Origin of the sequence: Lentilactobacillus dabitei (assembly GCF_019061365.1) — a bacterium.
Classification (GTDB): Bacteria; Bacillota; Bacilli; order Lactobacillales; family Lactobacillaceae; genus Lentilactobacillus; species Lentilactobacillus dabitei.
The window spans coordinates 1-56516 of sequence record NZ_JAHPPD010000003.1 but is presented as its reverse complement, the minus strand read 5'-3'; the positions used below and the strand labels follow the sequence as shown (position 1 = coordinate 56516).

The window sequence follows — 56516 nt, the reverse complement described above, 5'->3', positions numbered from 1 at the left end:
TGTTTATTGTCCGCAATCGGTAGCTTGGATTCTGGTTCCCGAGCACATTAAAGATCTGGTCCACCAGCGAAGACGCTGGGCACGGGGCGGCTTTGAAGTCTTATTTCGTAACCGGGGGATGTTTGTGACCGGGCGCTTGAGTGAGCAATGGCTGCTCATGGATATGATTTTAACCGACCTATGGGCCATCAGCTGTTCATTTGTTACGTTATTTTATTTGATCACAGTCCTATTTACCGGTGATCTCATTATGGATGGTGTGATCTTATTTCTGTTATTATTTATTAGCTTGGTTCAATTTCTGATTGGCTATGCAGATTCAAGAAAATCTGATTTCATTAATTGGCATGACTTGTTATTATTACCGCTCTACGTCATCTTTTATTGGTTTATCAACTTGGTCAGCTGTTTAACCGCTCTTGGCTCTTTTTTCTTGGATCCACGCCACGTTGGAAGTTGGCGCAGCCCAGATAGGGGGCTTTAAAATGAAATCAAACAAACGAACTTCAGGTTTGATCATTCGCAAACGGTCATCCTTTTTAACAAATGTTAGGCGGGCACTGATTTTAGTCATCTTGTGGCTTATTACGGGCTATGTCATCTATATTAATGTTTGTTTTCTTTTGAACGCTTATTCGGATGCTCTGGTTTCTGATTACCTAGTGTTAAATCTTTCTTTTAGAGCATACGCGTCGTTTGCATTGTTGGTTTTAGCTGTCGCAATTTTAATGATTGCATTTGGTTGGTGGCGAATTCGACGATTGGAACGGAGGGCGAGAAACCATGACTAAAACACAACGAAAGTGGGCCCTAACCGGATTTATTGTGCTGTTTTTGAGTTTATTGGCATACAGCACCCATCGAAACATCGAATATGAGCTGGGTAATCGCCCTAGTTATGCCATTTCAGCTCACGACCAGCAGATTAAGAATGGGGTGATGGTCTTTTGCTATCATCGAGTCTTGGATAATACCCGAATCGTTAAATTTGATGAAGATGTGTCACCAAATAGCCAGTTTCATGACTTTAATGTTAATTTACCAGAATTCAGGCAGCAGATGAATTATCTCCAAGACCATCACATTAAAGTAATCTCCATGCCTGAGCTGATCAGAAAGATTGATCGGCATGAGCCAATTCGGGGAAAGATGGTGACGATTACCTTCGATGATATTGACCGAACGATGATTGGCAACGCCTTGCCGGTATTATTGGAGCATCATTATCCGTTCACCGATTCAATTATTACTGGAAATACTGGGTGGTATAAGCAAGGCACAAAGCTCGCAACCTGGCCGGCAATTTTACGGATGAAAAAGCGTGCTGGTAACTTGGTCACATTTGGTGTTCATACCAATCGAATGCACTATTTAGTGGATAATGGAACCCCAGTGTTCAATCTTCCCCGCAACTATACCCGCTTCAAGCACGATTACGCCACCAGCCAAGATGTGCTGAAAGAAAAAATTGGCTATCGTTCACCGATCTTCACATACCCATACGGTAGTGGGACCCCGCAGATTCAAAAGTTTCTGGATGAACAACGGCAATTAAAGGTGGTCCTCACTTTGAACGATGGCATTGTGACTGATCGAAGTAACTTGAAGCAAACTCCAAGAGTCATTATTAACTCTAGTAGTTGGCCAAGTGTTGAGAGGTGGATATGTAGTTAACTACTCCGATTATTAACCGCTTGGTTTCGCACTCTTAAAATAGTCACATTTTTCCGTTTCCTTCAGCCAACTTAACGAAAATTTGCTAATAAATGCGCTTTCTTTGGTGCTATACTTTGTGCGCTTGTAAAAGTATACACAATCACCATGAACGATCAAAACAGCTTCTGACCATAATCGACAGATTGTTTATCCTGATTGAATACCGCAGTCATCAGGGAGGAATTGCTTTGGAAAGTTCAACAAATGGTTCAATGGTGCATTACGCACTTAAGCCGGATATTGCAAAGTTTGGTGGATATGTTTTAGCAATTTTTGTTGTTGGTTGGGTACTGGTATTTTCTTATCTGAATCGATACCCTGCGTTATTGGGGATGGCGTTTTTATCATTTACGTTTGGCCTTCAGCACGCCTTTGATGTTGATCACATTTCTGCAATTGACAACATGACTCGAAAGCTGGTCAATGATGGTAAAAATACCCATGGGGTCGGTTTTTACTTTTCACTTGGTCATTCGCTGGTGGTCATCATCATGGCCCTCATCACGATTTTCTTTGTCGAGTGGTCAAAGACAAAGCTGCCCGCACTACAAAACGTTGGCGGCATCTTCGGCACGTTATTTGCCGGGTTTATGTTAATTCTGCTTGGAACCATTAACCTCGTGATTTTAGTCGGAATTTGGAAGTCGTTTAAAGCCATCAATAATGGCAACGTTGAGCAGGCAAATCAATCGACTGACACGAAGATTTTTAGATTTTTCAAAAAGAGTATTAATTTGATCAATCACAATTGGCAGGTTATCTGCGTTGGTTTCCTGTTTGGGTTGGGATTTGACACAGCCACTCAAATCGCCGTTTTGGCAACTTCAGCGGTTGCAACCAGTAAAGGCATTCCGTGGTTTGCTGTTTTCTCATTCCCATTGTTGTTTACGGCGGGGATGTGCCTAATGGATTCCAGTGATGGCTTATTCATGAGCACTGCCTACAGCTGGGTGTTCTCTTCACCATATCGGAAGGTGTATTATAATTTAGCGCTCACTGGCCTGTCAGTCACCGCAGCGTTCTTCGTCGGCATCGTCGATGTTTTACAGGCCTTTGGATCGGATATCCATTCCCATTTCTTTATTATCAAATGGGCACAGGCATTGAACTTCAATATCCTTGGCATTATGCTCGTTGGCCTGTTTATCATCACCTGGAGTGTGGCCCTCATTTGCTGGCAAGTCTTTAACCTCAATGAAAAAGATGAAGCCTTAAAGGAAAAGGATGAGGCCTTGCAAAAAGCGGACTTTTTACAAAATGATCAGCACCGTCAATAGAATCAATTTTGCATGAATCGCTCATTTCTGTTAGACTACTTCCAATCGTTTGGTTGTAAAAGAAAGGATAGATTAATGCAAATTTCTAAGACACTTACCATTCTCGGAGTAACGGCCGGCTTGGCAGCAATTGTTCCTGCTGCTCAGTCTGCTCATGCAAAGACGATGGCTAATCCAGTTCCCCAGGCACTTCAAGGAACTTGGTACGGCAAATATTCAGATGGCACAACTGGCAAGAGCGCGGTAAAATATCGACTGACAAAGTACACGTTCAAGCAGGGAGCCGCCAAGGCCACGAACCAAAACTATCAGGCAATTACTTTCTACGATAACGTTGATAAATACGCGAATACCAAGGATAGCAATTACTTATTTAAAGTCGCTAACAAAGTCAACAAGCACGGTTATTGGAAGTTGACGCTCATCAACGTCAACAGTCCACTTTATTTCAAGAAGGTTCAGCACAACGGTAAGACGGCCTTGAAAATGTACTCTTATCTCAGCTCGAACAGCAAAAAAGCACAAATTAACTATTATTATCAAAAATCAGAATAAATAGTATATTTTGATCAAGAGATTGGGACCAAAGGCGTTTTGATCCCAGAATTTAAGTGAAAAAGTAATGCATTTTGGTTTTGGAATGCATTATTTTTTTGGCTTAAATGGCCGGGATCAGCCGTTTGTCGCTTCCCATTACCTCACTTTTGTTCAATGCGTACAACAATCTTGACTGATCCGGTGAGTCATGTTGAACGGTTCACAATTAATGTTATGATTCTCTTGGACTAGAAATTATTTAGTAATGATAGGAAGTGGATTTTATGAATCGTTCAAATCGTTTAAAACGGATGGTCTTGGCGGCGATGTTGTTGGCATTATGTGTTATTGGCGCCAACGTTAAGATTATGGGATCGGTGGCATTTGATTCAGCACCGGCATTTTTGGGGGCTATTTTGCTGGGACCTGTATTTGGTGGCTTTCTTGGCATATTTGGTCACTTAGTGTCGGCTGCATTGGCGGGATTTCCACTCACCTTGCCGATTCACTTGATCATCGCTGTTGCAATGGGAATCTGTATGTTTGTCTTTGGCTGGCTGCGTCAAAAGCTTGGCAAAGAAGCCATTAAAGGGGTGGTGATTGCTGATATCGTTGGTTATGCAATTAACGTCCCAATTGAATTAGTGTTCATGTATCCCTTGTTAAAACAAGCAGTCTATGTGTACTTTGTGCCACTGACAATTGCGACAATCCTCAATTTGATTGTGTGTGAAGTGATTTATGCTGCCCTGCCAAAACGGGTGAAGGGAGCCCCATTTTTGCGGCTCCATAGCTAACTTGACTTTGGTATTGTTAGGCGCACCGTTACATGCGGTTAGCACCAACTTTTCGTGAAAGGAGAGACACCAAATGAATGGCGATGGTGGACAATTTCGAGATCTTTCCCTGGTTAGACTTGATGCGCACAACACATTAGTGATTGCCTGTGATTGTAGCGCTGGGATCGGGGAGAAAAAATTTGACGAAGTGTTAATTGATCCAGCAATTACAGCGGCTTATTCAGTGCGAGTACCACTGATGGAATTGATGTGTTTTGGTGCGGATCCCATCACGATTGTCGATACAATTGGCAATGAATTGCAGCCAACTGGCGAGCGGGTCATTTGGGGCATTCGCCAAGAGCTCAAAAAGGCAGGGTTATCTGGTCTCCCGCTGAATGGGAGTACGGAAGACAACATGCGGACTCAGACAACCTCAATTGGGGTTACGGTTGTTGCCAAGGCTCATCAGATCAATGTCGCTTCAATTCACTTTTCTGGAGCAGCCCTCGTTTATCAGCTTGGAACCCCATACGTTGGTGAGGAAGTTAAAAAGCATTTAGCCACAATTTTTTCATACGATTTGGTTCGAAAGATCAGGGCAAATGATGCTGTTGTGGATATGTTACCAGTAGGCTCTCGCGGAGTTCGCTATGAACTGGTTCAAATGGCCGAAACCCATCACGCTAAAATTGAAGCGATTGCAGATTTGAGCGTTCCTAATAAAAATCAGTCTGCTGGACCTGCAACGGTCGTACTGATCGCGATTAAGCCAATTCAGCAGCAACAGTTTGAACAAGCTTTCCCCAAGTTGGCATTAATTGCGAGATTAGCAGTTTTGGATTCATAAATTGAAGTAGTTAAGGATGATCGTTAATGATAAAGTCGTTGATTTTACTGACCCAGTTTTTTACTCGAATTCCAGTTCCGTATGAAATAAAGGACGCTACCAGCAGGTTTAAGAAGAGTATTCAATATTTTACGCTATTTGGCTTTTTGATCGGCTGTATTGAAGCCTTATTTTTTTGGCTGATGACGTTAATTTTCCCGATTTGGTTTGCTTGGATCCTGTACTGGATTTCTGACGGCCTGATTACCGGGGGATTTCATTTGGACTCGCTGGCCGATACAGCGGATGGCCTGTACTCTTCTCGCACCGTTGACTGCATTAAAGAAATTATGAAGGACAGTCGCATTGGTACTATGGGCAGCCTGGCATTGACTTATTTCTATGCAATTGTGATGGGGGCTGGTGTGGTGGCCTCACCGTATCTGAAGTTGTGGCAAATGGTTGGGTTAACTGCAGTGACGACGATGGTGGCAAAAACTGGTATGGTTTTGCTATTTTATAAGATGGTTTATGCTGGTAAGACGAAGGGCCTCGGCGCGTTATGGACAGGGGTTTCCCCGTGGCGAATTGCCGTTGCTCAATTATTTGCAATTATTGTGATTGGTTTGATTTTGGGCATTAGTGGTCTAATTGCTTACGTTATGGTGATTGTCTGTGCCTGGATTTATCGTCACTACATTAATCGTAAGCTTGGTGGTTTTACGGGTGACACAATTGGTGCGTATGGTGAACTGGGCCAAATTGTTTTCCTACTGGTACTGGCAGCGTTAGTAAAGGTGATCTAGATGAAGTTATTGTTGAGTCGCCATGGTGAAACAGCTTATAACCGCGAGAAAAAATATTATGGTAAAGCCGATGTTGAATTGGATGATATCGGTTTAAAGCAAGCTGATCAATTAGCTGATAAACTAAAAAATGTGCCAATTACGATTGCAATTCGAAGTAATTTGAAACGAACTGAGCAAACTTTGAATGCGGTCGAAAAGAATCATCCGACTACTCGGGTGATTGTTGAACCGGAATTTGACGAAATGCCCTTTGGAAATTGGGAGGGCAAGAATGCCAACGAGGTTGAAGCCGCTTATCCGGACGTCTGGGAAAAGTGGTTAAAGGCTCCCTTTGATGTGACTCCAGAAGGAGCAGAACCTTTTCATGATTTTGAAAAACGAGTGATTAAAACTATTGATCACTACCTGGAGACTTTGCCAGCGGATAGCACAGTTCTGCTTGTTGCCCATTTGGGCGTGTTACGGACATTGCATCATCATTGGTATCCTGATGTTGATTGGTGGTCTGTGAATTTTAACGCAGGCGATTATTCAGAATATAAGGTCAGCAAGCATGAAGTTAAGCTCATTCAGTTAAATGTTTGATAACCCTTTCAGAATAATTGGAAGCGTGACTGTTTTGTTACAATCATTAACTGTCACAATTTTGAAGTCAGTTCAAGATTGTGACTTTATTTTTGGTGGGATTCTGGAAAATTAACCAAAGGAACTCAGTTTAATTCAATATTTATTTAGAATTCAATTGATAACATTTTGCGCAATGACAATATTTTGTACCCGATCACCAATTTAATGTCAGACTCAAAATCAATTAGGTGAATATTTTCACTTGAACCTATGCTATTCTTAATGCGTCGATTATGGCTTATCAATTAAAGGGTAGGTGGATATATTATGGATGGTTTTATTGGTGAATTTTTTGGCACCATGATTTTGATTATGCTTGGTGCCGGTACCGGTGCTGGGTTTAATTTGAACAAGGCCTATGCTAAGGGGGCTAATTGGACGTTTGTCTGCTTGTCATGGGGGATGGCCGTTGCCATGGGTGTTTATGTGGCTGGATCACTCGGATCAATGGGACATTTGAATCCCGCCGTAACAATTGGATTTGCCTGCTTCGGCTTCTTCCCATGGAGTCAGGTTTTGCCATATCTGGCAGGTCAATTCTTAGGTGCTTTCGTTGGGGCAGCACTGGTTATCATTCAATTTGCTCCTCATTTCAAGGCAACTCCTGATGAAGCTTCAGGAAACCAAGTTGGAATTTTTGCAACGAGACCAGCAATCAAATCGCCATTATTTAATTTCATCTCAGAATTATTTGCCACATTTGCATTTATCTTCATCTTGTTAAACTTAGGTAACTTTACGCAAGGACTCAAGCCATTTATCGTTGGCTTCTTGATCTTCGTTATTGGTACTGGATTAGGTACGACCACCGGGTTCGCCATCAACCCAGCCCGTGACTGGGGTCCACGTTTGGCCTACACAATTTTGCCGGTTCCTAACAAAGGAAACGCCTATTGGGGCTATGCATGGGTACCAATGTTCGGACCGTTAGCAGGTGGAATCTTGGCCGCAGCGATTCAGTTTGCTTTAAAGGGTTAGAGTGCCGAAAGAGGCGCTTTGACGCGATTATATAAGAAGGCCCCCACTAAAGCCTGATTTTGGGCTTTAGTGGGGGCCTTCTTATATGTTAAGCGTCAGCCTCTTGAGGCACGTTTTCTCAACGTAATGGCGGAAATGCTGATTTTGGGCTTTAGTGGGGGATATTAAGTGTCAAACTCTTAAAACCCGTTTCAACCGCATAATCCCAAAACCAAAAGCCTTCAACAGCCATCAAAAAATGCTGTTAAAGGCCTATTTGTCGTCATTAAAAAAGTCAATCACCCGGATATTCGGTATAAATCCACTGAATAACCGACTTGCCTGCCACTGGGACTAACATCGATGAAGCGTTGGGCTGCTTGCAATCAACGGTGAATATCCATCCGCGTTGACCTGAGGAATCGGCTAACCCAGCAATACTGTTGATGTACGGGAACCCATTGACGGGTTGGGAATAATAGCTAATATTATGATCTTGAAAATACTGCTTAGAAACATCATAGACGCTGTCGCTATCCTTCCATGTCAGGTCGCGATGGATTGTCACGATCTTCTGGATTGAAGCGTTTCGCTGTCTAAACTCAGAAGGAGTTAAACCGGTATGCTGCTTGAAAATTTTGGTAAAGTAGCTGGTTTGTGCAAAGCCAATTTGTTTGGCAATATGGCTTACTGGCGACTCGCTTAAACAGAGCTTTTCACCTGCAACGGCAATCTTTTGATTATTGATGTAATCAATAAAGTTCACGTGCATAGTTTTTTTGAATATGCGGCTCAAATACGATGGCGACAGGAATACGTGTTGGGCAACTTCGTCTAGTGAGATGGTCTGATCAATATTGCTTTTGATGTAGTTAAGACAGGCCTCTAGGCTGTGATAGATGTTGCCGGAAGCATCATCGTCAAGCGAATTAGCTTCACTGGCTTTTCCGCCATTGATTGCGGGCATTGACTCAACCGGTGTTGACGATATCTTTTTGCTCGCTTCATTTCTTAAGTAAGTGTCGAAGTTCCGGAGTGCAGAGATGCCTTCACTTCCAAGCGCATCCCAGACGGAAATGTTAACGTCAGTGTCTGATTCAAATATTTGCCCAATAATGTTTTCTAAATAGTTTCTTGATAACGATATTCGTTGCTGTGAGACGTTGACAGAATTGCAAATACCGAGCCCCCAGAGTTTGTAATTCATTGTCACTGGAAAGATCGAAAAGATCTCGTCAGAATAAACGTTGAGACTTTGCTGGACATCTTCTGGTTGTTGGAAAATACTCCCATTTTTCAAAAGTTGGCCATCCAAGGTATAAAAGGCTGTGTCAATTTGAGTAATCCCAGAAAAAGTGTTGATTGCTTCAGCTAGCGTTTGATAGTCTTTCTGTTTGAGAGAATAGGTGATCATTATCGTGCCCCCTAGTCATTTATGAAGCCAATTACAATTGTATAGTGGAACCGCTTCCACCTTGATTCAATTTTATGATAATCAAATCGCGATTACAAGATAAATCATTGAAATAGTTAGTACTTTCTTGTTATTTTATCTTTTGTTGTGTAACTGTTTTCAAATATTGTTATTTTAAAGATGAACTTGTTTAAGATATCATAATGCAAATTCCTTATACTGAAAGTGTTTTCAAAAACAATTGAATTAGTCCAACGGTTCACAATTTCGCGAACCGAGAGATTGGTTCAACACACTTAGGAGGAATTTCACATGGAACAAGAAGCTTTAGGTTTAATTGAGACTCAAGGTCTTGTAGCATCCATTGAAGCTGCCGATGCGATGGTTAAAGCAGCCAATGTGAACTTAGTTGGTCAGGAAAAAATCGGTCACGGATTGGTAACTGTGATGGTTCGTGGTGATGTTGGTGCTGTTAAAGCAGCTGTTGATGCAGGTGTATCAGCCGCAGAAAACATCGGCGAAGTTGTTTCCAACTATGTCATTCCACGTCCACACACGGATGTTGAGAAGATTCTTCCAGATCCTAATGATTTAAAGAACGCTGCCTCAAAGTAAACTGATAATTTAGAAAAAATTTGATGATTATGTAGGTAATAATTATGGATAAAGATAATGATGCGTTAGTTGAGCAAGTCCTTAACGAAATGATGAAAAAAGGTATTTCGGTTAAGGGTGAGGATCAGTCAAAGTCGTCAGGAGGACAGCAAATGAATGATTTCTTAAACTCTACTAGTGCCGTTCCTGAATTAGTTGGAACTCGAAAAATCGGTGACACCATTGGAATGTGTATTCCAAGTGTTGATCCTTTATTGTTAGATCAACTTCATGTAACTAAGAGGTATTCAGTATTGGGTGTACTAAGTGCTCGTTCTGGAGCTGGGCCACATATTATGGCCATGGATGAAGCAGTTAAAGCAACCAATACAGAAGTAATCGATATCGAGCTCCCCCGTGATACAAAGGGCGGTGCTGGACATGGTTCCTTAATTTTAATTGGTGGGTATGACCCATCGGATGTACGTTCAGCCATTAAGGTTGCGTTAGACACGTTGAGTACGACCTTTGGCGACGTTTATAATTCGGCGGCTGGCCATTTGGAATTACAATTCACTGCTCGGGCAGCAGGTGCTTGTCACGCAGCATTTGGTGCTCCAGAAGGTAAAGCATACGGTTTGATTTGTGGTGCTCCTTCAGGCATCGGAGTCATTATGGCCGATACCGCAATTAAAACGGCTAGTGTTAATGTTTTATCATTTGCATCGCCAGGGCATGGAACCAGCTTCTCAAACGAAGGGATGGTTCATATTAGTGGTGATTCAGGTGCCGTAAGACAAGCCGTTAAGGCCGGCCGAGAAGTCGGACTGAAATTACTTGGTGCGATGGGTGAGAAGCCCGTTAATGACTTCCCATCTTACATTAAGTAGTCGAAAGGAGGAACACAATTGAAACGTCAAAAGAGATTTGAAAAATTAGAGAAACGTCCAGTTCATTTGGATGGTTTTGTTAAAGAGTGGGATGACGAAGGATTAGTTGCCCTGGAAGGTAAGAACGATCCTAAGCCTAGTATCAAATTAGAGAACGGTGAAATTACTGAACTTGATGGTAAGAAAAAAGAAGACTTTGATTTAATTGATAAGTACATTGCAGAATATGGTCTTAATTTGGACAATGCTGAAATGGCAATGAACACTGATTCATTAAAGATTGCTCACATGCTTGTTGATCCTAATGTATCGCGTTCAGAAATCATTAAATACACTACGGCCATCACCCCAGCCAAAGCCGAGGAAGTTATTAGCAAGTTAAACTTTGGTGAAATGATTGTGGCTGTTCAAAAGATGCGACCACGTCGAACACCGGCTACTCAATGTCATATTACTAACACTTTGGATAACCCAGTTGAAATCGCTGCTGATGCTGCTGAAGCTGCTCTTCGAGGATTTCCAGAACAAGAAACGACTACTGCGATTGCCCGTTATGCCCCAATGAATGCCATTTCAATTATGGTTGGGTCACAAACAGGTCGTCCAGGTGTTATTACTCAATGTTCTGTTGAGGAATCTGAAGAATTGAGTTTAGGGATGCGTGGATTCACTGCTTACGCTGAAACTATTTCAGTTTATGGAACCGACCGAGTATTTACTGATGGTGATGATACACCTTGGTCAAAAGGGTTCTTGGCTTCATGTTATGCATCTCGTGGATTGAAGATGCGATTTACTTCAGGTGCTGGTTCAGAAGTTATGATGGGCTACACTGAAGGCAAATCAATGCTGTACTTGGAAGCTCGTTGTATCTTTATTACCAAAGCATCAGGTGTTCAAGGATTACAAAACGGTGGTGTTAGTTGTATTGGTATCCCAGGTGCTGTGCCCGGTGGTATCCGTGAAGTCCTTGGTGAAAACTTGATGTGCATGATGATGGATATTGAGTGTGCTTCTGGTTGTGATCAAGCATTCTCACATTCTGATATTCGTCGAACTGAACGAATGATTGGTCAATTCATTGCCGGAACTGACTACATTTCATCCGGTTATGCTGCTGAAGAAAACCGTGACAACACCTTCGCAGGTTCTAACATGGATGTTTTAGATTATGATGATTATTGCGCAATGGAACGTGATTTGGCTGTTAACGGTGGTATTTTACCTATCCATGAAGAAGATGCTATTAAGATCAGAAATAAAGCCGCTAAGGCAATTCAAGCTGTTTTTGATGGATTAGGATTACCAGCAATTACTGATGAAGAAGTTGAAGCTGCAACTTATGCAAGCAACTCAGACGATATGCCTAAGCGAGATATGGTTCAGGATATGAAGGCAGCACAAGACTTAATGGATCGTGGTATTACTGTTTCAGATATCATTAAGGCACTTCATGATCACGGATTTAACGATGTTGCTCAAGCTGTTCTTGCTTTGGCACAGCAAAAAGTTTGTGGTGATTACCTTCAAACGTCTGCCATTTTTGATAAGAATTGGCACTGCATTTCAGCTATTGACAATCCTAACGATTATCAAGGCCCTGGTACTGGGTACCGTTTGTGGGAAGATAAAGACACATGGGACAAGATTAAAGATATTCCATGGGCTATGGATCCACAACATATGGACTTCTAGTACGACTTTTGAAGGGAGGCAAATTTAGATGAGTCAAGAAATAGATGAAACATTATTAAGAAGTATTATTAAAGACGTTATAGGTGAAATGAAAAACACTGATACACCAATTTCGTTTAATGATTCTGGAAACTCAGCAGCGACAGCAACTCAAGCTGCACCTTCAAGTAGTCAGACTTCTGATATCAAACCAGTTGACTGGTTCAAACATGTTGGCGTAGCCAAACCAGGATTGTCAAAAGATGAAGTTGTCATCGCGGTTGCGCCAGCATTTGCAGAAGTATTAACACGAACAATGACCAAATTACCTCATAAGGATGTTTTACGTCAGGTTATTGCCGGAATTGAAGAGGAAGGTTTGAAGGCTCGGGTTGTAAAAGTCTATCGTACCTCAGACGTTTCTTTCTGTTCTGTTGACGCTGATCAACTTTCAGGTTCTGGAATTTCTGTTGCGATTCAATCAAAAGGAACAGCGATCATTCATCAAAAGGACCAAGAACCATTGAGTAATTTGGAATTATTCCCACAGGCACCGGTGCTGACATTGGATACGTATCGAGCAATTGGTAAAAACGCAGCTCAATATGCAAAAGGGATGTCTCCTAATCCTGTTCCTACTGTGAATGATCAGATGGCTCGTGTGCAATATCAAGCATTGTCTGCTTTGATGCATATTCAAGAAACGAAGCAGGTAGTTCCTGGTAAACCGTCCGATGAAATTCAAGTATCATTTAATTAAGGAGGGTCAATATGAGCGAGGTAGATTCATTAGTAAATAAAATCATGAGTCAGTTGAAAGATGAAAACTCATCAGCATCCAGTTCAACATCAACTTCAACTCCGACAAATTCTGATAGTGAACTAGGTCGAAATGATTATCCACTTTTTGAAAAACATCCTGATAAGGTTAAATCCCCAACAGGAAAGAGCTTACATGACATCACACTAGATAATGTTGTTGATGGCACTGTTGGCCCAAAGGATTTACGAATTACCCCAGATACACTGCGTATGCAGGGGCAAATTGCTGCTAGCGCTGGACGAGTTGCAATTCAGAAGAACTTCCAGAGAGCTGCAGAATTAACTCAAATTCCTGATGATCGGCTTCTTCAACTATATAATGCTTTACGTCCTTATCGTTCAAGTAAGCAAGAATTATTAGATATGTCGAGCGAACTGCGAGATAAATATAATGCACCTGTTTGTGCAAATTGGTTTGCAGAAGCTGCTGAAAACTATGAGAAGAACAAGAAACTTAAAGGTGATAATTAATATCTAGTTAGGGGTTTTAGCATGACACGTGTGATTGGTGTTGATATTGGTAATTCTTCAACTGAAGTTGCCCTCGCTGATGTGTCTGATAGTGGCGAAGTTAAATTTCTGGGATCGGGAATTGCAGCTACAACTGGAATTAAAGGAACAAAGCAGAATTTGATTGGCGTTAAAAAGTCAATTGACAATGTTTTGAATTCTACTCATACCGATCTGTCGTCAGTTAATTTGATAAGAATTAATGAAGCAACACCAGTTATTGGTGATGTTGCGATGGAAACGATTACTGAAACGATTATTACCGAGTCAACGATGATTGGTCATAATCCTGGTACTCCAGGTGGTGTAGGAACGGGTTCTGGATATACGGTTCAACTTTTACAATTACTTCATGAAAGTGATCATTCACGCAACTACATTGTTTTGATTCCTAAAGATGTTGATTTTGCTGATGCGGCAAAGCTAATTGATGCATATGTCGCATCGGGCTTCCATATTACCGCTGCGATTATGCAAAGTGATGATGGTGTCCTCGTTGATAATCGATTACAAAACAAAATTCCGATTGTTGATGAAGTTGCCCGAATTGATAAAGTTCCATTAGGGATGCTAGCAGCTGTTGAAGTTGCCCCACAGGGTAAAGTTATTTCTCAATTATCTAATCCGTATGGGATTGCGACTCTATTCGGATTAACATCTGAAGAAACGAAAAACATTGTACCGGTTGCCAGGGCATTGATTGGAAATCGCTCAGCGGTTGTGATTAAAACACCAAAAGGTGATGTTAAAGCTCGGGTAATTCCTGCCGGAACTGTTTATATTACTGGTAATAAAGGAAAAGCTCAAGTTGATGTTGCCGCGGGTGCTGAAGCAATTATGAAAGCGGTTAATGAGTTTGATTCAATTGATGATATCACTGGTAAGTCAGGAACTAACGTTGGCGGTATGCTTGAAAAGGTTCGGCAAACGATGGCTGATTTGACCGGCAAGCAAAATCAAGATATTGCTATCCAGGATTTACTTGCAGTTAATACCTCCGTTCCGGTTAAGGTTACTGGCGGACTTGCCGGCGAGTTCTCCATGGAGCAAGCAGTTGGAATTGCTGCAATGGTTAAATCGGATCATTTACAAATGCAAATTATTGCGAACTTGATTGAACAAGATTTGCGCGTTCCTGTTGAAATTGGTGGGGCTGAAGCTGAAGCTGCAATATTAGGCGCATTAACAACTCCAGGTACCAGTAAACCAATGGCGATCCTAGATTTAGGTGCTGGGTCTACTGACGCATCAATTATTAATAAAGAGGATAAAAAGGTCGCAATTCATCTTGCTGGTGCTGGGGATATGGTTACAATGATAATCAACTCTGAGCTTGGACTAGATGATATTTACTTGGCTGAGGACATTAAGCGTTATCCGCTTGCTAAAGTAGAAAATCTCTTTCAGTTGAGACATGAAGATGGCTCAGTTCAATTCTTTGAGAAACCCTTGCCATCAAATTTGTTTGCGAGAGTTGTTGCAATTAAGCCAGATGGTTATGAGCCACTTCCGGGTAATCTGAGTATTGAGAAAGTCAAGATTGTCCGACAAACTGCCAAGAAACGAGTATTTGTAACGAATGCACTCCGGGCTTTGAGACATGTTAGTCCAACAGGAAACATTCGAGATATTCCGTTTGTTGTGATCGTTGGAGGATCTGCTCTTGATTTTGAAATTCCTCAACTTGTGACTGATGCATTGTCACATTATAACTTGGTAGCTGGGCGTGGAAACATTCGGTCAATTGAAGGCCCACGAAACGCCGTTGCAACTGGGTTAATTCTTTCATATTCAAGCGAGAAAAGAGGATAGCACATGGCAATCGATAATGATAGACCGGCAATTTTAATAGCTTTATCCGACAAATTGAATAACAAACTTCCTGGCAATTTGGAACCAATGCTACATGGAATCGAAGAGGAGCAAATTCCTTTCCAAATGATACAGGTAGCGGATTCTAGTTCAGCTGTCGATCGAGCCTATCAAGCGGCAGTGGCCTCACGTTTATCGGTTGGCATCTCGTTTGACGATCAACAAATTGTGGTTCATTACAAAAATTTAAACCCAAATGAGCCACTTTTTGTGGTTCCTATCGACAATCCGACAAATGTCAGAAAGATCGGTGCCAATGCCGCAAGATTGGTCAAAGGAGTACCATTTAAGAAATAAGGACAGGTGAGTGATTTATGGAATCAATTGGATATCTAGAAGTCGAGGGTCTGTCTGGTGCGATCGTTGCTGCTGATAGAATGCTTAAAACTGCTCAAGTTCAATTAAAGTTTCTTGAGAATACAAAAGGTAATGGTTGGATTACCGTTTCAGTTACTGGCGATGTTGCCGCTGTTGAAGCAGCGATTGATGCTGGGAAAGGCGAAATGGGCGATCGGGTTGCTGGCTCGATGGTAATTGCCAATCCTGCACCGGGAATTAGCGAGTTAGGTAAAAATGATGCCATCAAGAGTAAATTTGATGCTGCAACTGAATATGATGATTCCGATGACGATGGCCCAGATGATGATGGACCGGATGGCGGATCAGCTACCAACGCCAATCCAAAAGATGACGGTCCAAAAGGTGGTGGTTCTAATGGTGGGTCAAGTACCACGCCTGGTTCTGCTTCTACTAAGAAGGATGAGTCAAAGTCTGAAACAAAGCCGACAGCTCAAGCGGCAACAAAGCCTGCCGATAAGTCAGATAATAAGCCGGCAACTACGAGGGCTGCCACCACAAAGTCCACTAGTTCTAAAACAACTAGTAAGTCTACGAGTCAGGCAGCACGTAGTAAGCGGTCAAATACTCGACGAACACCTAGAAAACAAACTAAGAAGTAAACAAATTAGGAGGAATTTATTATGAATAACGCACTTGGAATGATCGAAACAAAAGGATTAGTTGGCTCTATCGAAGCAGCCGATGCAATGGTTAAAGCAGCTAACGTTGTTTTAATTGGTCAAGAAAAGATTGGTAGTGGGTTGGTAACTGTTATGGTCCGTGGTGATGTTGGTGCCGTTAAAGCTGCCGTTGACGCAGGAGTTTCTGCTGCAGAAAACGTTGGTGAAGTATTAACTTCATTCGTCATTCCTCGTCCACATTCAGAAGTTGAAGGTATCTTGCCAAATATTGACAAAAAATAATTCAAATTCAATCTAAGGACGGTTAGTGATTTATGGAAATTACTGAAGATAAGATTCGACAAATAATTCGTCAAGTAATTGATGAGCAAAATGACCCTTATCGAATTCCAATTGGTGTATCAAATCATCATATCCATTTAACCGATGAGGACTATAACACATTATTTCCAAATCAAAAGATGACGATACTAAAACGATTAAAGCAGCCAGAAGAATTTGCAACCAACCAAACAGCAACACTGATTGGACCTTCTGGAAAGATTGAAAATGTTCGTGTGCTTGGGCCAAATCGTTCACATTCACAAGTTGAAATTGCCCGTTCAGAGTGTTTTACACTTGGAATTGATGCGCCCATTCGCTTGTCTGGTCACCTCGATGGGGCCCCATCAGTTAAAATTAAGACGCCAGATGCTGAAATAACGGTTCAAGGAGTCATTGTTGCAAAACGCCACATCCATATGAGTTTAGAAGATGCTCAACGCTTTGGTGTCAAACTAGGAGATATTGTTTCTGTACGAATCGATTCGCCAGAACGCCGGACAACGTATGATGATGTTGTTTGTCGTCCAAGAAAAGATTTTGTCACAGAAATGCATTTGGATACTGATGAAGCAAGTGCAGCTAATGTTCGTGGTGACACGGTTGGTCACATTATTCTTCCAAAGGAAAGTTGAGATTTTGAACAAATAGCAAAGGTTGGTGGCCAAAATGGATCATATTGTTGAGCAAGTACTGGCTAAAATCAGGCAGCGCGAACACCAATCTTACGAAGTTGATTATTCCAGTGAGGGACTAGTGCCCGATCAGGGTGTTTATACAGATTATGCCAATGTGACCATTGATAACGTGACAATTCCACTGTTGGCCAACATCTACCGGCTGAATCTGGACGATTCCTGGACAAAGTGGATATTACAAGGGATTAGTTTCCAAGTAAACTTTACTTTTCAGATTAGTTCATCGATGGTCAACTTTATTCCAAAAAAAATGTTGTTAGATTGGCCTGTATCATTTGTCGTTGATCAAAAGCGGGCAGTCACTTCATTTTATCAGAAGGCAATCAGTCGTTCAGATCTTGCTACGCTGCCGGATAAATCAATTGTTGTTGTAACTCCGAATCAAAAGCTTACTGGTGAGGCTGAACAAATTAGTCAGCTGAAACAAATGATAATACAAATGAGGACTGATGAAAATTGTATATGGCACGAGTAATGGGGAGCGTCGTAGCTACCCAAAAAGATCGTTCATTGGTTGGCCGAAAACTAATGATTGTTCAGCCAGTGGATTCTGAAGGCAAGCCTACGAAGTCCGAAGAAGTCGCTGCTGATACAGTTGGAGCCGGAATTGGCGAATATGTACTATTAGTACGTGGTGCCGGTGCAAGACGAGCTACGGTCAGTCAAGTCCAAAACGATGTAAATGATTGTTCGATTGTAGGAATTATTGATCGATTCGACAAATGAAAAAAGAAGGGATTTTAAATGGCCATTTACACAAAGGGCGGCGATAAAGGATCAACAAGCCTTTTTGACGGCGAGCGAGTATCTAAAGACTCTTTGCGGGTCTCAACTTATGGAACGTTTGATGAACTGAATGCCAACATTTCACTGGCTGATAAGTTTTGTATCAGCGAGCGCAACAAGAAAATCTTGCAGCGAGTTGAATACCGAATGTTTTTCCTGCAGGGAGAAATTGCCACTAAAGATGCTGAAAAGTTCCGATCCCAAAGCAGAATTATAACGGATGACGATGTTCATTATCTTGAGTCAATTATTGATGACTATACTGCTCAATTGCCTAAAGTTAACAGTTTCATTTTACCGGGTTCGAGTCTTGCCGGTGCTCAACTTCATGTTTGTCGAACGGTATGTAGAAGAGCTGAACGACAATTGGTAGCGTTTATGAAGGTTAATCCCGTAAGACCGGAAATCGAGAGATATGTCAATCGCCTTTCTGATTTCATGTATATTATGGCCCGTTCTGAAGACCATCAGGACTATCTGGAAAAGGTTATCGAGAAAGTTGTTCAACGATACTGTAAAGCGATAGAGGGGTAAATGACCATGGATAAAGAACAAATTAATCAAATCGTAAAAGAAGTTTTATCTAAGGGATCAAATGCAACCGCTTCAAATGCATTTGACCGTCATAAGATGGAAAAAGTAATCGACGCAGCTGTTGCTAAGGCAGACGAATTACACGTTGGAGTCACAATTTGTATTATGGATATCACGACAACCGTTCAGATGTTGTACCATATGCCAAATGCAAACTTGGTTAGCTCCACATTAGCGCCAAAGAAAGCATGGTCTGCCATTGCGATGAAAGAGCCAACCAAGGACATTAGTAAAGATATTCAACCTGGTGGTCCTTTATATCAGATGGAAACGATGCTTGATGGAAAGCTCGTCTCATTCCCAGGGGGCATTCCACTTATCGAGGATGGACAGATGATTGGTGCTATCGGTTGTAGTGGTGGCTTAATCGAAGAAGATCAAGCCATTTGCGAAGCAGCCGTTCAAGAATTTTCTAAGGAGCGTATGTGAGATATGCAAGAACAAAATATTGAAGAAGCAATCAGAAAAATTCTAAAAGAAGAATTAAGCGGTCAATCGCAATCTGGTTCTGATAATAATGAAGCCCAACCCACAGGTTTAGGAAACGGAATTTTTGAAACTGTTGATGAAGCGATTGCAGCTGCAAAACAAGCTCAAGAAATTTACGCTGACAAACCTATGGCATTTCGTGAAAAGGTCATTCAAGCAATTAAAGATGGCTTCGGTCCAAAGATTCACTACATTGCCCAAGCAACTCGGGATGAAACCGGAATGGGAACTGTTGAAGCCAAGGAAACCAAGCTGAAGAATGCCTTGTACAACACTGCTGGCCCTGAGATTTTGAAGCCAGACGTTGAAACTGGCGATGGTGGGATGATCATGTATGAGTACACACCATTTGGCGTTATCGGTGGTGTTGGCCCAAGTACAAATCCCGGCGAAACGGTTATCAACAATTCCATCATGATGCTTGCTGGTGGCAATGTCTTATTCTTTGGTGCCCATCCAGGTGCTAAGAACATTACGCGTTGGATGATCGAGCACTTAAATGAATTCGTATACAAAGCAACCGGTCTGCGGAATTTGGTTGTATCGTTGGCAACCCCATCCATTGAATCGGTTCAACAGATGATGCACCACCCAGATGTTGACATGTTGGCTGTAACTGGTGGTCCTGCCGTTGTTCACCAAGCATTAATTAGTGGTAAAAAAGCAATTGGTGCCGGCGCTGGTAACCCACCTGCCATGGTTGATGATACTGCCGATCTTGATTTGGCCGCTCATGATATTATCACTTCATGTGGATTTGATAACAACATCCTATGTACTGCTGAAAAGGAAGTTGTTGTCCAAGCCGATGTTAAGGATCAACTGATTGAAAAAATGCAAAATGATGGTGCCTTCTTGTTAACGGATCAGAGTAAGATTGATGAAATTGCTCATATGACGATTCAAGAAAATGGTGCCCCTGATCGTAAATTTGTTGGTAAGGATGCAACCTTTATCCTGGATGAAGCTGGTGTATCTTACACAGGCCATCCAACCGTTGTGATCTTTGAGGCCGATAAAGATCACCCATTGGTAAAGACTGAAATGTTAATGCCATTATTGCCAATTGTTTCCTGCCCAACATTCGATGCTGTTTTGAAGACCGCAATTGAAGTTGAAATGGGTAATCACCATACTGCCTCAATTCACTCAGAAAATATTCCGCACATTAATAAAGCAGCTCACCGAATGAATACGTCAATCTTTGTTGCTAACGGCCCAACATTTGCTGCAACTGGTGTTGGCGATAATGGTTACTGGAGTGGAGACGCTGCGTTAACGATTGCTACTCCAACTGGTGAAGGAACAACAACTGCCAAGACATTTACTCGCCGTCGTCGCTTCAATTGCCCAGAAGGATTCTCATTGCGTTCATGGGAGGTCTAATATAAGATGGAAGAAATTCAAATTCCAACTAAAATTTACTCGGGTAATGACAGCTTAGACTGGCTGCAGACCTTAAAAGGCAAAAAGATTTTAATGGTTTGTGACGCGTTTTTGCCAAATACCCCCACCCTAGACAAGATTAAGGGTGAAGTTGATGGTAACAATGATGTTTCAATCTTTTCTGACGTAAAGCCTGATCCACCTTTGGATAATATCATGGAAGGCGTTGAACAGTTCGGTAAAGTTAAGCCTAATGTGATGATTGGAATCGGTGGTGGTTCAGCTATTGATACTGGCAAAGCCATTCGTTTCTTTGGTGAGAAGGTTTATCAACATCCGATTGATGAATTTATTGCTATTCCAACAACGAGTGGAACTGGTTCAGAAGTAACTAACACCAGTGTGGTTTCTGATACAAAGAATCATACCAAGATGCCAATTATTAAAGATCATTTGACTCCAGATATTGCGTTACTTGATCCTGAACTTGTGATGACGGCCCCTAAGAGTGTCACAGCCTTCTCGGGATTGGACGTTTTAACTCACTCACTTGAGTCACTGGTTTCACGGGATGCTAATACCATCACTGATGCTTTAGCTGAAAAGGGAATCGATGTTATTACTCACTGTTTGGTAGAATGCTACAAACATGGTGATAATGAAGCAGCTCGTAAAGTTGTTCACGAAGCATCATGTGCTGCTGGAATTGCGTTTAACAATGCCGGTTTAGGGATTTGCCACTCACTTGCCCATCAATTGGGTGCTAACTTCCATGTTCCGCATGGTTTGGCTTGCGCAATGCTTTTGCCACACGTTGTTGAATACAATGCCAGTCATTCAGAAGAAGCCTTGCACAAGTACGGTGCTGCCATCAAGAAGACCGGCTTGGTATCCCAAGGGATGAGTGATCGAATTGCCGTTCAACGAATTGCTGCTAAGATTCGTCAAATGATGGTTCAAATGGATTGCCCACAAACCTTACGGGCGTTCGGAATCGACCCAGCAGAAGCTGAAAAGAAGACGGACGTTGTGGTTGCTGATGCAAAGAAGGACGGTACTTTCCCAGGAAATCCTGTCGTACCAACTGATGATGATTTGAAAGCAATTTACGATAAAGTCATCAAATAATTAAATTAGAGACAGAGAGGAAGCACAGTATGGTAGAGAAAATTCTTGCAATCAACGCTGGGAGTTCATCGCTGAAGTTCAAGCTATATTTGATGCCCGATGAGCAGGTCTTAATTCATGGAATGGTTGATCGAATTGGTCATCCTGATGCGGTCTTTACTTACCAGACGGCAGATGGCGCTAAGCACAACACCACCGAATCGGTTAAAGATCACACGGAAGCAACTGAGCTCGTTATCCAAGCGTTGAATGAAAGTGGTGTAATCAAAGATAAGTCGGAAATTGTTGGCATTGGTCATCGGGTTTCTCATGGGGGTAGTTATTATACGCAATCCGTTGAGATTAACGATGATGTTGCCAAGCGAATTTCTGAATTGTCAGTGCTTTCTCCCTTACACAATCCGGCTAATTTGTTAGGAATTGAAGCCTTTGAGAAATTGTTACCGGAAGCGCGAGAAGTTGCCGTATTCGATACGTCGTTTCACAGCACAATGCCGCCAAAGGCTTACACATACGCCTTACCGTATAAATATATTGAAAAATATGGGATCCGGCGTTATGGATTCCATGGCCAGTCACATCAATATATTTATAGCGTTGTTCGTGATCGTTTTGGCGAACAAGTTGCTGACAAGCTTATTTCTTGTCATTTAGGAAATGGTGCCAGCATCTGTGCAATCAGGGATGGTCGATCGGTCAACACTTCAATGGGCTTTACCCCACTGGCTGGACTGGTGATGGGAACTCGTTCAGGTGATATTGATCCGGAAATTTTACCATTTCTTGAAGAAAAGGAGCATCTGGACTCTGAAGATGTCAGGAGCATGTTGAACCACGAATCTGGTGTCTTAGGAATTTCAGGGGTATCTAACGATATTCGGGATGTTTTGAAGGCAGAAGCTGAAGGTAATCAGCGTGCTAAATTGGCACTTGATGTCTATGTTCATCAAATTCAACAATTTATTGGTGCTTATACCACAGATCTTGGTGGCTTGAAGGTCTTATCCTTCACCGCTGGGGTTGGCGAACATTCTGCTCCAATTAGAGCTCGGGTTTGTGAAGGACTTGAATATTTAGGCATCAAGATTGACGAAGCAAAGAATCAAGCAAATGATATTGAAATTCAAACTTCAGATAGCAAAGTGAAAGTTGTCGTAATTCCAACCGATGAAGAGTTAATTATTGCTCGAGAAACGGCCAAAGTAATCGGCTGAACAGATAAAAAACAGGATGGGGTGGTAAAAGTGGCTAGAGATATTGAACGGAGTATTCAAGAATACGTTCCTGGTAAACAGGTGACCCTGGCCCACATTGTTGCCAATCCTACGCCTGATATTTATGAAAAGCTCGGACTACAGGCTCATCGGGATGCCATTGGAATTCTGACAATTACGCCAAGTGAAGCATCAATTATTGCGGGTGATATTGCCACCAAATCAAGCAATGTAACCCTTGGATTCATTGATCGATTTAGTGGTTCAGTGGTCATAATCGGCGAAGTTTCAGAAGTAGAATCAGCACTCAAAGCAGTGGTTGAAAAGCTTCACGATCTGTTGGATTTTGATATTCCAAAAATCACAAGAACATAAAGGTGGAGAACAGCATTATGCAATTACAACAAATTTTGAATGATTATCAAATCAAGAAAGATTTCAAATTGAATAATCGGATCGTTCTCGCCCCGTTGAATATTCAGTCATCCTTATTTGATGGCAGTGTGAGTCTTAACGATATCCTTTTTCATCAGCAGCATGCTCAGAAAGTGGGCATGGATATTGTTGGCTCAGCTTATGTTTCACCGTCTGGGAATACGGATTACGGCTCGGTGAGTGCCGCTGATGATAAGAAGATTCCTGGCCTAACCAAGTTGGCTGAAGCCATCCATGTTAGTGGCGGTAAGGCTATTTTGCAATTAGTTCATGCTGGTCGGATGACTAATGGGCACATTACGCAGGGCCACGAAGTTGTGGCGCCAAGTGCCATTAAAGCCACCCACGGTTACGTGGACATGCCAAAAGAACTTACTACTGAAGAAATTAGTGACATTATTGATGAATTTGCCGCTGCAACTAGACGGGCAATCCAGGCTGGTTTTGATGGGATTGAATTACATGGTGCGAATACATTTTTGCTCCAGCAATTTATGTCGCCGCTTTCGAACCAGCGGCAAGATTCGTTTGGTGGTTCCTTAGCTAAGCGAATGAAGTTTCCAATTTTCCTAGTTAACCAAGTAAAGGCCGTTGCCAAACAGTTGGCTGACAAGCCATTCATTATTGGTTACCGGCTGTCACCTGAAGAAATTGAAGCTGGTGGATTGACCCTCAAAGACAATTTGATGCTGGCGATGGTTCTAAAAGAAATTGGCATTGATTATTTGAGTTTGTCATTGCGGCAATACAATCAATTGACATTGACCAGTGATAAGCTGCAAAGTTTTGCCATTCCAGACATCTTCAGAAAAGCTGTTGGTGACTTGCCATTAATGGTAGCAGGTGCATTGAGTTCTCAGCAGAATTTGGAAGATGCTCACGCGGACATGTTGGCCGTTGGCAGTAAACTGTTTATGGATCCAATGTGGCCTGAAGAATTGGTAACCGGTCAATCTCGCTTGGGGGCACCCATTACTGGTGGCGTTCCTTACAGCAATGTTTGGCCGAAGTAATCTGAAGCTTTTGGAGGTCTGAAAATGGTGGCGACTAATCGACATATCGAAGTAGCACATAGTGTCAATATTCGTGATCTCGGTGGTTACCCAACTGTTGATGGCCGAAAAATCAAGTGGCGTAAGCTTGTCAGGGCGGGGGATTTATCAGAGTTGTCTGAGGATGACCAGCAAACCCTGCTTGATTATGGTATTACGGTGGATGTTGATTTGCGGTCAAATGCGGAACGCAAGCAATTTCCAGATCAAATTCCCACGCAAATGAAATTTCTTCATTTGCCACTGTTTGATGATGACGAGACTGAGAGCCGGACAACTAATGAACGGTTGCAGAAAGCTTATTCGAGCAATCCCCATAGTGGGTATTTGCGGATGCTTTATGCATACCGTCGATTGGTAGTTAACCCACAACCGCAGCAAGCCTACCAACGATTCTTTTCCTATCTGTCTACTCACGGCGAAAATGAGACCGTTCTCTTTCATTGTTCAGCAGGGAAAGATCGGACTGGGATGATGACGATTCTGTTGCTCAATGTTCTCGGGGTGCCAGAAGAAGTGATTCGAGCTGATTATCTATTAACCAATGAATTTTCGGTTCCCAGAATTAATCACCGAATTGCATTAGCCAGAAAGGCCCATATGAACCGATCGTTTATGGCATCACTACGGGACTTATCATCGGTTTCGATTGATTATTATGATCAGGCGATGACCCTGATTAATTATGAATTTGGTGGTATCCAGGGATATTTAAGGGATATCGTTGGGTTGTCAGATTCGGATTGCGAAAGATTGAGAAATATATATCTTGAATAAAAAAGTGATCATAAAAATGCGTTGACTCAGAAAATTGACTTTTCTGGATCAACGCATTTTTTAGTTTGGCTACTCTTGCAAATACTGTGTGAATTCACTGACATTTTTACCGGTCACGGCTGACACCTCAAACACTTTACCAGCGCCAGCATCGATAAGGCGATCTTTTACCAGGTCAACCTGATCTGGAGTTGCAATATCAATCTTAGTGACGATTCCAACCGTTGGCTTGGTAAACATGGTACTGAACCCAGTTGGCAAAACAATTCGGGGATCAAGGGCGCTTTGCATTAACACAACCACATCGGCATCAATGGCCGACGTCATCAGGTTAGAGTACATCGCGCGGTGTTCAACGTATTCACCAGGCGTATCGATAATATTTGAATAGAACTCAAGGGTCTGAGTCTTGTTGTACGAGATTTTCAACTTATCCAAGCGCTGAATTAACGTTGTTTTACCACAGCCGATTGCACCAATAAAAATTGCCTTTTTCACAAGAATTCACCTTTTCATTCATTATTTACCGCTGAGGCCGTTTACTGAGAAGTACCAGTGAACGGTATCGCCAGGGGTAATGCGCTTCTGATCGGCAGCTTTATCAACGAATTTGCTGTTAACTGAGTACATCCAACCACTGCCGACCTTAATGTCATTTTGCTTTAAGCCGTTGATTGAACTGACATAAACGTGGGGACTACTTTGATAGACCAGCTTTAAGTGGGTCCGTTTTAGCAGTGAAAATGCGGTGGCGGACTTGCTGATGTTCATGTGACCGGCGTATAAGGTCTTTTTGTAACCAGACACCTTGATATACGCTGTTCCAATTGAATCGTTTTTGGCAGCGGCTTTTTTTGCATGGTGGCCGTTGGTTGCATTTGCACTGCTGCCAGCATGTTTGTGAGTCGAAGTTTTGGCCGACTGTGATTGAGTCGAAGTGGCGGCTGAATGACTGGTTGCTGATTTGGAATTGGCATTCTTGTTCGCAGTGGTATCGTGGTTCGCTGATTTGCTGCTCTTAGTTAATTTGCCAGATGTTGAGGAAGCTTTAGACTTACGTGAGTTTTCCTTAGCTTTGTTCTTCTTAGGATTTGCTTTGGCATTCGAGCTTTGGCTGGCCGCTTTTTGTGAAGACGAGCTGGCCGCCTTGGACGAAAGGGCGGTTGCCGGCTTATGATCTCCTCGGTTAGCGATCACTTGCTGAACCCCAAAGCCAATTCCGATGACCAGGACAAATGCTAAAATAATGCCAACAATGCGTCCTTTTTTCATGAAATCTTTTCCTCTCACTTAAGAATTACTTGATTGTATAAACTGATTTATGATTCAAAGCTTGACGGTACGCAGCGGTTGCCAAGTTAATCTGGCCGACGCCGATCAACTGGCTGGCAGCGCCTTTGATTGAACCGGTCTTATTAACGTAAGTGAACATTGCGTACAATGGTGAGGCAGCTTGGCTTGACTTGCTGGTGCCATTGACGTATTTCAACGTATTTTGCTTGGTTGATAATGCAATGATCGCTTCGGCAGTTGAGTTACCGTTAGGGATGTTCTTGCCATTGAAGGTGTAACCATAGGCACCAGATGGGTAAACAGCACTCTTCAGGTATGATTGGCCCTTGGTGATCGCTGAAGCACTCGCATTGGCCTTGCCGTGAACTAATGCGGTGACAGCCATTGCGGTTGTATCTGAATCAACTGTGTCGAGCTTATTATTGTATGCCCAACCGTTGTTGCTCAATTGATTCTTAACAATAGAATTACTTAAGCTGTTAATTGAAAACTTGGCAGTCGATGGCCGTTTGAATGATGAGCTCATTGTGAGCGCCAACAGTACCTGACTCTTAACGTTCACGGTTTGGTTACTCATTGATTTGCGGTATAAAACTGATACCAAGTTGACGGCCTTTTTAGTGCCAGAACGACGGAACTTGGTTGGGTTCATGCCAATTGACTTGAGCCCTTGAATAGCATTAGCTAAATCGGCTGGGGTACTCTTGCTGTTTAAGACCAGGCTTGAAGCAACCCGTTTCTTTTGGTTAGTTGTGAATTTGTATCCCCAACCTTTTAAGCTTAATAGGAAGTCTGCGTAACCCCCAGCAGCTCCGGTTGTTGGGTAAGCTTTCTTACTGAAAATATAAGCAGTCTTTCCGGACAAACCAGTTTTATTTTTAACGAGCATCTTTTTAGCATAGCGGTAGCTCGCTTTGATCTTGGTATTTTGATAACTGCGGCTGGCAGTCTTGACGCTGGCAGCACTGGCAGTAACGGCCGGGCGGACAGCTCCAAAGGTTAATAAAGCAGATGCGGAGACTAATAATAATTTACTTGTTAATTTCATGAATGACCCATTCCTTTTATATGAATTATTTAGTAGGTAAAATTCGATACTTCTTAACTAAGCGATTGAACAACTTCTGCCACCCTTTATAAAATAGGGCAATTAAGACGGCATTTGAAATCGCGTGATTAAGATCAAACAAAAAGCTTGAAGCATATGCTAGAAAGAAACTCTTGACGGTAATTGGTGAGACATAGGCCAGCGCATACCAGAGGTCCATAATCCAACCGAACAGGAACCCCCAGATAAAGGCAAAGATAATCATAAATATCAGGCTGTGACTCAGCTTGGTATTGCTCAACAGCCCAGCAGTTAAGCCCATCAGCCCCCAGGCGACCATTTGCCAAGGCGTCCAAGGCCCCTGACCAAGAAACATATTTGAAACTAAGGCGGTTGTTGCGCCAGTGATGAATCCTAATTCCGGTCCCAAGCTAATGCCGCTTAAAATGATGATGAAGCTGGCGGCTTGAACCCCTGGAATTGAAGCCAGTGGGACCCGACCAGCCACTCCCAATGCAATTAAGACAGCAATGAACATCAAAGTCTGGGTGCTAATGGTTTCTCGTTCAAATCGCCAATATGCCGGGAGAATACTACATATTAGAATCATGAAGATAAATAGCAGGTAGTGTTGACCTTTAAGCAATAGTATCAAAACTAGAAATGCTGCCATGAGAAGCACGGCAATCAGCAATCGGTACACATAGGTGATCTCCAACACTTTTCTCAAACATTGATCACCTCCCTTCAGATTCTAAAGTAAGATCGTTAACCAACAAAGCGTTCGGCACCTGATCCCTCACAATTCGGTTGATTGGCGTTGTGAAGAAGAAGTTGTTGGCAAAAAATGCCGTGGTGGGCAACAACGTGTTGAGATGACCATCAAACATGAACGTACAGTGATCAGCGAATGCTGCACAAAATTCCATATCGTGACTTGCCATGATAATTGTAACGCCGTTTTGTTGAGCCTCTTTCAAAGTATTACCGACCATTACCTTGGTATAAGGATCAAGCCCTTTGGTTGCTTCATCCAAGACAAGCAAGTCCGGCTTAGCCATTAACGCGATTGCCAGGCCGAGCAGCTGCTGTTGACCACCACTAATGTCAAATGGATTTTGATTGAGAATTTTTTCTAAATGGAATTTAGCGACAAGTTGCTTAATTTGTTGTGCTGGATCACGCAGCTTGAGTTGGTTGGCCTGAACTTCCAACTCCTGGCGAACACTGTCGGCAGTAAATTGCAAGCTAGGGGTTTGGGACAGGAAGGAAATTCGCTTAATGCGATCCGCCGTCCGGATTTTCCAAACAACCTGCTGTTCGAATCTAATTTTGCCATGTTGAGGCGTTGTGAGGCCGATCAGTAAGGATAATAAGGTGGATTTTCCAGACCCATTTTTGCCGATGATGGCTAACCAATCCCCTCGATTAACGGTTAGATCCAGATGATCAACCACGTTGCGGGTTCCGTCAAAGGTAAATGAAATGTTTTTGGCGGTCAATAGCGGCTGCTGCTCACTATTTGATTGGTGAACGGTTGGTTTAGCAGTTGGGATGAATTTTAAGTTGGCAGCTTGAATAGCAGCTTGTCCCTGAGCGACAGAAATTGGCAAGGATCCAACTGTGATTTGATTGGCTAAGAATAACTTTGGAATTGATGGAATAAAGTAGGTCAGCCGATCATCTTTAAACATCTCTTTGATGCCGTCTGTTGGTGAGCCATCGAAAGTAATTGTTTGGTGTTGTAGAAGGATCATGCGATTGACCAAACTAGAGATGGTGCTAAGTCGATGTTCTGTCAAGACAATTGTGATCCCCAATTCACGCTGAACACGATATAATACATTCAGAAAATTCTGGGCGGTTAATGGATCTAATTGAGAGGTCGGTTCATCTAACAAGATGATTTTGGGACGCAGAATTAGCACCGAAGCCAAGTTAACTAGTTGGAGTTGGCCGCCGGAAAGTTGATTAATTTCTCGATTTAGTGATTGATCCAGCCCTAAAAAGTTACTCAATTCGGTGATTCGTCGTTCAATTTCGTCACTGGGACAGCCGATGTTTTCCAGTGGAAAAGCCAGTTCGTCGATGACCCTTGACATCACCGGCTGAACCTGGGGGTCTTGGGCAACGTAGCCGACAGTTTGGGCGCTTTGCAATTTGGTTAAGTCATCAATTGCGGTCCCATCAATCGTAATGTATCCTTGACGATTTCCCAGTGGCATCAATTCTTTTTTGAAGTGGTTCAGCAAGGTGGTCTTGCCACTGCCCGTGTTGCCGGCAATGAGCAGAAAGTCACCTGAGTTGATTGTGAGGTTAATGTGATCCAAGACTTTGACGGTCTGATCGGGATATGCGAATGAAAGATCCTGAACAGAAACTAATTTGTGCATGCGCGATAGATCCCTTCAGAAAGAATGGGTAATAAAAAGAGGACTAATAAAAGGCCGATTGGCAACAGATCCGCCGGGTGAAAAATATTGGTAAAATTCGCTACTGAACGACTCCAACCAAAGTTGAGGAATCGGATATAAATAATCATTAATAATAGCAGGAAAGAAAATAAGATAAAAACAAGATCGGACGATTGCCAATGGTAAGATCGATAATGGGTGCGTTTGGTAGCACCGAACCCCCGGGCATCCATCAAATTTGCCGTTTCCATTGCCGACGAAAGGGAATCCTGAAGCATGATTTCAAAGATGTGCAGGACTTTTTTGATCCTTGTCAGTAAGGAGCCGCTGGACACATCTAAATTCCTAGTTTTTTGTAATGTGATGAGTCGCTTGAATTTTAAGATAAAGTTGGCCACTAAGCTAAATGAAATGGATACTAGCATTGCTAGCCTGGGGGTGATCGGTGAGAAGACGTAGATGAGGCGATTCGGGGTCAGAATAGCATTGAGTAACGCAAAAACAAACAACATTGAGATGAGAACCAACGCCATTGCAACGCCATAAAGAAATGCCGAGTAGGAAAATCTGTAAGTTAGAACGCCCCAGTGAAATTGCCAAAGAATTGGCTGGAACTTTTGATTTAACAAAGTATTAAAAAATAAAATCAGGACCAAAAAGCTGCTGGCAAATTTTAATTGCTGAGTCATCGATTCTTTGCCTAAGTAATAGAAACCACAAACGATCAGGCCAACGATTTCTGTTAATGCGACAGTCACGTGATTGAAGAGCAGCAGACAAACCATCAGTTCAGCAAAGTAGATTGTCGAGGCTACTGGATGCACCTGTGAAAAGAACGTCATTTGTAAAGGTAACCGTTTCATTAATCGTAGCCTCTTTCCAGAACTATCGTAAGCCTTTCCAACAGTATACCATTTGAGAATATGGGGGTAAATATTCTTCCAGGACCCTGCAAAATAGTTGCATTGCACACAAGATAATTGCTATATCTGGCTGTTTCAATGACGAATTTTTGCTATCTAATTAACACTATTTGGCTGTTGAAATTGTTTGATTGATTAATTTGTCAATGTTTAAAAATAGAGGTGCTATTCAGAGCAAATAATTGGTATCATATAGATAGATATATTGCGTGGAAACGTGTTGAGGCAATATACGCGCATCAAATAAAACCGATGGATTGCGAGGAATTTATATGAACAAAATTTCTATTCGTGGCAGTTTGCAGACGAAACAAATCGTAGGTAGTTATTCAGATGTTGAGAAGAAGATTATTGCGGATTTAGACTCCGTTCAAGAAAAGGATGGCAAAAAGCCATTTTCAAAGATTGCTGATGAAGTGGTTGTTGAGCCATACCGGGACGGGGCGTATGCGTACCACGCATTATTAACGGAGGCGGCAAAGATGTACGATTTGTCGCCAGAGATTCAAAAGAGTGCCAATGTTAGTGATGAATAGTTTGATTTGGGTCATGGTGAAGACTTCCTGTTAGCTTTTTGTTGATAGGAAGAAGTTGCCATGGCCTATTTTTATGTCGTTAAGTTGTAAGGGTGTTGATCATAAAGTGATTGGAAACAGACATTTGCCGAATTGAAAATGCCGATTTAATAGGGATCGTTTAGTGTATTCCCCACGTATGTGGGGGTGATCCTGAGACAGGAGATGGTCAAATGCATGACCCAAAGTATTCCCCACGTATGTGGGGGTGATCCTGAGATATTCAGATTTTAAGCGGTCAGTCGAAAGTATTCCCCACGTATGTGGGGGTGATCCCAAACAAGGTATTGAATACCGCTTGCAAAACCCGTATTCCCCACGTATGTGGGGGTGATCCTGCGCCAGCAAGCAAACAGCCAAATAGTCGACAGTATTCCCCACATATGTAGGGATGATTCTAGGCTTCGATGGGCATTAAGTCCTTCATAATTGTATTTTCCCATGTGTGCGGGTGCTCATTAGTATATGGGACATGATTCAGTATTATTGAATTTGGATAATTATTTGTTAGTAAGTAATAAATTATATCGTAGTTTTCTTAACAAGGATTTAGATTATAATTGATTTAGTTGAAGCTTAGGGGTAGATGAACTCAAACGAAGGGAAACTAAAACAATGAAATTGCATAAAAATGTAACCGCTTTATGGGCCAAGAAAAATTTCGAACATGATGAGCAACTTTGGCTGCCTTTGGTGATCCATCTGACGGATGCGAAGAATACCATTAACTGGTTGTACAATCATTGGCTCAGTGACAGCTAAAGGCAGTTATTGAAATATACGTCGCCTGATGAGACTGATGAAAGATCTGATGAGGATGTGCAAAAACTAGTCAAGTTTCTTGGATTTACCCACGACATTGGCAAGGCAACTCCTGCATTTCAAAAGAAGCGTTCTTATATCCGTGACGATTATTTAGATGATCAACTGGTGGAGAAATTAATCAGAAGCGGTTTTTCTGAACTAGATGAAAGCGATTTGTCTTCTGCACGGGCATCTCCGCACGCGATTGCTGGCGAAGCAATTCTGGAACATTATGGTGTGCCAAACTCAGTTGGGGCGATCATCGGTGGGCATCATGGTTCGCCAGCTCAGGAGGCTCCTCGAAAGCAAATTGTTACCTATACGGCCAATTATTATTTGAGTGACACCGATGCAGAAATTCAAAAAATCTGGAAGCAGACTCAAAAAGAACTTTTTGATTATGGCTTGAAACTATCTGGATATCAGTCTGTGGAAGAAGTCCCGATGGTTACCCAGCCACAAGCAGTTATTTTAGAAGGCTTGCTAATTATGGCTGACTGGCTAGCGTCAAGTGAGTATCTGACCAATGATGAAGATGCGGAATTATTTCCGTTAATACCGTTAAATGAATCGAGTGAGGACGTTGATACCGTCACTCGTTTCCAAAATGCAATCAATAATTGGAACTCTACCGGAGAGTGGGTTCCCCAGCAGGTTTCAACAACCAACGATCCTTATAAGACTCGCTGGGGATTTAAGGCCCGGCCAGTCCAGGATACGATAACGAAAGCAATTTCGGAAACCCGTGATCCCGGAATGATCATCGTGGAAGCGCCCACAGGTTTAGGAAAAACTGAAATTGCCCTTGTTGCTGCCGAACAACTTGCTTATATTGATGGCGAGGATGGCGTTTTTATGGGGCTGCCAACCCAGTCAACAACTAACGCGATGTTTGATCGAGTTAATGATTGGCTGGAGAAACTTGCGAAATCTCAAGATGAGAATTTCTCAATCAAGTTAATGCATGGGAAAGCTCAATTTAACAAACATTACCAGAACTTGACCAATGCAGTCAATATTGATGACGCTGACCCCAAGAATTTAGGCGCGGTGACGGTCAATTCCTGGTTCAGTGGAAAGAAATCAATATTAACCAAGTTTACAGTTGGGACAATTGATAATTTACTGTTAATGGCTCTTAAGCAGAAACATTTATTTTTAAGACATTTAGGACTCAGTGGTAAAGTTGTCATTATTGACGAAGTCCATGCCTATGATGCGTATATGAACCAATACTTATATCGAGCCATTAATTGGCTTGGTGCGTACCACGTGCCGATTGTCATACTGTCAGCAACTTTGCCAAAAGAAAAAAGAAATGCGCTCATTACCTCGTATTTAAAGGGTAGGTACGGTAAACGGTCTCCGAAAGGATTTGAGGCGCCAGCCAATTGGCAGGACACTGAAGCATATCCGCTGTTGAGCGTTTTGGATGGCAAGAAATTAAACCAGGTGACAGAGTTTGCCGGCAGTAGTGATCAGGCACCATTTGGGCTGCAAGTTAACAGAATTAATTTGGATGATGAGGAGTTGATGCAAGCTGTTGTAAACCAAATTGCTAATGGTGGGATTGCGGGCATTATCGTCAATACTGTTAAGCGGGCACAGGCGCTTGCTAAATTTGTCCCCCAAAGCATTGACTTTATGCTCCTCCACTCAAGCTTTTTGGCCCCTACTAGAGAGATGCAGGAAGAAAAGCTTCAACAAGCCATTGGAAAGAATGGTCAAAGACCTTCTAAGATGATTGTCATTTGGACTCAAGTCTTGGAGCAATCACTTGATATCGATTTTGACGTTCTTTATACCGATATTGCCCCGATGGATTTAATTCTTCAGCGGGCTGGCCGTTTACATCGGCATCATATTACCAGACCCAAAGAGCTCCAAACGCCTCAACTGTTTGTGATGGGAATTAGTGGTCCTGGCGAATATGGGGATGCTAATGAAGCCGTTTATCAGAAATATTTACTCATGAAAACCGATCATTTCCTGGGTAAGACAATTGCAATCCCTGGTGACATTTCAGTGTTAGTACAAAAGGTTTACGATCAGGAAAGTGATGCTGAAATAACGGCTGACGAGATGCCAGAGCTCGACAAGGAAAGAGAAATGTTTAATGACAATCTTAAAAAGGAGCGTGATAAAGCGCAAGCATTTCAAGTAGGGGCACCGCGATACCGAAAGCATACGATTCATGGCTGGTTAGATCGAACCAAGCCAAACATTGATACTGATGAGCAGCGTGCAAATGCCACTGTTCGGGATATCAAAGAAACCCTTGAGGTCATTTTGTTACAACACACGAGTGAGGGGGACTTTTTAGTCACAGATACTCAATCAGATAAGCCTAAGTCAATTCAAAACATTTCGTCTCAAGAGATTGCGCAACAAGTTATTAGAATTCCTTCTCCGGTCACGCCAGATATTGACCGGGCAATTAAGCACTTGGAAACGTTGACAAGTAAATATTATCCGGATTGGCAAGCCGATGTTTGGTTAAAAGGAGCACTGGCACTCCCACTAGACAAGAACCTATCAGCTGATTTAGGTGACTGGCATTTGAACTATTCTTCCCGATTTGGCTTAAGTTATTCAAAGGAGGACGACAATGGAAAAGCAACACTTTAACTTAACAACTGATTCTTGGATTAAAGTAATAGACAGACAGACCAACCAAGAACAAATGGTTTCCCTAATTGAATTGTTCGAGAATGCTCAAAATTATCGAGCGCTGTCTGGAGAAATGCGTTCCCAAGATTTGGCGATCTTACGTTTTCTCCTCGCAATTTTGACCGCCGTTTATTCACGATTTGATGCAGACGATGAACCGTATGATTGGGTGACCGTTGATGAAGATTCGATGCGAGATACTGGTGAAGTGGATAGGGATGATCAGGAAAACATTGAGGAGGACTTATTTGATACGTGGAAGCAGCTATTCAATAATGGTCACTTTACTCAAATGGTGATCACGTATTTAAAACGATATGCAGATCGGTTTGACTTATTTGGTGAACAGCCCTTCTACCAAGTTACTGAGGATGACTATAACCACTTTGTACCGAAAAAGAAGCAAATTGCTGGTGCCGAAGGGCCGGGAACGGTGGCAATTAAGCAAATTAACCGGCAGATTTCGGAAAGTGGCCACACACCGTCATTATTTTCGCCTAAATCTGATGAATTCAAAAACGATATTCAATTGGATGAACTTGCCCGGTGGCTGATTACCTATCAAAATTTTACGGGTGTTACCGATAAAACGAAGATTGAGATGCCCGATAAATTCTCAACTGCTTCTGGCTGGCTTTACAAGCTTGGCCCGGTATTTGCGGATGGTGATACCCTTTTTCAAACATTAATGTTGAATTTGGTTCTGGTTGAGGAGGACAAACCATATAATCCTCCAAAGCCAGTATGGGAACAAGCTGTTCCTCAGTATGTCGAAGATCGTAAGAAGCAAAACTTACCAGATAATTTGGCGGAGTTATACACCACGTGGAGCCGACTACTTCATATTAATTGGGATGAGCAAGGCACCCCAACGATCTTTAGTGCTGGGCTGCCAATGTTTGAGAGCGACGATGCCTTTATCGAACCAATGACGGTTTGGCGATTTGATAAAAAGACCGATCATTATAGACCGGCCGTTAAGGGATTGAGATCGCTAGGAACGGCGATGTGGCGGAATTTCGGACAGTATGTCCAAGTTGAAGAAGCCAATGATAAGCATGAACCGGAAATTGTTAAATGGTTACGAGTGCTTAAAGATAGAGGGCTGATTCCACAAAGTACCTTGTTAACCCTAGCCTCCGTTGCCCTCATTAGTGATGGCAACGCGACTTCTCAATCCCCAGTTGCCGAAGTCTACGACGATATGCATATTAATGCGGATGTTCTTTTTGATGAGAATCCTGACAAAGCACAGCGCTGGCCGATCCGGATCGAAGACATGATTGAGTTAACCCAAAAGGTGGGAAGTGATTACTGGCGGTTTGCGGTGAATATTGCGCACATTCGTAATCTTGATTATCGTCCATTTGCCAACAAAATGAGTGCGGCCTTTTATGATGGGCTAAATGGCCCGTTTAATAAGTGGTTGCGAAGCTTGACAAACGAAGAAGACCGGGACAAAAAGAGCAATGAATGGAAGAAAGAGATCAAAAGCTACGTCTTGAAAACTGCCAATGAGGTTATTCAATCGAGCTCACCACGAGACATGGCTGGCTTCATTGATGTTAATGGCGTGGTCGATAAAAGCAAGGGCCTGGTTAATATCTTTACCGTCAATAACCGGCTACGGTATCAGGTTCAAGCAGATTTGAAATCATAGAAAGGGTGTGAACCAATGGGATCAGCAAGAAAGATCGCAACTGAAATTAAAAAAAAGGACTGCCGGAATTATTAAAGAACTTTATGGTCATGGAAATTTAAATAAAGCTGTTTTAGCTGGTGTTCGAAGTGCCGCGACAATTGCAAGCCCAAGAGCGCAAAAAGTGTGGCCATTTATAATCGAGCGACTTGTCAAAATTGAACAGGATATGGGATTAAAACATGAGAAATTATTAAGTACTGATGGGAAACCCACGAAGGCTGAAATCTCAATGTATACAGCCATTCGCCTCTATGCAATTCATCAGCAGGGTCAGGAGTCTTTTGCCGCTGGAGCCTCATACAAGGCCGAATCAGCAGATGGGCTCACTTTGTTTGCAGCGCTTGCTAATTTGCGTCGGGATGAGACGACTCGGACTGCCTTAGATCGCCGGGTACAGGCGCTTTTGGGAACAACCAACGTGAATAGCGTGATCAACTCAATTACCCACTTAGTTGAAATTTTAAAAGCTAGCATGCCGAATCAAAAAATTGATTATCCTAGGTTGGCTGGCGATCTGTATTTATTCCAGACTGGGTTTCGACAGGCAAATGAAGTCCGTTTAGCTTGGGGTCAACAGTACTATCGGTTCATCAAACAAACAGTAACAGCTGAAGGAGAAAAAACTAATGACTAATAATGTATATATCGATCTAAATGTCTTGCAAACAGTGCCTTCATCAAACATCAATCGAGATGATACGGGCGCACCTAAGACTGCTCTTTATGGTGGTGTTACCCGTTCGCGAGTTTCTTCACAGAGTTGGAAACGGGCGATGCGGGTATCCTTTAAACAATCAGGCGTTGATACCGGCACGAGAACCAAGAAAGCTGCTAAATTACTGGCCAGCAAGTTGATGTCTCTGGATTCTTCCTTAGATGAAAAGGCTGCCCTGGCAAAGACAAGTGAAGTCTTTAAGGCTGCCAGTATCAAACTTGATAAGAATAATGAAACGGGTGCGTTATTATTAGTCAGTCCCGGCCAGATTGAAAAGTTAGCTCAATATGTCGTTGATCATGATGAACTTGATAAAAAAGAAGTCAAAAAGGTGTTAAAGACAGACAATTCTCTTGACTTGGCACTCTTCGGGCGAATGGTAGCCGATAATCCTGAACTAAACGTGGAAGGTTCCGCACAGGTTGCCCATGCCATTTCAACGCATGAAGTTGTTCCAGAATTCGATTACTACACAGCCTTGGATGATTTGCAGTCTGAAGATACCACTGGTGCGGCAATGCTGGGAACAATTGAGTTTAATTCCTCAACACTCTATCGGTATGCTAATTTAAACGTCAATGAATTAGCTCACAACCTTGGTTCCTCGGACGCGATTAAGGGCGCAACGGATTTCATCAAAGCATTTTTATTATCAATGCCAACTGGCAAACAAACTACCTTTGCCAACAAAACGTTACCCAACTATGTGATGGTTACCATTCGACCAGATACACCAGTCAATCTGGTTTCAGCGTTTGAAGCGTCAGTTAATTCAAAGAACGGCTACGTTCAATCATCGATTAACAAGCTTGAAGATGAATATTCAGCAACCCTTAGCTTTGTTGCGAAACCTTCGTTAACTGTTGTGTTGGCTAATCATCAATATGAATCAAAACAATCTGATCAGGTTGACAACTTAGCTGATCTTTTGAATGAAGTCACCACGGAATTAACAAAGGTGGTCCAGGATGAAAACACTAACAATTAAATTGACTTCCCCACTACAATCATATGGTAATGAGGCAACGTTTTCCCGACGAACAAGTGACGGTTATCCCTCAAAGAGTGCAATTATTGGGATGATTTCTGCGGCGCTCGGATATCAGCGAGACGATCCGCGAATCGCGGCGTTAAATGATTTGGCTTTTGCTGTTCGCGTGGACCAGCCAGGAAAGGCATTGAGTGATTTTCAGACGGTTGAATGGAAAAGGGGTACCAGAAAGATTACGTACCGGGATTACTTTCAAGATGCTGTGTTCATGGCCGCGCTCGGCAGTGAAGATGAGCAGTTGATTGAACAAATTGAAACTGCCTTAAAGCACCCGAAATTTCAGTTGTTTTTGGGACGCCGCTCAAACGTGCCTGCCGGTGTTTTACAGACAGCCACATTCTCAGATCGTGAACCGGTTGCCGTTTTGAAAAAGATGTCTTGGCAAGCGTCCCATTGGTACCAGTGGCGCAAGCGTCGAAATGAATTGGTCAAAGACGTTGCAATCATTTCGGACGCAAATTTATTACCTGATAAGCGCAGTAAGATGATCAAAGATCGCGTTGAATCCTTTGACCAGCGGAATCGGCGCCATGGCTATCGAGCAGTTGCAACTGATTACGTGGATCTGCAAAATCCATGTTTTGAAAACAAACAAGCAGAGATCGATAATTCCGTAGAAACGAAGCACGACATCTTCGGTTTTCTCTAGAAAGGAGTATGTATTTATCAAGAGTAGAAATTGACGTCAATAATCGCCAAAAAACAAAAGATCTTACGCATCTCGGCGCCTTTCACAACTGGGTTGAACAAAGCTTTCCAGCTGAGGTAAAGACGGGCAAACGACGGCGCCATTTGTGGCGAATTGATCCACTTAACGGTAAGCAATATTTGCTTGTTCTCAGTGAGGAAGCGCCAGATTTAACCCAACTCGCGACGTATGGCGTAGCTGGGACGGCAGTTACCAAATCGTATGATCCTTTTCTGGCAAGCATTCAAAAAGGACAAGTGATGCAGTTTCGATTAACGGCTAATCCCACATATGCAATTAAGCAACCAGGGAAGAAGCAGCCCCGGATTGTCCCGCATATTACGATTGCCCAACAACGGCAATGGCTTGTGGGGAAAGCCGAAAAATCGGGCTTTCAGTTAATTGAAAAAGAGACGGTGAATAACATCGAAGCTGCGGATAACCGAGCGTTTGACGTGATTAGTCGAGATTGGCCGGTTCTCCGCAGAAAGCCCGATCAAGGTGGTCGAGGCGGTCGATTGAGTCGGGTCACATTTGAAGGTTTTTTGCGAGTGGCTGATGTTGCCACTTTTAAGCAAGCCCTGATAAATGGAATCGGTCGTGAAAAGGCATTTGGAATGGGCTTGATGACGGTTATTCCTCGAGGCTAAATCATGACAAAAAAATTTGGAGCAAAAAAGGCGGAACTATCAGAATTGAGTCGGATTCGAGACAGGGTCACCTTTCTTTATCTGGAGCATGCGAAACTAAATCGCCAAGATAGTGCAATATTGGTGACGGACAATCGAGGAACGGTATTTGTGCCCGTCGCGATTGTGAGTGTCCTGCTATTAGGACCAGGGGTTGATGTTTCTCATCGGGCAATGGAACTAATCGGTGATGCAGGGATGGGCGTCGTCTGGGTTGGCGAGCAAGGCGTTCGTCAGTATGCCCATGGCCGCCCGTTGAATCATTCTTCTCGGCTGCTGGAAGCTCAGGCTAGGCTGGTTTCGAATACGCGAACCCGGGTGGCCGTTGCCCGAAAGATGTATCAGATGAGATTTCCCGGTGAAGACGTTTCTGATTTATCGATGCAGGAATTGAGGGGAAAAGAAGGTAGTCGCGTTCGCCAAGTGTATCGAAACGAGTCTCAGAAGACGAATGTGCCCTGGTCTCGGCGAGCTTATAATCCCGATAATTTCGATGCAGGGACACCGATTAATAAAGCCCTCACGGCAGCGCATCAAGCATTATATGGATTGAGTTACAGTGTGATTTGTGCGTTGGGCGCGTCTGCTGGGTTGGGCTTTGTCCATACTGGTCACGATTTATCCTTTGTGTATGATTTCGCGGATTTATACAAAGCTGAGATTTCGATTCCACTTGCCTTTAGGGTGACTGCTAAGTATGGGGATGACAAAGATATTGGCACCAAAACCCGGCTGGCGATGCGAGACGCTTTTAAGGATGGTAAATTGCTGGTCCGGATGGTGACTGATTTAAAGTCAATTTTGGGAGTCACTGAAACAAATATCAGTGCCGGTGTCATTAATCTGTGGGATGACAAGCTTGGTCTGCAGAAATTTGGCGTTCAATACCATGAATTTGAAGAGGATGATGGCTGATGATTGTCGTGACACTAACCAAAGTGCCTCAATCTTTACGGGGAGATTTGACCAAGTGGTATCAAGAGGTCCAAACGGGCGTGTACGTTGGCAATGTGAGTGCCCGGATTCGGGACTTGCTATGGGATCGAATTAACCGAAATATTGGTAGTGGTGAGGCCACAATGGTCTATAACGCCAATAATGAATTGGGTTACCAGATTAAAACGACTCGTAAGCAGTACCAAGTCGTGGATTTTGATGGGATTCCATTGATGATGCGACTCAAGGTTGTCCCTGGAGTGCCAAAGCACGGTTTTAGTAATGCCGCGAAATTTCATCGGGCTAAAATCATGATGAATAAACGCAAATCCAATAAACCTAATCAGACGAATCGCCAATTCGTTGCAGTTGATCTTGAGACGACCGGTTTGAATGCCATGAAGGACAAAATTATCTCGATTGGTGCGATTAAAAGAACTAAGAATGGTGAATATGACCAATTCGATCAATTGATTCAGATTGATTGTGAAGTTCCGAAGAAAATAACAGAATTGACTAATATTTCTTCAGAACTATTAGCAACCGATGGAATCGATTTAAGCTTGGCTTTGCAAAAGCTCAAGGATTTCGTTGGCAGTTCAACCGTCATCGGATATAATTTGCGGTTTGACCAGGAGTTTCTTTCGGAAGCCTTTCATCAAACTAATCAATCTGATTTAACTAATGAGATGCTGGATATAATGCCGATGGTAAAAAAATCAAATCAGTTTCTTGATAATTATCGATTGAATACCGTTTTAAAAGCGTATCAAATTGATAATTCAACGCCGCATCATGCATTGGCAGATGCAAAGGCAACATTGAACCTAGCAATCAAACTCATTGAAAAAGGCCATTTGTAAATTTGAGAATGCCGTTATAGCAGGGATCCTTTAGTGTATTCCCCACGTGTGTGGGGGTGATCCCTAATGACTGAAACTAAAACTGACAAAGTCGCAGTATTCCCCACGTGTGTGGGGGTGATCCTCAGAACAGTTTGTGAGACGATCAAGTCAGCATGTATTCCCCACGTGTGTGTGGGTGATCCCGGGTATGGTCCAGAAAGCTACTATGATTTAGTGTATTCCCCACGTATGTGGGGGTAATCCCTATGAATTCGTTTTGGCACACTTACTTCAGATGTATTCCCCACGTATGTGGGGGTGATCCCGACGGCACCGCTCTTTGTCGGTGCTACAACGAGTATTCCCCATGTATGTGGGTTTAATAATGGATATCCAATAAGGTAGTACAGAGTAACAAATGTCAAAGAAGAATTGAGTTTCAGCAAAACTCATGAAGTGAGTTGAAAGCAATATTCTTAAGGTATAACATAACGTTAACAATTATTTTTTGGAGGCATTTTTATGACGACCATTGGTTTTTGCTCACCGTCGACACCTATTACTGCAATCTCACCGATTCGTTTTAAACGAGCGCAGAAATTTTTGACCAGTAAAGGGATCCAGTTGATTGCCGGCAATTTAACGGCTAAAAGAGATGCTTATCGGTCTGGTTCAATTCGGCAAAGAGCCGACGAGGTTAACGAATTAATTCGTAACAATCGTGTGGATATCATTATGACAACGATTGGGGGAACCAACACCAATTCAATTTTGCCTTACGTAGACTATGATTATCTAAATGATCATCCCAAGACGTTCGTTGGTTATTCCGATGCGACAGCATTGTTACTCGCAATTCAAACCCATGCCCCCAATTGTCGGGTACTGTATGGCCCAGCGTTAGTTGCAGGCTTTGGTGAATGGTCACCGTTCGTGGATGAAACTTGGACACGTTTCTATCAAATCATCACCGCCAATAAAGACGATGAAGTTGTGATTGATGCCCCGCAGTTTTGGGATGACGAGGCTTTGAACTGGAATACCTTTGAAAAGCCTAAGCAACAGCGGCCTAATCAGTGGCAATATATTGGGTCACCAGTTCTCTCTGGGAGAATTGTTGGTGGCAATTTAAACACATTTTATGGAATCCTGGCTTCCGGCTATTTTCCTCAACTTAGCAAAAATGACTTACTGTTTATCGAAGATGCAGAAAAGGATGCCTCAACGGTGGAGAAAAATTTTGCCATGTTAAAAGTGGCGGGAGTGTTTGATCGCGTTAAAGGCATTATCTTGGGTAAGCATGCGTTGTTTGACTCCGAGGGTAGTACGCGAAAACCAATTGATATTTTGGAAGAAGTTCTAGATGGTCAAGATATGCCAGTCATTTACGATTATGATAGTTGCCACACCGTGCCGATGATCACAACTCCGATAGGTGCCCAAGCTGTGATTGATGCCACCAAAGGGACAGCGACCTTTACCGATTTTTAATTGAATAAACTCACCAACCGACTACAATACCTGATATAATTTATTGATTAGGGTCAATATGAGGTTCAGTGACCATTTAAAAACGGCTATAATATAACCAAGAATTCTTCAATTAGAAAGTGTGTACTGTTACTATGAACAAGAAAATCATGTCCGGGTCCTTCTGGCTGTCATTTGGCAGTATCTTTTCACGGGTGTTGGGAATTGTGTATTTGATTCCCTGGCTGTATATGATTGGGTCACCTGAACACAAGAGCGTTGCAATGGCGCTGTTCAATGCTTCGTATAACCCGTATGGCTTGTTTATCGCCTTGGGGACCGCGGGATTTCCGTCCGCAATTGCCCGCCGGGTGGCCATTTATAATGGTGAAAATAAGTTCTTGGATTCCAAACAATTGGCGAAAGTTGGCTCTTTTGTGATGCTGATGTCGGGGATCCTTTGTGGCGCTATTTTATGGATTATTGCCCCCATCATTGCTAAAAATAGTCCGGTGGTGTCCGCTAGCAGCGCGGTAACTTCTATTCGCGTATTAGTTCCGGCAATTGTGATTCTGCCATCCATGAGCAGTGTCAGAGGGTGGTTCCAAGGAAACCAGGATTTGAAACCATATGGGGTGTCTCAACTTTGGGAACAGTTCATTCGAATTGTTTTTATTTTAGTATCCACGTACGTTGTCATTTATGTCCTCCATCGAAGCTATATCGAAGCCGTTTATTTAAGCGTGATGGCGGCTTTCGTTGGGGCGGTTGCCAGTTATCTGTACTTGGGACTTTACTATAAAAAGCAGTCGGCTAACTATGTCCAGATGGCGGCTAAGAGTAAGCCCTACGATCTATCAAGCATTCAAAGTATCTTTAAGATGATTGCTTATGAGTCAATTCCATTTGTCATCGTTGGGTCGGGAATTACGCTGAGCCAATTAATTGATCAATTGTTTTTTAAGCAAGTAATGGAAGGTGTTCAGCACTATTCGGCGGTTTATACCCAGTATATTTATACCCTGTTTTCCGCCAATCCAACGAAGATCACCACAGTGGTTGTTTCACTGGCATTAGCAGTGGCTGAGACGACGTTACCACTATTAGCGCATAGTTTGGCCGCTCACGATCCGGATATTGGTAAGCTGATCTTCCAAAATATCAATATGTTGTTATTCACGTTATTGCCGATTGTTGCCGTTTTAGGCGGTTTATCCTATGAAATTAATGGGATCTTCTTTAGCTTTAGCACGCTTGGCGGTGATTATCTGTTTTGGAATATCATTCAAAGCCTGATTCTTGGCCTTGCAATCAATGGCCTCACGCTGCTTCAGGCACTTCACTATAGTAAAAAGGCAATGTATTATTTGTTTGTTGGACTCATTGCGAAGCTCTTGTTCCAGCCACCGTTGGTCATTTTGATGCAAGGCTTTGGGGCCATTTTGTCGACCGCAATTGGCTTTGGCTTTGTCATTTTACTCAGTTATGGTGAAGTGCGTCGTGAATTTCATGTGCCATTTGGCAAGTTAAGAGTAACGGTTCTGGTTAACATTGTTTTCTTTGCAATCGTCATTGGGTTGGCGATGGGGATTCACCAACTGTACGTTCCGGCTGGGTTAGTCATGGCGTTTATTTTCTGTTGTGTCTTTGGCCTGGTTACCTTGCTGATCTACCTGTTTATGGCAAATCATACCGGCTTGTCGGGAATTATCTTTGATCGCAAAATCGGTTACAAGTATTTCAGATATAAACATTTCCAGTAAAGCAGTCGATCGATTGGCTGCTTTTTTATTCTTGGGGAATGGTATTTTAAACACGAATATTTCATATATTATGCGTGACAGGGTAATATTTTATTGATTTCTTGCGGTAGGATAAAACTGATTGATGATGACTTTATTTTATCAAACTGGAGATCTTTGCTTTGAAAACTTTAACTGCCGCTCAATCTAAAAAGGCAGTTGGCATTGCCGTTCTTTCCGCACTTCTATATGCACTATACCCACCAATTGCTAAAGTCGTGTTGCACAACTGTTCACCAATTATGCTGTCAGCGTTATTGTACATCGGAACCGGCGTGGGCATGGCAATCATTCTGCCATTCGTGTACTGGCTATTACCCGACATGAAAAAGGAAGCCTCGTTGGCCAGAACTGATATCCCGACCTTAATCGCGGTGGTTGTGGTTAACATCGCGGCAGGAATCTTAATGAATATCGGGATTGAATTATCGACGGCGGCCAGCGCGTCGTTATTAGGAAATTTCGAGGTTGTCGCGACAACAATTCTGGCATTTTTGTTCTTCCATAAAAAAGTGGGACGCCAACTTTGGCTCGGGGTGGGGTTGGTATTTCTCGCCAGCTGTGTCTTGAGCACTGATGTCAGCCATCTAACCATTAACTGGGGATCAATTCTCGTCATTTTGGCAACCTTTTGCTGGGGCCTGGAAAATAATTTTACCCGGGTTCTGTCTGTCAAGAATCCCATTCAAATTGTGATTGTGAAGGGAATGGGAGTCGGACTTGGGACGCTGATTGTTGCTTTGATTGACCAAAAAAATTGGCCGGTTCTACCGATCGTTGGGATTGCACTGTTGCTGGGTTTCCTGTCTTTTGGCGTCAGTATTTTCTTTTACATTTTAGCTCAGCGGTACATTGGGGCTGCCCGAACCAGCGCGTATTATGCCCTGTCGCCCTTTTTATCAACGTTTATTGCCATCATGTTCTTACGAGAAAGGGTGACATTCCAATTGGTATTGGCAACGTTGATGATGATTGCCGGCAGTTATGTGGTTGTCCGAGAAACCTTTAGTCATGCAGAATAGTTAAAAAATGGCCCCAAAAGCAGTTCCATCCATATAAGTCAACTAGCCAGACATTATCCAGTTAGTTGGCTTATATGTTCAGAGAACAATCACTTTTTGGGCCATATTTTATTAATAGAATATTGAACATTCTTTATATCAACGTCATTACTAGCGTGACAGTTAAAGGATCATGATTTAATGAGACCTTGTCACCCAGCCATGGTCATTGACGTATAAAAAGGATCTGGTTTCGTAAGTGATTGGATTCTCGAGGGTCATGGCTTTGGTCACTTGATAGCGACCGGTTTCGTCGAGATTGCCAACTTTGGTGAGGATGACGCTGTCGCCATTGATGGCAGCGTCATACAAAGGCGTCGGTTGATCGCCAAGCTGATATGGCTTGGCTTCAAACGCTTGCCGGTTTTTTAAAACGAACTCCTGGCTGTTTGATTGAGTGAACCATTTAGTGACGTCAAAACCTGGGGAACCAATGATGTTACTGCCAAAGACATCTCCACCTGAACTCATCGCAGTGACCTCCCTTAAACAATTTTCTTAAAAGAATCACTTTAAGTGTACTGGTCAGTGGGGGTAAGTCAAGCATCGACAACGTGGCAAAAGATGATCCCTTATTTTTCAACTTCACTCTTGTATTGAGGTGCTAATAAGGCAATTGTATACTGACCAAATTTGGGATAGAGCGTTGTCTGATTGGCCTTGAGGTAAATTGGTGAGCTCGTGATTCCAATGAACCACTTATCATTGGAACGGGTACTGTATTTGTTTGGATCAATGCCCTGTTTCTTCAAATCAGCCGAGACAAAGTCCTTAAAGGAAAGCTTGCCGGTCACTAAGGCTTGGCGTTGCTGTTTGGTTGGTGCGCTAGAATTGGTAATAAACTTCATATGAGAGTAAGGAGCCTGCTTTAACAGCGGATCATTTGGATTTTGAGCGTATAATTTAGCCGCTTCGGGTAGGTTGGCGCCAGCCTTAATAAAGCCAAACAGGCTATAGGCATCGGTATTCTGTCTAGCGGCTACTTGTTCATTGTAGACACTGTTACCAACCCTTTGCCCCTGCAGATTCTCCAGTTCATCATCGTCTGCGTTCGGGATACCACCAGGATTAGGAAACTCCCCAGCGGGCAAGACCCCTTTAGCCATATAACCGCGCCAAACATATCCTTTGATACCGTTATTATCAGTGACGTAGTAAAAAATGCCGGTCTTTTTACCGTTGGTCATCTTTAGCGTTTTGGTCGCGTAAAAAGTGCTGTTGTCCAGCATGTTGAGGCGGTGCAGCTTATGATTGAGATGGTAGTTCCAAAGATAGGCATTCCGGTTTTCGCCATTCCAGTAAACGGGAGTTTGATGATAGGTTTTGATTTTAATTGCATGATAAATACCAGCAGCGTGTGCAGGACTAGATAACGTCGCTGCTCCCAAGGTCCCTGCCGCGGCTAACGTTAATAAAAGTAGTGATTTTTCACGAGTTTGAACCTCCATATTAAGTTGAATGAGCAGCGTTAATCTTCGTCACCATCAATGACGCCATCTACTAAAATGACCACTCCTTGACCGTAACCCTTGCTGCCTTTGGGACAGGCATAGGCGCCAATTTGGTAGCCTTTGTAAGCTCGGAAGCTGGAATTACCATTATCGGCATAGATGGCTTTGTTGACGTAGTCTTTAAAGGACGTTTTGCCAGCTTTAAAATTGGCTAAATCAGCTGCTGTTTGATGGACGTAAAGGTATTTGAAGCTACCGTTGGCTGCCCGCCAGATATCTGGGTAATTGCTGGTAACCATATCTTCAAAGTCCTGAGCGGCCACCCACGGTTTATTAGGATCTTCAATATTGGCATACTGCTGAAATTTGTTGGCCACTTTTTGCAGGTAGGCGTTTGGCTTAACGCCCTCAAAATAGCTGGCTAGTTGGCGACTGAGATCATTGCCGTAATTAACGGTTCCTGAGGTGTTGGCAGAATCAGAATTGTCGTCATTGGACGTTGAGCCATTGTTACTGCCGGTATTTGTACCGGAGCCGGTCGTTGAATTGGCGTTGTTTGCGTTTGGGTTGACCCCTCTGGTTAAATAGCCGTGCCAAACGATGCCACTCTTATCGCCCTTGGCATTTGTAACGTAGAAGTAGGCGTAATTTTTACCAGTTAAGCTCGAATGCATCAAAATTTTCTTAGAAACATACCACGTCGTTCGGGGGTAGTTTTTAAGATTATGTAATTTTGCGGTATGAGATAAATTATATAAATATACCGATCTAAACGTGCTGGGATGATAGGCGATCGGGCTATAATTTTTTATTTTGAGTGTTTGAAAGCTTGCTGCGTGACTGACCGGTTGATTGATTGCGAAAAAGCTGACAGCCGCTAAACTGGCACTTACTAAGAAAATTGATTTCTTCATATAACGATCCTCTCCAATGACTAATGTTAGCAAGGCAACTGAGGATTCACTCAGTACCCGTTATTACGATAATTTTAGTATATCACTCTGGTTACATATAGAACATGGCTGAAATAATTGATGGCGTTAGTTTAAAAGGTATTAATGCTTGATGCCCTAAGGCTGGACAGGCAAGTAAAATTTGTGTAAAACAATCTAAGAATAGTCGAAAAAGCGTTTATAAATGCCACTTGGCTTTCCATTCTTATATTGATAAAACTTGCGCTAAACGACTGATCCGGGGCATTTAACGAAGCGGACCAACCATTCCAAATTTTTGGAATAGTTGGTCCGCTTTGTTAAATTCTGGGATCAAAACACTGTTCGTCCTAGCATTTAATAAATAAGTTATTAATATTGAGTGATTTTGAGATAGCTTTCATACACTGCGCTTTTATTAAAAGGAAAGTTCCGATAGATTTGTAGTCCCGACTTGTCAGTGGCGCTCAAATTGAGGGTAATGGTTTGAAATCGTGACTCTAGCCAACAAACTTGCGCGGCTGTCAGTGAAAGCAGATTGCCTGGCTGAGTTTCACCGAAATGATCGAGGGTGACTCGGTCGGCTGTTGGCTGGTAAATCAAACAATAGCTAGCAAGGCTGCCTTGATCGTCAAGTAGGACTGCTGGCGCCTGCATCACCAACTTGGCTGCCAACAAAGCCTGCCAAGTTGACAGCGGAATATCGCTGACTGGGTTATTTTGATGGGCACTTCGATAATGTGTTAAGGCAGTCGTGGCAACCTCATTCCATAATGCTGGATGATTAACGAGCTCAGCCGAAGTTAAGAGCCGCGTGGTTATGGCAGTGCCTGGAGCCTTAAGCTGAACTTCTGAAAGGCGCAATTGGGGCTCGGTTACTTTCTCAATTTGTTTGAAGCCTTGAGTTGGCAGCCACTTATTAAAGGCGTGTTGAGGGGCGTAATCACTGGTGATTATTCGATCAACGTCAAATTTCCAGGCGAGCTTGTTGATGTCGGCCAGAATCCGTTTGGCTAGTGTCAGCGGTTCACCGGCTTTGGGATCAATAAATGCCGCAAAATTCAACGCATTTGGCTGGAACTTATTCAACCAAAAGACTGAAGTAGCGTCAATGCGCCCATGCGGATGATAGACCTTAACATTATCGGGATAAGTTCGCATGGCGCGGAAAACTTCATGTTCATTGATTGGCAGCGTGGGGATAAATATTGTTTTGTTGGGTAAGTTAGGTCGCATCAGTGAACCCCTTACTTAAACGGATTCTCATTCAGCACCCGCGTGTAAAAACTAATTTCATGGAAGGCTTCGTCCAATCGTTCAGAGAAATGGTCACTGTTAGCGGAATCGGGTAACAGTTGGCCAGTTTGCGTAAAGTTATCATCAGCATTCCACAATAATACCGGTGTCGGTAAGACGATCATTTTGAGCATTTGCAGGATTTCTACAAAAGATTCAGCTGCTAACATGCCACCATCACTGTAATATGAATATGAAATAATTTGAACCGGCTTGCGGTTGACTTCTGGGCCAACATAATCCAAGGCGTTCTTTAAAGAACCCGGGATGGCGTGATCATATTCCGGTGTCAGAAAAATATAGCCATCTTCGCCATTTAATTGACTTAACCAACGGCGTTCATTACTTTTGAGACCTTGAATGCCCTCTGATAAAGGAGTCTCCTCATGACGATAAGGTTCCAATGGAAAGTCATCCAATTTGATCCAATCGTACTGCACATCAGGCGTATCGGTATATTTTGACTGTAAGTAATTAAAAATGGCTTCACCGAGCTTACTTCTGACCGATCCTAAAACGACACCAATTTTAACCATTCACTAATTCCTCCAATTTATCCATTTATTTTGAGGTGAGTTGTTGATACAATTTGTCACTAATAATGTGGTTAGTCCACATCCAGGCAATATGGCCCAGAGCTTCTGAAACGTGCTCTTCAACCGGTTGGTCTTTCGGAGAAGGGACAGTTCCCATTGCGGGCATTACCCCAAGATGAAAGGCACCCCAGACACCGAGGCCAAATAAAGTTCCCTGACCAAGGCGAATAAATGGCACGTAACGGCCGGCAACCGTGTAGAACACGGCAAAGGACGTTGAAAAGCCAAAATGAATCAGATAGCTCACCCAAGGTAATTGTTGCTCTGAATAAGTATATGTTGCGTGTGTCAGACGACTTGGAACCCCGAATTGTTCCAACAATCGCTGTGGTGGGTTGGTTTTATCGCGAGCGGGAGTTCGTGGTGGCAAAACATTTTCCCAACCGAGCTTAACCAGGCCGGAAACGATGCCGGCAACGCCACCAGCAATGACGGCAGCCTGCCAATTAATATGTTTGTTCAAAAGAATCACACTCCTTTGATAGTTATTGTATGCCTTCATTATAACCAAAATACAAAGTAGCGGTTAAAATTCTTCCCTGGGGGTATGATGTAAGTGAAATTAGATTCAGCTTTGGTAATCATTAGTTTCGGAGGTGATCATCGTGAAAAACAGTGGTTGGCGAATGACCAATTTATTTTTAGCGTTGATTTTCGTTGTGGTTACGGTATGGATTTTGATGCGGGGAACGGATGCTACAGGGACGGTTCAGAAGCCTGAAATCAAACTGATTAATTTAATGATTTGGGTTGGTTTCGCTGCCGTGACCGTGGTAATTGAATTGATTGTTTGGTGGATAGCTAAGGCACGAAAACGTCGTTAATTTGCTGGCAAAATTGGAAATGGGGGATGCTAAGATGAATAAGTCTGATCATTCAAGTTTACAAATTCAAAAATTAAAAGCAGATGCGGTTCTGCTTTATATTCAGACGTTAATGCTCGTTGGAATTCTAATTTTTGACTTGATCGCGGCAATCTTTTTAATGTTTAACTTTGGCAGGACCGGGACGGTTATTTATATTAGCTGTGTTCTTGCTGGCTCACTCATTGCTTTTATAATGGCCTATTTTATTTTGAGGGTTGGTAATTCTCGATAGTAAACGATGAGCAATCTTCAAGGGCTAAGTCAAAATAACTAAAATGTCATTTTCGGGCCCAAATCAGTTGATTCGGGTCTGAATTTATTTCAAGAATGGATACCTCCTTCCTAATAATTTACCAAAAAAATTCAAAAAATCTGATGTTAGAAGATATAACGTGTATAATATCGGTTAAGGGAAACCCAATAAATAACTTAGGATGGCCTTAAAAAACGACAATTATGGAGGCATTTGATGAAAACTGCTGATGATATTCGTAAGTTAGCTAAGGACGAAGAAATTGCGTATTTGAGAATGACTTTTTCCGATCTTAACGGGGCACTAAAAAACGTTGAGATCCCAATTGATTTGTTGGATGTCGCACTAAATAATCAAATTAAGATTGATGGTTCATCAATCACGGGCTTTTTACCAATTCAAAGCTCTGATATGTACTTGTATCCTGACTTGGATACCTGGACCATTTATCCTTGGATCACGACTGGCGGGAAGACCGCTTCACTCATTTGTGACGTTCACAATAGTGATGGCACGCCATTTGCAGGCGATCCGCGTTTTGTTTTAAAACAGCTGGATGATTCGTTAAATGAGATTGGTTGTGGTCATGCCAACGTTGGTGCCGAGATGGAATATTTCTTATTCAAAGCCGATGATGCTGGTCAACCAACTGGGCAATTAAATGATCAGGCTTCATACTTTGACGTCTATCCAGATGATCGGGGCGAGGCTTGTCGCCGAGAAACGGTGAATACTTTGAAGACAATGGGCTTTTCGATCGAAGCTGATCACCATGAGGTAGCGCCAGGGCAATGTGAAATTGATTTCAAGTATGCTGACGCGGTTAAAACGGCCGATCGAATTCAATTATTGAAATTAACGACGAAAGCCATTGCGGTTAAATATGGGTTGCGAGCAACATTTATGCCAAAACCACAAGCTGGCGTGAATGGATCAGGGATGCACCTGAACACCTCTTTGTTTGATGGCTCGCAGAACTTATTTGATGATCCCAAAGGCAACCACGGATTATCAGAGTTGGCAACTCACTATCTAGCCGGCATCTTAACCCATGCCCAGGCCTTCACCGCCATCACCAACCCAACCATTAATAGTTATAAACGCCTAGTACCAGGCTTTGAGGCCCCAACTTATGTTGCTTGGGCAATTGCCAATCGGACGGCCTTAGTCCGGGTTCCAGATGGCCGAGGACCGCAAACTCGTTTTGAATTAAGAAGTGGCGATCCAGCTGCTAACCCTTATTTGGCAATTGCCGCAATTTTAGCCGCCGGGCTGGATGGAATCAAGAAGAAGTTGACGCCACCCAAGAACGTTGAAGACAGTATTTATGACATGTCCGCAGAACAGCGGACAGCTGCTCAGATCGTTCAGCTACCGTCATCACTACCAAAAGCGTTAGCAAAGCTGCAAGCAGATAAAGCATTGACCGAAGCAATGGGGAGCGTCATTCCTAAGTACCTCCAAGTAAAGCAGGATGAATTGACGCGCTTCCAGTTGAGTGTAACTGATTGGGAAAAGCAAGCTTACTTTAACGTTTAAATGACACTGGAATAGGCGTTTTGATCCCGGCCATTTGTTGCAGCTTTTATCTGGGTATCTGGAGTGATCCAATTTTGATTCATATTGACAGACAGATTGCTGCTGAGTATATTGAATATAATTCAACGCAACAATGTTAATAAGATGATCAATATGGTGCGGTGATCACATTTGCCTTGGTAGTTGTGTATGGTTTACTGGGGCCGGTGGTGCTGCTGGGGTATTTGGTGATTGACTGTTTCCGGGCACGAAGACCGGTTGCTTAATGACGATTTAAAGATGTTTATTAAAAAGGCAGGGCTATTAGGATGTTGAATTGCATCTTAAAAGCCTTGCCTTTATATATCGAAAATATCTTTTACAGCATCTAATGCGCGAAGTTAGGGAACAAAATAAGGAACGTTTATCGAGAAAGTTTGGATAGAACGTTCCTTAATTACGTTGTTGTTAGTCACTGAATCAAAATCCCAAGAACCAGTACCACGGCCGATATTCAATGTTGCCTGGATAGTTGAACACATTGAAGCTGAAACCACCGAGGGCAAAGCCAATCACAAATAACAATGCTCCTAGCACTAGTAACAAGCCGACAATCTTCCAATAATTATCTTTCAACCAAATCACTAACATTTTAGTAGGCCTCCTTGAACTTGCTGATTAACCATTTTGAAAAAGAAACTGAGGCAATCGAGAAATATTTGATGCTCCACCAAGCAAGAACCCCGATTAACAATGCTAACCCGAAGCTGAATAGCGAAGTGCCAAGTTCAATTGTGCCAACTGCCACGCTGACTTTGAACAGTGCGATAAGTCCGGCCGGCAAGCCATAAGCACCGATTACCAAAGCAAGTCCTGACCCTAAGACTAGGCCTGCTCGGATGAACCAAACCAATAAATAAGCAAGGAGAATCAAGATGATAGCCAGGAGCAGCAGTGAAACCCATAAGGGCGAGCCAATTACCAGCGCGATGATAATTAAGATCAGCCATATAGTTGGAAAATGGGTCTTGGGATGATCTTCATTCATAATGTTTTTTACGATTGTTGTTGGGTCGTCCAACCCATTAGCCACGTCGTCTTCACTGACGGACCGTTCTTCGGTTTCATCGGCGATTAGTTCATTGTAATCCTGTAGGTAGCGATTAATATCGACAACGTGCGACCTTTTCAAATTATGGCGCAATTGTTTTAAAAATTCATTCTTGTTCATTTTCGAACGCCTCTCTAACGAATTGATAGATTCTCTCAATCTGGTTCTGATTAGCCAAGAAATTTTTGCTGCGGGTGATGCCGGCTGATGTCAGATGATAGTATCGCCGCACCCGGTTATTATAGATTTCGTTATGACTGGTAATATATTCGTTCTTTTCTAGCCTCTTTAAAATGGGATATAGAGTTGACTCTGAAATAGGGAAGGTGGCTTCCACATCCTTGATAATTTGGTAGCCGTAGGAATCGCCTTTGTTCAATACGGCCAAGATACAATGTTCTAAAAAGCCTTTTTTTAATTGTGGATTCATCTCTTTCCCTCCTTTCGATAATACTATGCAACGCATAGTACTAAAATACAATAGTATTATTAAATGAATCAAAAAACGTTTCATAATGATCATCGTGGGTGTTAGCCTGTTAAAAAAGTTAGTCACCAAAAGAGAACCGTTGTAAAATCAGTCATAGTAATTTACCAATGTGAATGCGTAGTCAATCGGAGGTGATATTTAAGATGAAATTTGTTTTTGACGTGGATGGCACGATTAGTTTCGATGGCCGATCAATCGATCCACGAATTATTCAGGTAATGAAGAAACTCCCAGGCACCCCGCAAGACATTGTATTTGCTTCGGCCAGACCTATCAGAGATTTGTTACCAATGGTGGGCGATTTAGCAACCTCACCATTAATTGGTGGCAATGGTGTAATTATTTCTTTGAGTAATGAAGTTAAGGTTGTGGCACCGATTGCCGACGGAGATTATCGGCTCATTAGGCAAATCATTACTTCCGGGAATACTGATTATATTGTAGATAGTAAGTGGGATTATTCTGCGCGGGTGAGTCAGAACAGCTTTATTTTGCGGCAACTAGACCCAGACCATTTGGCTCACAAAGTTGCCTTGACGGCAATTAATCAGGCAATTAAGGTCATCTTACTCAATTTAACTAAAGAACAGCAAGATGCCATTGCAACAACTTTAAAGAAGCATACGAATTTAGCCATTATTAATGATCCAAGCGAACATAATTTAGATCTGACCGCTCAGGGAATCAATAAATACACAACCCTACGGAAGCTTTTCCCAGCCGAAAAGTATGTTGCTTTTTGTAATGATGCCAACGATGTTGAATTGCTGGCTCACGCTGATAAAAGTGTGTGGATTGGCGATGAGTTACCTGTGGGGATGCAGGCGCCGAATTTCCAATTTGCTGGCAATATTGCCAGTGTGATTGAGGCTGTGGCGCGGATTGGAACCATGGCTTCGAAAACTAGTTGCTAGGTTTCAAAACTATCCCAAAATAAAATTGAAAGTTGTGATAAAAGTGATGATCAGACGTTTTCAGAATCAAGATGCTCAAACGGTTTCGAAATTAGTGGCTAAAACATTACTAACGACTAATTCAAAGGACTACTCAAAGGCCTATTTAACTAAAGTGATTGCAGAAAGGGATGCAAATTTCTTTATTGAAAATTCACAGTACACCCACATGTATGTTGTCTCAGTTCATCATCAAATCGTAGGTTGTGGTGCAATTGGTCCCTTTTGGGGGAAAGAAGATGAAAGTAGTCTATTTAATATGTTTGTGTTGCCAACCTACCAAGGATTGGGAATTGGGCGAAAGCTGATTCAGACACTTGAAAAGGATGTATATTTTAAACGGGCTAAGCGGATCGAAATTCCAGCTTCGATCACGGGCTTAGGATTTTATCAAAAGATGGGATATAAGTTTAAGAATGGTCAAGATAAAGTTGATGATGAAGGGCTGTATCGATTAGAAAAATTTAATTCCCCATTCTAATGACGCCTGAAAGATCAAAGAAAAGAGTAATATTTTGAAACGAGCAAATTGGTTTTCGAATTTGTATGTTAAGTACGGCATTTTATGGATCATCTGGTTAGTTGTTCAAGACTACGGCTACGGTGAATTGGTTAAATTGCCTTCTACCGCCAGTTACGCGGATTTCATTGTGAATACCGTGATTAAGCTCATTATTTGGGGCGGCTTGGTTATTTGGTGGCTGGTCATTGAGAGGAAGCGTCTGTGGCTGAGGTGGCAAGCATTTGTATAACGGTAACTTTCCCCGACTTTTTTGGATATTGCTGATCGTGTTTATTGCCTATCTGTTCGGCATTTCCTTATATGAACATCACATGCTTTACATAAGTCCGGATTTATTCACCCGCGAGCATCACGGCTTCATTGGGGTAACGATTATTGCTGGGCTGGCGGAAGAATTGGTATTTAGAGGATTCTTTATGAATCGTTTACTGGACTGATATAGCTTCATGACGGCCAACATCATCCAATCGATCTTATTTTTAGGAATCCATTTTCCAATTTATTTTGCAGATCATTTGTCGCTCATGGGGTGGTTAAATAATGGATTCACCGTTCTGCCATTAGGCTTAATTTTTGGCTGGATTTTTTACCGGCTTGAATTGTCAAATTAAGTGCAACACGACATTAAAGAATATTTCATAAGGCGTTTTCCATCCGAGACATTTACGGGGACG

General features: G+C 42.6%; 64 protein-coding genes, 1 pseudogene and 2 CRISPR repeat arrays (1 of these 67 running past the window's edge). Of the genes and pseudogenes, 49 read left to right on the top strand and 16 right to left on the bottom strand.

The genetic code is table 11. The features are described 5' to 3' along the window. The 10 genes from KTE19_RS01045 to KTE19_RS01000 form a co-directional block, all read left to right on the top strand. Positions 1–484, top strand: partial view of a glycosyltransferase family 2 protein gene (locus KTE19_RS01045; protein WP_217341411.1) — the 3' end only. 731 nt of this gene lie to the left of the window's left edge; the window shows 484 of its 1215 coding nt (coding positions 732–1215); the start codon falls outside the window, past its left edge; the stop codon is at positions 482–484. Position 485: 1 nt separating this feature from the next. Next, complete coding sequence (locus KTE19_RS01040) at positions 486–791, top strand: hypothetical protein (protein WP_217161738.1); 306 nt, start codon at positions 486–488, stop codon at positions 789–791. Continuing rightward, complete coding sequence (locus KTE19_RS01035; protein ID WP_217161740.1) at positions 784–1674, top strand: polysaccharide deacetylase family protein; 891 nt, start codon at positions 784–786, stop codon at positions 1672–1674. Before KTE19_RS01040 ends, KTE19_RS01035 begins: the two co-directional genes overlap by 8 nt. Before the next feature lie 254 nt (positions 1675–1928). Beyond that, entirely contained in the window at positions 1929–2993 is a 1065-nt protein-coding gene (locus KTE19_RS01030; protein WP_217161835.1) for a HoxN/HupN/NixA family nickel/cobalt transporter, read from the top strand. Positions 2994–3068: 75 nt separating this feature from the next. Beyond that, on the top strand, positions 3069–3548 hold the full coding sequence (locus tag KTE19_RS01025; RefSeq protein ID WP_217341410.1) for a hypothetical protein: 480 nt from the start codon (positions 3069–3071) through the stop codon (positions 3546–3548). Positions 3549–3814: 266 nt separating this feature from the next. Beyond that, on the top strand, positions 3815–4327 hold the full coding sequence (locus tag KTE19_RS01020) for an ECF transporter S component (RefSeq protein ID WP_217341409.1): 513 nt from the start codon (positions 3815–3817) through the stop codon (positions 4325–4327). A 73-nt stretch (positions 4328–4400) separates the two neighbouring features. Further along, positions 4401–5159: an AIR synthase related protein gene (locus KTE19_RS01015; RefSeq protein ID WP_217161745.1), complete on the top strand. Its 759-nt coding sequence runs from the start codon at positions 4401–4403 to the stop codon at positions 5157–5159. Positions 5160–5185: 26 nt separating this feature from the next. After that, the gene (gene cobS / locus KTE19_RS01010) at positions 5186–5944 is read left to right on the top strand and encodes an adenosylcobinamide-GDP ribazoletransferase (RefSeq protein ID WP_217341408.1); all 759 of its coding nucleotides are present in this window, start codon (positions 5186–5188) and stop codon (positions 5942–5944) included. Then, positions 5945–6532 carry a histidine phosphatase family protein gene (locus KTE19_RS01005; protein WP_217161750.1) on the top strand — a complete coding sequence of 196 codons (588 nt, stop codon included), beginning with the start codon at positions 5945–5947 and terminating at the stop codon, positions 6530–6532. A 309-nt stretch (positions 6533–6841) separates the two neighbouring features. After that, the gene (locus tag KTE19_RS01000; protein WP_217161752.1) at positions 6842–7552 is read left to right on the top strand and encodes an MIP/aquaporin family protein; all 711 of its coding nucleotides are present in this window, start codon (positions 6842–6844) and stop codon (positions 7550–7552) included. 274 nt (positions 7553–7826) lie between these two features. Here KTE19_RS01000 and KTE19_RS00995 read toward each other — a convergent pair whose 3' ends face one another. Further along, the gene (locus tag KTE19_RS00995) at positions 7827–8945 is read right to left on the bottom strand and encodes a helix-turn-helix domain-containing protein (RefSeq protein WP_217161754.1); all 1119 of its coding nucleotides are present in this window, start codon (positions 8943–8945) and stop codon (positions 7827–7829) included. 312 nt (positions 8946–9257) lie between these two features. Here KTE19_RS00995 and KTE19_RS00990 point away from each other — a divergent pair, with 312 nt between their 5' ends. The 20 genes from KTE19_RS00990 to KTE19_RS00895 are packed head-to-tail and all read left to right on the top strand — an operon-like array spanning position 9258 to position 25167. Continuing rightward, positions 9258–9560 carry a BMC domain-containing protein gene (locus KTE19_RS00990; protein WP_217161756.1) on the top strand — a complete coding sequence of 101 codons (303 nt, stop codon included), beginning with the start codon at positions 9258–9260 and terminating at the stop codon, positions 9558–9560. Between the two features lie 44 nt (positions 9561–9604). Continuing rightward, positions 9605–10429, top strand: a complete 825-nt coding sequence (gene pduB / locus KTE19_RS00985) for a propanediol utilization microcompartment protein PduB (protein WP_217161758.1) — start codon at positions 9605–9607, stop codon at positions 10427–10429. A gap of 18 nt (positions 10430–10447) precedes the next feature. Then, positions 10448–12124 carry a propanediol/glycerol family dehydratase large subunit gene (locus tag KTE19_RS00980; protein ID WP_217341407.1) on the top strand — a complete coding sequence of 559 codons (1677 nt, stop codon included), beginning with the start codon at positions 10448–10450 and terminating at the stop codon, positions 12122–12124. A gap of 28 nt (positions 12125–12152) precedes the next feature. Further along, positions 12153–12863, top strand: a complete 711-nt coding sequence (locus KTE19_RS00975) for a propanediol/glycerol family dehydratase medium subunit (protein WP_217161763.1) — start codon at positions 12153–12155, stop codon at positions 12861–12863. Positions 12864–12874: 11 nt separating this feature from the next. Further along, a complete protein-coding gene (locus tag KTE19_RS00970) occupies positions 12875–13396 on the top strand; it encodes a diol dehydratase small subunit (protein WP_217161765.1) in 522 nt (173 codons plus the stop codon). 21 nt (positions 13397–13417) lie between these two features. Continuing rightward, the gene (locus KTE19_RS00965) at positions 13418–15247 is read left to right on the top strand and encodes a diol dehydratase reactivase subunit alpha (RefSeq protein WP_217161767.1); all 1830 of its coding nucleotides are present in this window, start codon (positions 13418–13420) and stop codon (positions 15245–15247) included. A 3-nt stretch (positions 15248–15250) separates the two neighbouring features. After that, a complete protein-coding gene (locus KTE19_RS00960; RefSeq protein WP_217161769.1) occupies positions 15251–15604 on the top strand; it encodes a glycerol dehydratase reactivase beta/small subunit family protein in 354 nt (117 codons plus the stop codon). Between the two features lie 17 nt (positions 15605–15621). After that, positions 15622–16266 (top strand): BMC domain-containing protein, encoded by a 645-nt coding sequence (locus KTE19_RS00955; protein ID WP_217161771.1) that lies wholly within the window; start codon positions 15622–15624, stop codon positions 16264–16266. A gap of 18 nt (positions 16267–16284) precedes the next feature. Beyond that, the gene (locus KTE19_RS00950) at positions 16285–16569 is read left to right on the top strand and encodes a BMC domain-containing protein (protein ID WP_275453022.1); all 285 of its coding nucleotides are present in this window, start codon (positions 16285–16287) and stop codon (positions 16567–16569) included. A gap of 38 nt (positions 16570–16607) precedes the next feature. Continuing rightward, positions 16608–17243: a phosphate propanoyltransferase gene (locus tag KTE19_RS00945; protein ID WP_217161837.1), complete on the top strand. Its 636-nt coding sequence runs from the start codon at positions 16608–16610 to the stop codon at positions 17241–17243. A 34-nt stretch (positions 17244–17277) separates the two neighbouring features. Then, positions 17278–17781 (top strand): PduM family microcompartment protein, encoded by a 504-nt coding sequence (gene pduM / locus KTE19_RS00940; RefSeq protein ID WP_217161773.1) that lies wholly within the window; start codon positions 17278–17280, stop codon positions 17779–17781. Further along, on the top strand, positions 17763–18032 hold the full coding sequence (locus KTE19_RS00935; protein ID WP_054748920.1) for a EutN/CcmL family microcompartment protein: 270 nt from the start codon (positions 17763–17765) through the stop codon (positions 18030–18032). Before pduM ends, KTE19_RS00935 begins: the two co-directional genes overlap by 19 nt. An 18-nt stretch (positions 18033–18050) precedes the next feature. Then, a complete protein-coding gene (locus KTE19_RS00930; RefSeq protein ID WP_217161775.1) occupies positions 18051–18626 on the top strand; it encodes a cob(I)yrinic acid a,c-diamide adenosyltransferase in 576 nt (191 codons plus the stop codon). A gap of 6 nt (positions 18627–18632) precedes the next feature. Further along, on the top strand, positions 18633–19115 hold the full coding sequence (locus KTE19_RS00925; RefSeq protein ID WP_054748918.1) for a GlcG/HbpS family heme-binding protein: 483 nt from the start codon (positions 18633–18635) through the stop codon (positions 19113–19115). Between the two features lie 3 nt (positions 19116–19118). Further along, positions 19119–20561 carry an aldehyde dehydrogenase family protein gene (locus KTE19_RS00920; protein WP_217161777.1) on the top strand — a complete coding sequence of 481 codons (1443 nt, stop codon included), beginning with the start codon at positions 19119–19121 and terminating at the stop codon, positions 20559–20561. A gap of 6 nt (positions 20562–20567) precedes the next feature. Next, the gene (locus tag KTE19_RS00915; RefSeq protein WP_217341406.1) at positions 20568–21689 is read left to right on the top strand and encodes a 1-propanol dehydrogenase PduQ; all 1122 of its coding nucleotides are present in this window, start codon (positions 20568–20570) and stop codon (positions 21687–21689) included. 29 nt (positions 21690–21718) lie between these two features. Next, positions 21719–22903, top strand: coding sequence for an acetate/propionate family kinase (locus tag KTE19_RS00910; RefSeq protein WP_217161781.1), 1185 nt, complete (start codon positions 21719–21721; stop codon positions 22901–22903). 30 nt (positions 22904–22933) lie between these two features. Continuing rightward, complete coding sequence (locus KTE19_RS00905; RefSeq protein WP_054748916.1) at positions 22934–23278, top strand: BMC domain-containing protein; 345 nt, start codon at positions 22934–22936, stop codon at positions 23276–23278. A 17-nt stretch (positions 23279–23295) separates the two neighbouring features. Further along, positions 23296–24351, top strand: a complete 1056-nt coding sequence (locus tag KTE19_RS00900; protein WP_217341405.1) for an oxidoreductase — start codon at positions 23296–23298, stop codon at positions 24349–24351. A gap of 24 nt (positions 24352–24375) precedes the next feature. Then, on the top strand, positions 24376–25167 hold the full coding sequence (locus tag KTE19_RS00895; RefSeq protein WP_217161785.1) for a tyrosine-protein phosphatase: 792 nt from the start codon (positions 24376–24378) through the stop codon (positions 25165–25167). A 69-nt stretch (positions 25168–25236) separates the two neighbouring features. On the opposite strand, the gene KTE19_RS00890 is transcribed toward KTE19_RS00895, so the two are convergent. The 6 genes from KTE19_RS00890 to KTE19_RS00865 all read right to left on the bottom strand — a co-directional run bounded on the left by KTE19_RS00890 (position 25237) and on the right by KTE19_RS00865 (position 30785). Continuing rightward, on the bottom strand, positions 25237–25665 hold the full coding sequence (locus tag KTE19_RS00890; protein WP_217341404.1) for a EutP/PduV family microcompartment system protein: 429 nt from the start codon (positions 25663–25665) through the stop codon (positions 25237–25239). 21 nt (positions 25666–25686) lie between these two features. After that, on the bottom strand, positions 25687–26439 hold the full coding sequence (locus tag KTE19_RS00885) for a DUF4430 domain-containing protein (RefSeq protein ID WP_217161789.1): 753 nt from the start codon (positions 26437–26439) through the stop codon (positions 25687–25689). 25 nt (positions 26440–26464) lie between these two features. Next, positions 26465–27508, bottom strand: coding sequence for a prenyltransferase/squalene oxidase repeat-containing protein (locus KTE19_RS00880; protein ID WP_217161791.1), 1044 nt, complete (start codon positions 27506–27508; stop codon positions 26465–26467). A gap of 25 nt (positions 27509–27533) precedes the next feature. Then, positions 27534–28181, bottom strand: a complete 648-nt coding sequence (locus KTE19_RS00875) for an ECF transporter S component (protein WP_217161839.1) — start codon at positions 28179–28181, stop codon at positions 27534–27536. Positions 28182–28245: 64 nt separating this feature from the next. Then, positions 28246–29901 (bottom strand): ABC transporter ATP-binding protein, encoded by a 1656-nt coding sequence (locus tag KTE19_RS00870; RefSeq protein ID WP_217161793.1) that lies wholly within the window; start codon positions 29899–29901, stop codon positions 28246–28248. Continuing rightward, positions 29889–30785 (bottom strand): energy-coupling factor transporter transmembrane component T, encoded by an 897-nt coding sequence (locus tag KTE19_RS00865; protein WP_217161795.1) that lies wholly within the window; start codon positions 30783–30785, stop codon positions 29889–29891. The genes KTE19_RS00870 and KTE19_RS00865 overlap by 13 nt, the downstream gene beginning before the upstream one ends. A gap of 332 nt (positions 30786–31117) precedes the next feature. On the opposite strand from KTE19_RS00865, the gene KTE19_RS00860 reads away from it, so the two are divergent. The 12 genes and pseudogenes from KTE19_RS00860 (at position 31118) to KTE19_RS00805 (ending at position 45814) form a co-directional block, all read left to right on the top strand. Next, positions 31118–31381 carry a hypothetical protein gene (locus KTE19_RS00860; protein WP_056982481.1) on the top strand — a complete coding sequence of 88 codons (264 nt, stop codon included), beginning with the start codon at positions 31118–31120 and terminating at the stop codon, positions 31379–31381. 165 nt (positions 31382–31546) lie between these two features. Beyond that, a CRISPR array of direct repeats spans positions 31547–31818; the repeat unit is 28 nt; unit sequence GTATTCCCCACGTATGTGGGGGTGATCC. Positions 31819–32035: 217 nt separating this feature from the next. Then, a pseudogene (cas3, locus tag KTE19_RS00855) lies at positions 32036–34852 on the top strand (CRISPR-associated helicase Cas3'). Continuing rightward, positions 34833–36554, top strand: a complete 1722-nt coding sequence (locus KTE19_RS00850) for a type I-E CRISPR-associated protein Cse1/CasA (RefSeq protein ID WP_217161798.1) — start codon at positions 34833–34835, stop codon at positions 36552–36554. The pseudogene cas3 and the gene KTE19_RS00850 overlap by 20 nt, the downstream one beginning before the upstream one ends. A gap of 7 nt (positions 36555–36561) precedes the next feature. Next, entirely contained in the window at positions 36562–37230 is a 669-nt protein-coding gene (casB, locus tag KTE19_RS00845; RefSeq protein WP_347339387.1) for a type I-E CRISPR-associated protein Cse2/CasB, read from the top strand. Next, positions 37223–38299 (top strand): type I-E CRISPR-associated protein Cas7/Cse4/CasC, encoded by a 1077-nt coding sequence (gene cas7e / locus KTE19_RS00840; protein ID WP_217341403.1) that lies wholly within the window; start codon positions 37223–37225, stop codon positions 38297–38299. The genes casB and cas7e overlap by 8 nt, the downstream gene beginning before the upstream one ends. Next, positions 38280–39011, top strand: coding sequence for a type I-E CRISPR-associated protein Cas5/CasD (gene cas5e, locus KTE19_RS00835; protein WP_217341402.1), 732 nt, complete (start codon positions 38280–38282; stop codon positions 39009–39011). Before cas7e ends, cas5e begins: the two co-directional genes overlap by 20 nt. 8 nt (positions 39012–39019) lie before the next feature. Next, on the top strand, positions 39020–39700 hold the full coding sequence (cas6e, locus tag KTE19_RS00830) for a type I-E CRISPR-associated protein Cas6/Cse3/CasE (protein WP_217341401.1): 681 nt from the start codon (positions 39020–39022) through the stop codon (positions 39698–39700). Between the two features lie 3 nt (positions 39701–39703). Beyond that, complete coding sequence (gene cas1e, locus KTE19_RS00825; RefSeq protein WP_217341400.1) at positions 39704–40654, top strand: type I-E CRISPR-associated endonuclease Cas1e; 951 nt, start codon at positions 39704–39706, stop codon at positions 40652–40654. Further along, complete coding sequence (cas2e, locus tag KTE19_RS00820; RefSeq protein ID WP_217341399.1) at positions 40654–41538, top strand: type I-E CRISPR-associated endoribonuclease Cas2e; 885 nt, start codon at positions 40654–40656, stop codon at positions 41536–41538. The genes cas1e and cas2e overlap by 1 nt, the downstream gene beginning before the upstream one ends. A gap of 35 nt (positions 41539–41573) precedes the next feature. After that, a CRISPR array of direct repeats spans positions 41574–41845; the repeat unit is 28 nt; unit sequence GTATTCCCCACGTGTGTGGGGGTGATCC. Positions 41846–42042: 197 nt separating this feature from the next. Beyond that, positions 42043–43011 (top strand): S66 family peptidase, encoded by a 969-nt coding sequence (locus tag KTE19_RS00815; RefSeq protein ID WP_217341398.1) that lies wholly within the window; start codon positions 42043–42045, stop codon positions 43009–43011. A gap of 134 nt (positions 43012–43145) precedes the next feature. Beyond that, complete coding sequence (locus tag KTE19_RS00810) at positions 43146–44753, top strand: putative polysaccharide biosynthesis protein (RefSeq protein ID WP_217161810.1); 1608 nt, start codon at positions 43146–43148, stop codon at positions 44751–44753. 161 nt (positions 44754–44914) lie between these two features. Next, positions 44915–45814, top strand: coding sequence for a DMT family transporter (locus tag KTE19_RS00805; RefSeq protein ID WP_249778552.1), 900 nt, complete (start codon positions 44915–44917; stop codon positions 45812–45814). A gap of 177 nt (positions 45815–45991) precedes the next feature. Here the strand turns inward: KTE19_RS00805 and KTE19_RS00800 are convergent, their stop codons facing one another. The 6 genes from KTE19_RS00800 to KTE19_RS00775 form a co-directional block, all read right to left on the bottom strand. Further along, entirely contained in the window at positions 45992–46324 is a 333-nt protein-coding gene (locus KTE19_RS00800) for a hypothetical protein (RefSeq protein WP_217341397.1), read from the bottom strand. A gap of 101 nt (positions 46325–46425) precedes the next feature. After that, positions 46426–47301: a hypothetical protein gene (locus KTE19_RS00795; protein WP_217341396.1), complete on the bottom strand. Its 876-nt coding sequence runs from the start codon at positions 47299–47301 to the stop codon at positions 46426–46428. A gap of 20 nt (positions 47302–47321) precedes the next feature. After that, positions 47322–48218: a hypothetical protein gene (locus tag KTE19_RS00790; RefSeq protein ID WP_217161820.1), complete on the bottom strand. Its 897-nt coding sequence runs from the start codon at positions 48216–48218 to the stop codon at positions 47322–47324. Positions 48219–48608: 390 nt separating this feature from the next. After that, entirely contained in the window at positions 48609–49472 is an 864-nt protein-coding gene (locus KTE19_RS00785) for a hypothetical protein (RefSeq protein WP_217161822.1), read from the bottom strand. 11 nt (positions 49473–49483) lie between these two features. Next, complete coding sequence (locus KTE19_RS00780; protein ID WP_217161824.1) at positions 49484–50068, bottom strand: NADPH-dependent FMN reductase; 585 nt, start codon at positions 50066–50068, stop codon at positions 49484–49486. A 25-nt stretch (positions 50069–50093) separates the two neighbouring features. Further along, positions 50094–50591, bottom strand: a complete 498-nt coding sequence (locus tag KTE19_RS00775) for a DUF1440 domain-containing protein (RefSeq protein ID WP_082622202.1) — start codon at positions 50589–50591, stop codon at positions 50094–50096. 142 nt (positions 50592–50733) lie between these two features. On the opposite strand from KTE19_RS00775, the gene KTE19_RS00770 reads away from it, so the two are divergent. The 3 genes from KTE19_RS00770 (at position 50734) to glnA (ending at position 52786) form a co-directional block, all read left to right on the top strand. Next, positions 50734–50952: a DUF3923 family protein gene (locus KTE19_RS00770; protein WP_217161826.1), complete on the top strand. Its 219-nt coding sequence runs from the start codon at positions 50734–50736 to the stop codon at positions 50950–50952. A gap of 34 nt (positions 50953–50986) precedes the next feature. Then, complete coding sequence (locus tag KTE19_RS00765) at positions 50987–51226, top strand: hypothetical protein (RefSeq protein ID WP_217341395.1); 240 nt, start codon at positions 50987–50989, stop codon at positions 51224–51226. Between the two features lie 237 nt (positions 51227–51463). Next, positions 51464–52786, top strand: coding sequence for a type I glutamate--ammonia ligase (glnA, locus tag KTE19_RS00760; protein WP_217163889.1), 1323 nt, complete (start codon positions 51464–51466; stop codon positions 52784–52786). Positions 52787–53245: 459 nt separating this feature from the next. Here the strand turns inward: glnA and KTE19_RS00755 are convergent, their stop codons facing one another. From KTE19_RS00755 to KTE19_RS00745, 3 genes are read right to left on the bottom strand one after another with little or no spacing between them, the layout of a single operon-like run. Further along, the gene (locus tag KTE19_RS00755) at positions 53246–53416 is read right to left on the bottom strand and encodes a hypothetical protein (RefSeq protein ID WP_217163891.1); all 171 of its coding nucleotides are present in this window, start codon (positions 53414–53416) and stop codon (positions 53246–53248) included. Position 53417: 1 nt separating this feature from the next. Next, complete coding sequence (locus KTE19_RS00750) at positions 53418–53996, bottom strand: DUF1700 domain-containing protein (protein WP_217341394.1); 579 nt, start codon at positions 53994–53996, stop codon at positions 53418–53420. Further along, the gene (locus tag KTE19_RS00745) at positions 53983–54306 is read right to left on the bottom strand and encodes a PadR family transcriptional regulator (protein WP_217341393.1); all 324 of its coding nucleotides are present in this window, start codon (positions 54304–54306) and stop codon (positions 53983–53985) included. The genes KTE19_RS00750 and KTE19_RS00745 overlap by 14 nt, the downstream gene beginning before the upstream one ends. Positions 54307–54509: 203 nt before the next feature. Between KTE19_RS00745 and KTE19_RS00740 the strand changes: the two genes are divergently transcribed. Genes KTE19_RS00740 through KTE19_RS00725 form a run of 4 tightly spaced genes read left to right on the top strand, consistent with a single transcriptional unit; the run spans position 54510 to position 56279 of the window. Continuing rightward, entirely contained in the window at positions 54510–55280 is a 771-nt protein-coding gene (locus KTE19_RS00740; protein ID WP_217341392.1) for an HAD hydrolase family protein, read from the top strand. Between the two features lie 46 nt (positions 55281–55326). Continuing rightward, positions 55327–55800, top strand: a complete 474-nt coding sequence (locus tag KTE19_RS00735) for a GNAT family N-acetyltransferase (protein WP_217163900.1) — start codon at positions 55327–55329, stop codon at positions 55798–55800. Positions 55801–55834: 34 nt separating this feature from the next. Then, on the top strand, positions 55835–56071 hold the full coding sequence (locus KTE19_RS00730) for a hypothetical protein (RefSeq protein ID WP_217341391.1): 237 nt from the start codon (positions 55835–55837) through the stop codon (positions 56069–56071). Next, positions 56064–56279, top strand: a complete 216-nt coding sequence (locus KTE19_RS00725; RefSeq protein WP_217341390.1) for a CPBP family glutamic-type intramembrane protease — start codon at positions 56064–56066, stop codon at positions 56277–56279. The genes KTE19_RS00730 and KTE19_RS00725 overlap by 8 nt, the downstream gene beginning before the upstream one ends. Positions 56280–56516 lie beyond the last annotated feature (237 nt).

Excerpts from the sequence above, each read along its gene's own strand:
- KTE19_RS01040 (WP_217161738.1), top strand. The coding sequence starts at position 486 with ATGAAATCAAACAAACGAACTTCAGGTTTGATCATTCGCAAACGGTCA.
- KTE19_RS01035 (WP_217161740.1), top strand. The coding sequence starts at position 784 with ATGACTAAAACACAACGAAAGTGGGCCCTAACCGGATTTATTGTGCTG.
- KTE19_RS01030 (WP_217161835.1), top strand. The coding sequence starts at position 1,929 with ATGGTGCATTACGCACTTAAGCCGGATATTGCAAAGTTTGGTGGATAT.
- KTE19_RS01025 (WP_217341410.1), top strand. The coding sequence starts at position 3,069 with ATGCAAATTTCTAAGACACTTACCATTCTCGGAGTAACGGCCGGCTTG.
- KTE19_RS01020 (WP_217341409.1), top strand. The coding sequence starts at position 3,815 with ATGAATCGTTCAAATCGTTTAAAACGGATGGTCTTGGCGGCGATGTTG.
- KTE19_RS01015 (WP_217161745.1), top strand. The coding sequence starts at position 4,401 with ATGAATGGCGATGGTGGACAATTTCGAGATCTTTCCCTGGTTAGACTT.
- cobS (WP_217341408.1), top strand. The coding sequence starts at position 5,186 with ATGATAAAGTCGTTGATTTTACTGACCCAGTTTTTTACTCGAATTCCA.
- KTE19_RS01005 (WP_217161750.1), top strand. The coding sequence starts at position 5,945 with ATGAAGTTATTGTTGAGTCGCCATGGTGAAACAGCTTATAACCGCGAG.
- KTE19_RS01000 (WP_217161752.1), top strand. The coding sequence starts at position 6,842 with ATGGATGGTTTTATTGGTGAATTTTTTGGCACCATGATTTTGATTATG.
- KTE19_RS00995 (WP_217161754.1), bottom strand. The coding sequence starts at position 8,945 with ATGATCACCTATTCTCTCAAACAGAAAGACTATCAAACGCTAGCTGAA.
- KTE19_RS00990 (WP_217161756.1), top strand. The coding sequence starts at position 9,258 with ATGGAACAAGAAGCTTTAGGTTTAATTGAGACTCAAGGTCTTGTAGCA.
- pduB (WP_217161758.1), top strand. The coding sequence starts at position 9,605 with ATGGATAAAGATAATGATGCGTTAGTTGAGCAAGTCCTTAACGAAATG.
- KTE19_RS00975 (WP_217161763.1), top strand. The coding sequence starts at position 12,153 with ATGAGTCAAGAAATAGATGAAACATTATTAAGAAGTATTATTAAAGAC.
- KTE19_RS00970 (WP_217161765.1), top strand. The coding sequence starts at position 12,875 with ATGAGCGAGGTAGATTCATTAGTAAATAAAATCATGAGTCAGTTGAAA.
- KTE19_RS00965 (WP_217161767.1), top strand. The coding sequence starts at position 13,418 with ATGACACGTGTGATTGGTGTTGATATTGGTAATTCTTCAACTGAAGTT.
- KTE19_RS00960 (WP_217161769.1), top strand. The coding sequence starts at position 15,251 with ATGGCAATCGATAATGATAGACCGGCAATTTTAATAGCTTTATCCGAC.
- KTE19_RS00955 (WP_217161771.1), top strand. The coding sequence starts at position 15,622 with ATGGAATCAATTGGATATCTAGAAGTCGAGGGTCTGTCTGGTGCGATC.
- pduM (WP_217161773.1), top strand. The coding sequence starts at position 17,278 with ATGGATCATATTGTTGAGCAAGTACTGGCTAAAATCAGGCAGCGCGAA.
- KTE19_RS00930 (WP_217161775.1), top strand. The coding sequence starts at position 18,051 with ATGGCCATTTACACAAAGGGCGGCGATAAAGGATCAACAAGCCTTTTT.
- KTE19_RS00925 (WP_054748918.1), top strand. The coding sequence starts at position 18,633 with ATGGATAAAGAACAAATTAATCAAATCGTAAAAGAAGTTTTATCTAAG.
- KTE19_RS00920 (WP_217161777.1), top strand. The coding sequence starts at position 19,119 with ATGCAAGAACAAAATATTGAAGAAGCAATCAGAAAAATTCTAAAAGAA.
- KTE19_RS00915 (WP_217341406.1), top strand. The coding sequence starts at position 20,568 with ATGGAAGAAATTCAAATTCCAACTAAAATTTACTCGGGTAATGACAGC.
- KTE19_RS00910 (WP_217161781.1), top strand. The coding sequence starts at position 21,719 with ATGGTAGAGAAAATTCTTGCAATCAACGCTGGGAGTTCATCGCTGAAG.
- KTE19_RS00900 (WP_217341405.1), top strand. The coding sequence starts at position 23,296 with ATGCAATTACAACAAATTTTGAATGATTATCAAATCAAGAAAGATTTC.
- KTE19_RS00895 (WP_217161785.1), top strand. The coding sequence starts at position 24,376 with ATGGTGGCGACTAATCGACATATCGAAGTAGCACATAGTGTCAATATT.
- KTE19_RS00885 (WP_217161789.1), bottom strand. The coding sequence starts at position 26,439 with ATGAAAAAAGGACGCATTGTTGGCATTATTTTAGCATTTGTCCTGGTC.
- KTE19_RS00880 (WP_217161791.1), bottom strand. The coding sequence starts at position 27,508 with ATGAAATTAACAAGTAAATTATTATTAGTCTCCGCATCTGCTTTATTA.
- KTE19_RS00875 (WP_217161839.1), bottom strand. The coding sequence starts at position 28,181 with ATGGCAGCATTTCTAGTTTTGATACTATTGCTTAAAGGTCAACACTAC.
- KTE19_RS00870 (WP_217161793.1), bottom strand. The coding sequence starts at position 29,901 with ATGCACAAATTAGTTTCTGTTCAGGATCTTTCATTCGCATATCCCGAT.
- KTE19_RS00865 (WP_217161795.1), bottom strand. The coding sequence starts at position 30,785 with ATGAAACGGTTACCTTTACAAATGACGTTCTTTTCACAGGTGCATCCA.
- KTE19_RS00860 (WP_056982481.1), top strand. The coding sequence starts at position 31,118 with ATGAACAAAATTTCTATTCGTGGCAGTTTGCAGACGAAACAAATCGTA.
- KTE19_RS00850 (WP_217161798.1), top strand. The coding sequence starts at position 34,833 with ATGGAAAAGCAACACTTTAACTTAACAACTGATTCTTGGATTAAAGTA.
- cas7e (WP_217341403.1), top strand. The coding sequence starts at position 37,223 with ATGACTAATAATGTATATATCGATCTAAATGTCTTGCAAACAGTGCCT.
- cas5e (WP_217341402.1), top strand. The coding sequence starts at position 38,280 with ATGAAAACACTAACAATTAAATTGACTTCCCCACTACAATCATATGGT.
- cas6e (WP_217341401.1), top strand. The coding sequence starts at position 39,020 with ATGTATTTATCAAGAGTAGAAATTGACGTCAATAATCGCCAAAAAACA.
- cas1e (WP_217341400.1), top strand. The coding sequence starts at position 39,704 with ATGACAAAAAAATTTGGAGCAAAAAAGGCGGAACTATCAGAATTGAGT.
- cas2e (WP_217341399.1), top strand. The coding sequence starts at position 40,654 with ATGATTGTCGTGACACTAACCAAAGTGCCTCAATCTTTACGGGGAGAT.
- KTE19_RS00815 (WP_217341398.1), top strand. The coding sequence starts at position 42,043 with ATGACGACCATTGGTTTTTGCTCACCGTCGACACCTATTACTGCAATC.
- KTE19_RS00810 (WP_217161810.1), top strand. The coding sequence starts at position 43,146 with ATGAACAAGAAAATCATGTCCGGGTCCTTCTGGCTGTCATTTGGCAGT.
- KTE19_RS00800 (WP_217341397.1), bottom strand. The coding sequence starts at position 46,324 with ATGAGTTCAGGTGGAGATGTCTTTGGCAGTAACATCATTGGTTCCCCA.
- KTE19_RS00795 (WP_217341396.1), bottom strand. The coding sequence starts at position 47,301 with ATGGAGGTTCAAACTCGTGAAAAATCACTACTTTTATTAACGTTAGCC.
- KTE19_RS00790 (WP_217161820.1), bottom strand. The coding sequence starts at position 48,218 with ATGAAGAAATCAATTTTCTTAGTAAGTGCCAGTTTAGCGGCTGTCAGC.
- KTE19_RS00785 (WP_217161822.1), bottom strand. The coding sequence starts at position 49,472 with ATGCGACCTAACTTACCCAACAAAACAATATTTATCCCCACGCTGCCA.
- KTE19_RS00780 (WP_217161824.1), bottom strand. The coding sequence starts at position 50,068 with ATGGTTAAAATTGGTGTCGTTTTAGGATCGGTCAGAAGTAAGCTCGGT.
- KTE19_RS00765 (WP_217341395.1), top strand. The coding sequence starts at position 50,987 with ATGAATAAGTCTGATCATTCAAGTTTACAAATTCAAAAATTAAAAGCA.
- glnA (WP_217163889.1), top strand. The coding sequence starts at position 51,464 with ATGAAAACTGCTGATGATATTCGTAAGTTAGCTAAGGACGAAGAAATT.
- KTE19_RS00755 (WP_217163891.1), bottom strand. The coding sequence starts at position 53,416 with ATGTTAGTGATTTGGTTGAAAGATAATTATTGGAAGATTGTCGGCTTG.
- KTE19_RS00750 (WP_217341394.1), bottom strand. The coding sequence starts at position 53,996 with ATGAACAAGAATGAATTTTTAAAACAATTGCGCCATAATTTGAAAAGG.
- KTE19_RS00745 (WP_217341393.1), bottom strand. The coding sequence starts at position 54,306 with ATGAATCCACAATTAAAAAAAGGCTTTTTAGAACATTGTATCTTGGCC.
- KTE19_RS00740 (WP_217341392.1), top strand. The coding sequence starts at position 54,510 with ATGAAATTTGTTTTTGACGTGGATGGCACGATTAGTTTCGATGGCCGA.
- KTE19_RS00735 (WP_217163900.1), top strand. The coding sequence starts at position 55,327 with ATGATCAGACGTTTTCAGAATCAAGATGCTCAAACGGTTTCGAAATTA.